Below are 55,315 nucleotides of genomic sequence, written 5' to 3'. Positions count from 1 at the left end.
GCACCTGGACTCGACGGTGACCGGCGTGCTGCGGCCCGGGGTTTCGGACGAGGACCTGCTGGCGGCGACGTTCCCGCCGGGCTCGGTGACGGGGGCGCCGAAGATCCGCGCGCTGGACCTGATCGCCGCGCTGGAGAGCCGTGGCCGCGGGGTGTACACGGGCGCGATCGGCCTGGTTTCGCCGGTGGCGGGCCTGGAGCTGAACGTCGCGATCCGGACGTTCGAGATCGCCGGGGGCGAGATCGCGCTGGGCGTCGGCGGCGGCATCACGGCGGACTCGGACCCGGAGGCGGAGTGGCAGGAGTGCCTCCACAAGGCGGCACCCCTGGAACACCTCCTGGCGAACCCGCTACTTCCCGGGGTCGAGCAGTAGCTTGCCGACGGTCTTGCGGGAGCGCAGGGCTTCGTGGGCGGCACGGGCGTCCGAAAGCGCGTACTCGCCACCCGGGATGGCCTTGAGCTTGCCGTCCCGCACCAGGTCGAACAGCTCGGTGAGGGCGGTCCCGAAGACGTTGCCCGGCAGCCGGAAGACGTGCGGCAGCCACATGCCGCTGATCGTCGTGCTGTGCCCGAGGACGTTGCGCAGCTCGACCGGCTTCGGGTTCTCGCGGCCGGCCATGCCGTAGAAGGCCAGCCGCCCGAAGGGGGCGAGCGCGGCGATGCTCTGGTCGGTGGTCGTCCCGCCGACCATGTCGAGCACGACGTCGACGCGGCGGCCGCCGTTCGCCTCGATGAGGGCGGCGGTCATGTCCTCGGCGCGGGAGTCGATGGCGATGTCGGCCCCGAGTTCGAGGGCGAGCGCGCGCTTCTCGTCGCTGCTGGCGGTGGCGATGACGCGGCCGGCGCCCCAGGCCTTGGCGAGCTGCACGGCGACGGTCCCCACCCCACCGGCGGCCGCGTGCACGACGACCGATTCGCCCGGTTCGAGGTGCGCGTTCCGGCGGAGCAGGACCCAGGCGGTGGTGCCCTGGACCAGCATCGACAACGCGGTGAGGTCGTCGATGCCGTCGGGAACGGGGAAGGTGGTCGCCTGGGGGGCGACGGCCTTCTCGGCGTACCCGCCACCGCCGTTGAGCAGGGCGACGACGCGCCGGCCTTCGTGGGTGCCGACGACTTCCCCGCCCGGGACGAGCGGCAGCCTGCTCGGCGCGAGGTAGGAGTTCTCCGCCTGGTGGGTGTCGGCGTAGTTGACGCCGACGCGCTCGACGTCGATGAGCACCTCGCCGGGCCCGGCCACCGGATCGGGCAGCTCGACGGGGGTGAGCACCTCGGGCCCGCCGAACTCGGTCACCTGCACTGCGCGCATGTCGCTGTCCCTCTCGCCGTCCGCTGCTCGATGTGAGACATTCTGGCATATGTCTCACTCGGCTGCGTTCGACCTCGCCCGCGACTGGTTCCTGTCCGGCCGCCGGGTGGACATGGGCGAGCTGGCGCAGGAGCTGTCGATCAGCCGGGCGACCCTGCACCGCCGGGTGGGGTCGCGGGACCTGCTGCTGGGCGAGATCCTGTGGTCGCTCTCTTCGGCCTCGATCGCCCGGCTGTGGCCTTCTTGCGCCGGACGCGGAGCCGCGGGGATCGCGGACTTCGTGAGCGGGTACGTCCGGTTCGCGAACGAGTCACCGCCGTTCCGGGACTTCCTCCGCCGGGAACCGGAGCGGGCGTTGCGGCTGTTGACGACGCGGGCGAGCGTGTGCCAGCGACGCACGACGGCGGAGGTGGAGTCGCTGCTGGCGGGCGAGGTTTCCGCGGGGCGGCTGGTGCCGCCGTTGCCGGTGCCGGATCTGGCTTATCTGCTGGTGCGGATCGGGGAGTCGTTCGTGTACACGGACGTGATCACCGGGGATGCGCCCGATGCGGCGAAGGCGCACGCGGCCGTCACCGCGCTGCTCACTTGACGCGGGACGCCAGCACGGCGTCGTACAGCTCCTTTTTGGACACTCCGGCCGCTTCGGCGACCTCCGCCGCCGCCGACTTCAGGCGCTCGCCGGCGGCCACCCGGTCCGCCACCTCGGCCACCAGGTCCGCCACCGAAACCGCGCGCGGGGCCGCCCCGGACAAGACCACCGTGATCTCGCCGCGCACCCCGTCCTCGGCCCACGAAGCCAGCTCCGCCAGCGTTCCCCGCTTCACCTCTTCGTACGTCTTCGTCAGCTCCCGGCACACCGCCGCCTGCCGCGACCCACCCAGAACGGACACCGCGTCGGCCAGCAGGGAGGCCAGCCGGTGCGGGGACTCGAAGAACACCGCGGTCCGGGGCTCGTCGCGCAACGCCGTCAGCCAGCGCGTGCGCTCGCCCGGCTTGCGCGGGGCGAAGCCCTCGAAACAGAACCGGTCGCACGGCAAGCCGGACAGCGCGAGCGCCGTCGTCACCGCGGACGGGCCCGGCAGGCACGTCACCGGCAGCTCGGCCGCCACGCACGCCGCCACCAGGCGGAAGCCCGGGTCGGACACGCTCGGCATGCCGGCGTCCGTCACCAGGACCACCGACTCGCCCGCGTGCAACGCCTCGAGCAGCCTGGGCAGGCGCGCCGCCTCGACGTCTTCGTAGAAGCTCACCACCCGGCCGCGCGGGGTCACGCCCAGCGCCGTCGCCAGTGAACGGAACCGGCGCGTGTCCTCGGCCGCGACCACGTCCGCCTCGGCCAGCGCCTCAGCCAGGCGCGGGGAAGCGTCGCGGACGTCGCCGAGCGGGGTGGCGGCGAGGATGAGACGACCCGGAGTCACCCGGCCAGCCTAGGCTGATCAGCGGATCCGCCACGACGCACGCCCCGTCCCGCCCGTAGGATCGCCCCGTGACCGCCGTGCTGACCCGTCCCGACGACGAAAGCGTCCGGCCGGACCCGGTCGAGGCGCTCCGGCCGCCTGCCGACCGCGAGCTGACCCTGCTCGGCCGAGGCATGCCGGCCGACCGGCTGCGCGGCTGGGTCGTCACCCTCGTGCTGACCCTGATCGGCGGCATCGTCCGCCTGCAGAACCTCGGCGAGCCGACCGACAAGGGCAGCCCGGTCTTCGACGAGAAGCACTACGTGCCGCAGGCGTGGCAGGTGCTGCGCAACGGCGGTTACGAGGACAACTACGGCTACGAGCTGGTCGTCCACCCCCCGCTGGCGAAGCAGCTGATCGCGATCGGCGAGTGGCTGTTCGGCTACAACGGCTGGGGCTGGCGCATCATGCCCGCGCTGGCCGGCACCCTGATGGTGCTGCTGACCATCCGCGTCGCCCGCCGCCTGACCCGCTCGACGCTGCTCGGCGGCATCGCCGGCATCCTGGTGATCAGCGACGGCGTGCTCCACCTGCAGTCGCGCATGGGCATGCTCGACATCTTCATCGCGCTGTTCGTGCTCGCCGCGTTCGCCTGCGTGCTCGCCGACCGCGACCAGGTCCGCGAGCGGCTCGCGACGGCGGTCCGCGAGGGCTGGGTCAACGAGTCCGTCTGGGGCCCCAAGCTCGGCTTCCGCTGGTGGCGGTTCGCGGCCGGGCTGATGATCGGGCTCACCTTCGGCGTCAAGTGGTCGGCGCTGTACTACATCGTCGCGTTCGGGCTGCTGACCGTGTTCTTCGACGTCGCGGCCCGGCGCGCGGCGGGCGTCGAACGGCCCTGGCTGGGCACCATCCGCCGGGACGTGCTGCCCGCGCTGTGGGCGATCCTGGTCATCCCGATCCTGATGTACTTCGCCGCGTACTGGGCCTGGTTCGCCAGCGAAACCGCCACCGACCGGCACTACACCGAGATCAAGAACATCGACCCGGGCTCGTGGGCGTGGGTGCCGCCGGCCCTGCGCTCGCTCGGCGACTACATGGGCAATGTCCTGCACTTCCACGAAACGCTGGTCACGCCGAAGGACAGCCCGCACCCGTGGGAGTCGAAGCCGTGGACGTGGCCGATGGGCCTGCGCCCGATGCTGTACAGCTACAACGGTGAAGTGACCGGCTGCGGCGAGGCCCGCTGCATCAGCGCGACGATGCTGATCGGCACCCCGGCGATGTGGTGGCTGGCGATCCCGATGCTCGGCTGGGCGGCGTGGCGCTCGATCTTCCGCGCGGACTGGCGCTACGCGGCGGTGCTGGCCGGCTACCTCGGCGGGTACGTGTTCTGGTTCACCAACATCGACCGCCAGATGTACTTCTTCTACGCCACCCCGCTGGCGGCGTTCCTGGCCATCGGGCTGACGTTGTGCCTGGGCCAGATCCTCGGCAGCGCGCAGCGCGGGTTCGAAAGACGCGGGACGGGCCTGCTCGTGGTGTCGCTGTACGTCGGGCTGGTGGTGGCGAACTTCGCCTGGCTGTGGCCGATTCTGAACGGCATCGCGATCACCAACGGGCAGTGGGAGGCCGAGCGCTGGCTGCCGTCCTGGCGGTGAGCCGGCCCGTCCGGCCGCCGGCTCAGCCCGCGAAATAGGCCCCCGGCGTGACCCCGACCGCCCGGCGGAAGGCGGCGACGAACGCGCTCGCCGAGCTGTACCCCACCCGGTAGGCCACCGTCTCCAACGGCGCGGCCTGCGCCAGCAGCGGCAACGCCGCACGCAGCCGCGCCTGCGTGCGCCACGTCCCGAACGGCATCCGGCACTCCCGGACGAAGATCCGCGCGAGCGTGCGTTCCGCGGCCCCCACGTCCCGGCCGAACTCGGCGAGCGTGCGGGGGTCCGCCGGGTTCGCCAGCACCGCTGTCGCGACGTCAAGGGCGCGCGGGTCGGCCGGTAACGGCACCACGATCGGGACCACGTCGAGCGGTTCCAGCAGGTCGAAGGCCACCGCCTCGGCGCGCAACCGGGCGTCGGGCGCGACGCCGTCGCCGGTCAGGTACTCCAGCAGCTCGCGCAACAACGGGCGGACGACGACCATCCGCGGTTCCGGCCACGACACCGGTGAGCGCGCCGGGTCGGCGTAGATGCCCCGCAGGGCCGCCCGCCCGAGCGCGCCCGTGCGGTGCCGGACGCCCGCCGGCATCCACAACGCCCGCGTCGGCGGCAGGACCCAGCCCGCGTCGCCCGCCTTGACCGCGACGACGCCACGAGCCGACCAGACCAGCTGGTGCGCCGGGTGCTCGTGCCACGGGAACCAGGTGCCGGCGGGCAGGTCGAAGGCGCCGAGCAGCATGGCTTGGCTGATTGGCGACATCGATTGGCAGCGTATCGGCTACCGGTCACCCGCGCGCCGCAATAGCGTCGGGCGCATGCCGATGAACCTCATCCACCGCAAGATCTGCAGCTCGGCCAAGTGGGCGGACACGGTCGAGGAACGCCTGACACCCTGGCTGGCCAAGCACGACCTCGGCGACGACGTCCTGGAGGTCGGCCCCGGCTTCGGCGCGACGACGAAGGTGCTGCTCGACGTGGTCCCGAAGCTGACGGTCCTGGAGATCGACCCGGCCTCGACCGGCCTGCTGCGCACGAAGTTCGGCGACCGCGCCGACGTGGTCGAGGGCAGCGGCGCGCAGATGCCGTTCGAGGCCGGCCGCTTCTCGGCGGTGGTCTGCTTCACGATGCTGCACCACGTCCCCACGGCCGAGCTGCAGGACGCGATCTTCGCCGAGGCCGCCCGGGTGCTGCGCCCGGGCGGGCGGTTCTGCGGCACGGACAGCCAGCTCAGCCTCCGGTTCCGCTTGCTGCACATCGGCGACACGATGAACGTCCTCGACGCCGGCGGCCTGCCCGGCCGCCTCACCGAAGCCGGCTTCGAGCAGGTCAAGGTCAGGGCCCGGCCGAAGGAGATCGTGACCTTCTCGGCGGTCAAGCCCGGCTAGGTCAGCTCGCAGGGGGTCCCGCAAAGCGGGCAGAAGGCGTGCTTGGCCGGCACCCAGGCGACCTCGGCCAGGCACAGCTTGCTGGGCATGATCATGTCGTCCCTGGCGTGCTGCGGCAGCACCCGCCGCAGCACGTCGAACAGCTCGGGCACGGCCGCCGTGACCTTCTTGGCGATCAAGCCCGGCTAGCGGCGGGGCAGGCCGCTCCCCGGCTGCCGCGGCACCACCCGCGTCACCGGGCCGTCGGCGGACTTGCCCGCCCGCGACAGCCACCCCTCGACCTCGCGCCGCACGGCGTTCAGCGTCGGGCGGCGGCGCGGCTCCGGGTCCAGCGACGCCGCCAGCAGGCGGGCGTGGGCACTCCGCTGCGGCAACCGCGACACCGGCTCGGCCCGGGCCGCCGCCATCAGGGCGGCCATCGGCGTCTCGCGCGTCCCGCGCGGCGGCTGGCCGGACAGCGCGTAGCTGATCGTCGCGGCCAGCTGCCACGCGTCCGACGCCGGGGACGCCGTCGCACCCATCGCCTGCTCCGGGGCCACGAAGTCGGGCGTGCCGATCATCATCCCGGTGGCCGTCATCTTCGAGTCGCCCTGGCTGCGGGCGATGCCGAAGTCGATCAGGTGGGCCAGGCCGCTCGGGTCGAGGACGATGTTCGACGGCTTGATGTCGCGGTGCAGGACGCCCTTCTCGTGCGCCGCCGCCAGCGCGCCCGCCATCGTCGCCCACAGCCGTCCCGCGGCGACGTCGTCGAGCGGGCCCTGCCCGTCGACCAGCTCGGCCAGCGGACGGCCCTCGAGGTACTCCATCACCAGCGCGAGGCCGTCCGGCTCCTCGGCCAGGTCGTACACCTTGACGCAGTTCGGGTGGCTGACCACGGCCAGCGCGCGGGCCTCGCGCTGCATGCGCTCGGCCGTGTCGCGGTCCGGCGCGTGCGCGATCTTCAGCGCGACCGTGCGGTTCAGCTGGGTGTCGACGGCCTGCCAGACCGTGCCGAACCCGCCCGCGCCGAGCTGCTTGACCCGGCGGTAGCGGCTGCCGCCCGCGTTGCGCGAGCCGGGCGGCGGCGGGATCGGGCCCGGGGCCGCGGCCAGCGCGCCCAGCGGCGGTGACGGCGGCTCGGGCGCGGAAGCCAGCGCCGTCTTCGGGTACGGGCGGTTGACCGGGGGCGGCGGCGGAGGCGGCGGGGTCGGGCGCGGCTGGACCTGCGACGGCGGCGGCCCCGGCAGCTCCGGCTGGCGGCGCGGCGGCGGCTCGTCCGAGCGGTCCGACCGGTTGATCACCGACCACGGCGGCGGGCCGACCATCGCGACCGGGATCAGGCCCAGCACGGTGAACGGCAGGAAGCCCAGCCAGAAGTGCAGCGCGGTGTTCGCCTCCATGCCGACGCTGAACACGAGCATCGCGGCGAACGGGATCCAGAAGAACCGCGACGGCCACTTCGGGCCGCGGCGGAAGGCCGTCCGGCCCTGCAGCATCACGAAGAACAGCGAGCCGGCGCCCAGCACGATGAAGGCCAGCAGGTACACGAAGAACGGCATGTCCTTGCCGTTCTGCGAGGACAGCACGTCGAAGACGGTCTGGCCGCCACCGAGGTACTCCCGCTGGTTGTCCACCCAGCAGCCACCCTCGCTGTTCAGCGAGCTGAGCTCGGTCGCGGACAGCCCGGTCGGCTTCTTGCCGTAGGCCGCCTGGAAGACGCCCGAGACGCCGATGGCCAGCAGCCACGGCAGCACCAGCGTGCTGACCATGCCGATCGCGCCGAACACCGAAAGCGTCGTGGCGTCGTAGCGGTTGCCGGTGCCCTTCCGGATGATCGACACGGCGACCGCGCCGATCGGCGGAAGCAGCGCGACGAGCGCGCCGGCCGCACTCGTGGCCCAAACCCAGTCGCCGGGGCAGAAACCCGGGCCGAACAAGGAATGGGCTAGCGAGAGCAACGCGCTCGCGAGTCCGTTCACCGCCGGGCTCCCCTCACTGTCCGTGTTCACTTCGTGGCCGTCACGCGGCGTTTCCCCGCGGTCCAGCTTAGGACGCTCCCGGGCTCCGTGAGGTTGCCGGGTCTTTCCGCGGGGGAATCCGGCGCGTCCGGCGCTCCCACGCCATGATGGGGATCGGCGCAACGTCCTACGCGAAGGAGCGGAGCATGGGCGCGTACTCCGAAGCCTACCGGCGCAGCCTGGCCGAGCGGGACGCGTTCTGGCTGGCCGCGGCTCGGTCGATCAGCTGGACCAGAGCGCCGGAGCGGGCGTTGGACGACACGAACCCGCCCTTCTACCGGTGGTTCCCGGACGCCGAGCTGAACACCTCGTACAACGCGCTGGACCGGCACGTCGAGGCCGGCCGCGGCGGCCAGGCCGCGCTGATCTGGGACTCTCCCGTAACCGGACAGCAACGGACATACAGCTACGAGGAGCTGCGGGACACCGTCGCGCGGTTCGCCGGCGCGCTGCGCTCGCTCGGGGTCACGCGGGGTGACCGGGTGATCGTCTACCTGCCGATGGTGCCAGAAGCCGCGATCGCCATGCTGGCCTGCGCGCGGATCGGGGCCGTGCACTCGGTGGTCTTCGGCGGGTTCGCGCCGAAGGAGCTGGCCGCGCGGATCGAGGACGCGAAACCCAAGGTCATCCTGGCCGCGTCGGGCGGCATCGAGCCGACGCGGGTGGTCGAGTACCAGCCGATCATCGAGGCCGCCCTCGGGATGACCGAGCACCAGCCCGACCACGTCGTCATGCTGCAGCGCGAGCAGGCACCGGCCACGGCCGGCCGCCACTTCGACTGGCGCGAGCTGGCGGCGACCGCCGACCCGGCCGACCCGGTGCCGGTCGCGGCCACCGATCCGCTGTACATCCTGTACACGTCCGGGACGACCGGGAAGCCGAAGGGCGTCGTGCGTGACACCGGCGGCCACGCCGTCGCGCTCGCGTACTCGATGGAGGCGGTCTACGACATCCACGCCGGCGACGTCTGGTGGACCGCGTCCGACGTCGGCTGGGTCGTCGGGCACTCCTACATCGTGTACGCGCCGCTGCTGGTGGGAGCGACCACAGTGATGTACGAGGGCAAGCCCGTCGGCACGCCGGACGCGGGCGCGTTCTGGCGGGTCATCGCCGAGCACGGCGTCCAGGCGCTGTTCACCGCGCCGACCGCGCTGCGGGCCGTCAAGAAGGTCGACCCGGACGCCCGCGAGCTGGCGAAGTACGACCTGAAGCAGTTCCGGACGCTGTTCATGGCCGGCGAGCGCCTCGACCCGGAGACCTACCACTGGGCACACGAGAAGCTCGGGGTGCCGGTCGTCGACCACTGGTGGCAGACCGAGACCGGCTGGCCGATCGCCGCCAACCCGCGTGGCCTGGAGCCGATGGACGTCAAGGCCGGGTCCGCGACCAAGCCGGTCCCCGGCTGGGACGTCCGGATCCTCGACCAGGCGGGCGAGGAGCTGCCGGCCGGGCGCGAAGGCGCCATCACGGTGAAGCTGCCGCTGCCGCCGGGCTCGCTGCCGACGCTGTGGGGCGACGACGAGCGCTACCGCGAGGCCTACCTTTCGCGCTACGAAGGCCACTACCTGACCGGCGACTCCGGCTACTTCGACGAAGACGGCTACCTGTTCGTCATGGGCCGGACCGACGACGTCATCAACGTCGCCGGGCACCGGCTGTCCACCGGGTCGATGGAGGCCGTGCTGGCCGCGCACCCGGCGGTCGCCGAGTGCGCGGTGATCGGCGTGGCCGACCAGCTCAAGGGCCAGCTGCCGCGCGGGTTCGTGGTGCTCAAGGCGGGCATGGACATCGACGCGGGCCGGCTGCGCGACGAGCTGGTGGCGATGGTCCGCCGGGACATCGGCCCGGTCGCCGCGTTCCGTGACGTGTCCATTGTGGACGCGCTGCCGAAGACGCGGTCGGGCAAGATCCTCCGCAAGACGATGCGCGCGATCGCCGACGGCCGCGACGAAGCCGTGCCCTCCACGATCGAGGATCCGAGCGTGCTGGAGGCCATCCGGGCCGCCCTTCGTTAAGGACTGTTCCAAATACCCCTGCTGGTCTGTACCTTTGCAAGGGAGTCCCCACCGGAGGTGCTTCGATGCGCTTGTCCCGAGCCGTCCTGACCGCGGCCGTCGTGAGTCTCACGGCCGCCGGCCTGCCCGCTTCCGCCACGGCCGCCCCGGCCGTCCCCGAACGCAGCGTGACCGACGTCGTGCCGGCGCCCGTCTCGGCGAAAGCCGATCCGCGCGGCGATTTCCGGCTCACGCCGGCCACCGTGATCACCGCCGGCCGCGGCGCCGGCCAGGTCGCGGACTACCTGCGCGGCCTGCTCCGTCCGGCCACCGGTTACCCGCTGCCGGTCGTGCCGCACGCCGCCGGGCTGCCCGCGATCTCGCTCGAGCTGGGCCACGACCCGCGGATCGGCACCGAGGGTTACCGGCTGAAGGTCGCGCGCGACGGCGTCACGCTGAAGGCCAACACCGCCGACGGGCTCTTCGAAGGCGTGCAGTCGCTGCGGCAGCTGCTGCCCTCGGCGATCGAGGCCAAGCGCGTGCAGCACCGGGCGTGGACCGTCGCCGGCGGCACGATCCTCGACTACCCGCGGTTCGCCGAGCGCGGCGCGATGCTGGACGTCGCCCGGCACTTCTTCCGGCCGGACCAGGTCAAGCTCTACATCGACCAGATCGCCCAGTACAAGGTCAACACGCTGCACCTGCACCTGGCCGACGACCAGGGCTGGCGGATCGAGATCAAGAGCTGGCCGAAGCTGGCGACGGTCGGCGGCAGGACCGCGGTCGACGGCGACCCGGGTGGCTACTACACGCAGGCGCAGTACCGGGACATCGTCGCGTACGCGGCTTCGCGGCACATCACGGTGATCCCCGAGATCGACATGCCGGGCCACACGAACGCGGCGCAGTCGACGTACGCGGAGTTGAACTGCGACGGGAAGGCCGTCCCGCCGCGCACGGACACCGAGGTCGGCTACAGCTCGCTGTGCATCTCCTCGCCGATCACCTACCGGTTCGTCGAGGACGTCGTGCGCGAACTGGCGGCCCTCACCCCCGGCCCGTTCCTGCACATCGGCGGCGACGAAGCCCACTCGACGCCGCCCGCGGACTACCTGGCCTTCGAGCGGAAGGTGCAGCCGATCGTCGCCAAGTACGGCAAGAAGGTCACCGGCTGGCACGAGATCGCCAAGTCGGTGCCGCCGGTGTCGGCGGTCCCGCAGTACTGGGACTTCGGCGGCAGCAACCCGGACGTCGCCGCGGCCGCCGCGCGCGGCAACAAGATCCTCATGTCGCCGGCCAACTACGCCTACCTCGACATGAAGTACACCCCGCAGACGCCGCTCGGCCAGGACTGGGCCGCGCTGATCGAGGTGAAGGACGGCTACGGCTGGGATCCGGCGGCGCTGGTCGACGGCGTCGGCGAGAGCCAGGTCGCGGGCGTCGAAGCGCCGCTGTGGACCGAGACGATCCGCACCAGCGACGACATCGAGTACATGGCCTTCCCGCGGCTGCCGGGGATCGCGGAGATCGGCTGGTCCCCGAAGGCGACCCACGACTGGGAGGCCTACCGCGCGCGGCTGGCGAAGCAGGCCCCGCGCTGGGTGGCGCAGGGCATCGACTTCTACCGCTCCCCCCAGGTCGACTGGAAGTGAGCGCCCCGTCGTGAGGGGTAAGGCCGGTCGGAAGCGGCCTTACCCCTCACGACCTCAGCCGAGGGTGACGCTGCGGAGGTAGACGACTTCCCGGTCGGGTCCCGGTTTGACGAGCACCTTGAACGTCGACCACCGGTCCGGCGCGTGGAAGGTGTCGTACTCGTCGTACCGCACGGCCGGGTCGAGCACCCACCCGAACCGCTGCATTTCGTCCGCGTCGAACGGCGGGGCGGACGGCCCGATGGTGGCCCCGCCCGTGGTCCCCGACACCCCCGTCGGCCAGTGCCCGAACGGTTTCGCCGGGTCGGCGCCGTACTGCCGCAGGTAACCGTCCACACAGGACTTCGCCGCGGTGAAGGTGAACGCCAGCCGGTCGGTGAGCGGCGGCTGGACGTCGAAGCGGAAGCCCTCGACCGGGCACGACGGGAGCGAGATCCGGTACCGCGCCGCGGCGTCCTCCCAGCTCACCCCGCTCTCGCTGCCCGGGTACGCCCGCGGGTCGGGCTCCTTGCCGCAGCCGGCCAGCACGGCGGCCGCGGCGAGGAGCCCGAGAACGGCCGTCAGCGGCCGTGCACGCATCGCACTCCTCGTGATTCCGGCGGATTCGGCGGATTCATCGGTGCCCCGCGACGTCGAGGTTCTGGTTCGTGCTGCCCACCACGGTGAAGTCCTGCGCGAGGCCGACCGTCGGCATCTGCGCCAGGTCCTTCACATTGTAGTCGACCCCGTGCACGGTGATCGGCGGCTTCTCCGGGTCGAAGTTGTACGCCTTCTTGAGGTCCACCCGGTAGCCGCCGGTCAGCCGCACCGTCCCGTCGCCGGTCACCCGGGCGGTCAGGTCGCCGGTGACCCGGTACTCGAACGAGTGCAACGCGAAGATGTGGTCGGACACCTCGGTGAACTGCCCGCCGAGCCAGTTCGTGTCCAGCTTCAGCGCGCAGGTGGACCCGACCGGCCCGGTGCACTTGGCCGCCGCCTGGTTGGCGTAGGCCGCCAGCTTGCCGTTGAGCGCGGCCTGCCACTGCGGGTCGTTGTAGAAGCTGTTCATCTGGTCTCCGCTCAGGACGTAGTCCTTGCCGCTCGCCCTCGCCCAGTGGTTGAACAGGGCGCAGGTGATCGGCCGGTTGTTGCAGACGAACAGCGCCGCCGCGCCCTGCTCCGTGGAGAGCATGTGGATGTACTCCTGCAGCGCGGCCCGCTCCCACGGCGCCGGCTCGTGGTAGGCCGGGTGGCCCGCCTGGTCGTCGCTGTAGGGATGCCCGTCGGGGTCGGTCATGTCCGGACGGCTGCCGCCCGCGGCCTCGGCGATCTCCCGCAGGTAGAGGTCGATCGTCCGCTGGAAGGCGTCGGCCGCGGCCTGCACGGCCTGGTCCCGGCTGAGGTTGGCGGCCGCGGCGGACGCGGCCGCGGCGTCGGCGGCCGCCCGGGCGTCGGAGGCCGACGCCGCCGCGTCCGAAGCGGACGCCTGCGCCCGGTTCGCCGACTGCTGGGCCTGCTGGGCCGCCTGCTGGGCGGCGGCCTCGGCCTGCCGGGCCTGGTTCGCCGACTGCACCGCCGCGTCCGCCGACGCCTTGGCGTCCTGGGCCGACGCGGCGGCCTGCGCGGCGTAGGTCTTGGCCAGGTCCGCGGAGTCCTTGGCCTGCTGGGCGTAGCGGGCCGCGTCCTCGGCCGCGCCCCGGGCCACCGCGGCGGCCTTGGCCGCCTCGGCCGCGTTCTGGCGGGCCAGCGCCGCCGAGCGGGCGGCGTCGGCGACGTACCCGGCGACCTCGGCCCGGTGGGTCGCGGTCAGCGCGTCCCGCTGCCTCGCCCGGTACAGCCCGGACTCCAGGAACGTCCGGACCACCCCCGCCGGCCCGGCCAGCGCGGCCCGTGCCGAGGCACGGACCTCCGGCCCGCCGGTCGAGACGGCCTGCGTGGCCAGCACCCGGTCATCGGCCTCCCGGGCGGTGTACTGCCCGGTGCGCAGGAACGCCCGGACGTCGTCGGCGGTGCCGTCGAGCGCCCGCCGTCCCGCGGCCTGCACGCCGGGTCCGCCCCCGGCGACGATCTGGGTGGCGAGCACCCGGTCGTCGGTTTCGCTGCCGGGGTACCGGCGGTTGCGCAGGAAGTCCTGCACCTGCGCGTCGGTGCCGGCCATCGCGGTCCGTGCGGTCGTCGCCTCGGCCGGGTGGGCCGTGGACGCCGCGATGGCCGCGACGCTGGCCCGGTCGTCCTTGTGCACGGTCGCCGGCTGGACGGTGGTGACGAACGCCTTGACGTCGTAGTCGTCGCCGATCAGCGCCGTGTCCGCGGCGGTGCGGGTGAACGGGCCGCCGAGCTTGCGCAGGGCCGCCGCGGCCTTGCGGCCGTTGCGGGTCACCACGGCCGGGTCGGCGCCCGGCGTCCGCGCTTCGGCGAGCAGGCGCTGGGTTTCGGCGTCGAGCTTCGCTTCTTCCCCGGCGGTCCAGGTGGCGTCCGCCTGGGCGTCCGCTTCGGCTTCCTTCGCGGCTTCGGCGTCGGTCGTCTCCTCCGCCTCCTGCTGGGCCAGCCGCTCCTCGTCGGCCTTGCGCGCGGTCTCGGCGACGGTCGCGGCGGTGTCGGCCGCGGTCTTCGCGTCCTTCGCGGCGTTGTCGGCTTCGCGCGCGGCGGTTTCGGCTCGTTCGGCCGCGTGCGCGGCTTCCCCGGCGTGGGCCGCGGCTTCCTCGGCGGCGGTGGCCGCCGCCTCGGCGTGCGCGGCGGCCGAATCCGCGGCCGCGGCGGCCTGGTTGGCCGCGCCGACCGCCTCGTTCGCCAGTGCGGTGGCGGCGTTCGCCGCCCGGGTGGCCTCGGCGGCCTGGCGCTTCGCCTGCTGGGCCGCGCGCCGGGCGCGTTCGGCCTGCGCGCCGGCCTGCTCGGCGAACCCGCCGGCGGCGTCGGCGGCGTCACCGGCCGCGGTGGCGTGCTGACCGGCGGACGCGGCGGCGCTGGCGGCACCGGCGGCGGCGAGGGCCGCGGCCACCGCACCACGGGCGGCGTCGGCGGCCTTGCGGGCGTTCCACGAGACCTGACGGGCGTCGAGCGCGGCCTGCCGGGCCCGGTCCGCCTGACCGGCATCGGACGCTGCCGCGGCCGCCGCGTTGCGCGCGTTGGTCGCGGCCTGGCCGGCCTGCACGGCGGCGGTGGCGGCCTGGGACGCCGCGCTCGCCGCGATCCGCGCCGACTCGGTGGCCGCGGAGGCCGCCCGGATCGCCGTCCTGGCCGCCTCGGCGGCCCGCCTCGCCGCGTCCGCGGCCCGGCCGGCCGCAGCGGCCGCGGTCAGGGAGTCGTTGCGGGCCGCCTCGGTCTCCTGGGCCGCCCGCAGAGCCGCCTGCTTGGCGAGCTCGGCGGCCTGCAGGGCCTGGGCGGCGGCTTCCTTCGCGGCTTCCGTCTGGACCGCGGCGCGCGCCTGCGCATCCGCCGCGAGGTCCGCGAGCTGGGCCACGGTCAGGGTTTCGTGGTCTTGGGCGACCGCGACCGGGTAGCCGGCGGTGAGGAAGCGCGAGAGGTCTTCGTCGGTGCCGTCCAGCGCGATCTGGGCGGCCCGCTTGACCTGGGGGCCGCCCGCCGCCATCAGCTGGGTGACGCGCACGCGGTCGTCGCCGGCCTGGGCCCGCGCCCGGCCGGTGCTGAGGAATTCGCGCTGCTGCTCCGGGGTGCCGGCCAGCGCCGCCTGCGCGGCGCGCTTGACGCCCGGGCCGCCCGAGGCCAGCGCCTGGGTGACCTGCACGCGCAGGTCGTCGAGGGTGGGCTGTTGCCAGCCGGTGTCGAGGAAGGCCTGCATCTGCGGGACCGTGCCGCCGGCCGCGGTCTGCAGGGCGCGCCGCAGCCCCGGGCCCGCCCGGGAGACGAGCTGCGAGAGGCGCACGCGCAGGTCCTGCTCGGCGGCGACGGCGAGCCCGGCGGCGAGGAAGGCGTGCACGTCCGCGTCGGAGCCGGTGAGGGCCCGCTCGGCGGCGGTCTGGACGCCGGGACCGCCGGTCCGGAGCTGTTCGAGGGCCTGGAGCCGCTCGCTCGGCGGCGCCGGTTCGGCGGCGGCCGCGGGCAGCGCGGTCACCCCGGAAAGGACGCCGACCGCGGCGAGCACGGCGGCCACGGGTCTGCGGAACGATTTCATCTCGTCTCCCCCTGGGCACGACGAAATCGCGGATCCGGCCGAGCGGAAAATCAGCGCGGCCGGACCGCGTGAATGGATGGAATACCGATCAGCGGTGCGTCACCGGTCGAATCAGGATCGGCCGGATCGCAATTCGACGAGCGGCGTGAACCCGTTCTGCGGGTCGACGCCCTCGCCGACCGGCGTGTAGGTGTTCTTGATGACGTCGGTGGGCGTCGCGGTGCCCTTGATCACCACGGTGGCCTTGAGCTCGTGGGTGTCGCCGGTGATCGCGAAGACGTCGGGGACGTCCATGGTCAGGAAACCGGATTCCCCGGTGACGCGGAAGCAGAAGTAGGAACGCTCGGCGATCCGGCTCCACACCTTGACGAGCGGGCCGGTCGCGCCGCAGTCGGTGAACAGGATGTGCCCGTCGCCCTTGAGCAGCCGGATGTGGTACTGCGCGTAGATCGCGTCGGCGCCGGGGTAGTCGTACTCCTCGACGATCGGCGGCGGCACGTCGTCCGCGACGGCGGTCCCGGAAACGAACGGCAGAACGGCAGCAGAAAGAGCACCCGCGACAAGCGGGCGCACGAACTTCTTCACAGTTTTATCCCCCTGAAAAGGCAGCCAAGGCCGCCCCCGAATCCCCGATCCGAAACCGATCTTACGGAGAACACACCGGCGAAGTCAACCGAAACCCGACATCACGGGCGCCGGCCCGCCGGGCCGGGATCACGCGCCGGGCCGGCCCGCCGAGCCAGGCCCCGCCAAGCCCAGCCGCGCCCGGATCGCGCGGCGGGCCAGCGCGTAGGGCCGGGTGCCGCCGTCGAGGACGGCGTCGGCGTTGGCCGCGCGGCCCAGCGCGTGGAGCTCGAAGGCCAGCACCTCGGCGTCCGCGCGGAGGTGCCCGAGCGCGACCGCCTCCTCCGCGGTTTCCCGGAGGAAGGCGGCGAACGCACCGCTCGCCGCCGCCACCGCGTCGTGCACCCGGCCCGGGCGCGCGTCGAACTCCGCGCCGACGTTGAAGAAGAAGCACCCGCCCGGGAAGACCCGCTGTTCGGAGTAGTCCAGCCACTTCTCGCACACCGCGCGCAGCCGCGGCAGCCCGGGTGCCTCCGCCCGCGCCGGGGCCACGACGTGGGAGCGGAAGATCTCCCACGCCGCGTCGATCGTCGCGAGCTGCAGTTCCTCCTTGGAGCCGAAGAGCGCGAACACCCCGCTCTTGCTCAGCTCCAGCTCGGCCGCCAGCCGGCCGAGGGACAGGCCCTCCAGGCCGTCGACCGAAGCGACGTCCACGGCCCGGCGCAGCACCAGGCGCCGGGTCGCGTCGCCGCGGGCGATCCGGCCGTCAACCGGCACGCCGCGCCCGCCAGCGGTCCACAGTGGACTGCACGCCGCCGCGGAAGGACGCCGCGAGCGCGGGCGTGGCCAGCACGCGGTCGGCGAGGTCGAGCGCGGCCCCGACCTTGTCCTCCGGCAGCTGCCCGTAGTTGGCGAAGGCGACCAGGTACACCTCGGCGATGGTCGGGCCGTCCGCGCGTTCGGCCAGCTCGACCGGCCCGGCCGTCGGCACCGTGCCGGGCCGCAGCACGCGCAGGTACCAGCCGCTGCGCCCGCTGTCGATCATCAGCGGCGTGACGTCCTTGCGGCCGGTCTTCATGGCCAGCTTGAAGCACGGCTGCCGCGGCTGCGAAACCTGGACCAGCGCGTCACCCCAGGCCCAGACGTCCCCGACCCGGACGTCGTCCTCGGTGGCCCCGGACAGCGAGACGTTCTCGCCGAAGCCGCCCGGTTCGGCCTCGAGGCCGTCGGCCGCCCAGGCCGGGTAGTGCTCGGCCGGGTAGACGTAGACCGCTTTGTCGACCCCGCCGTGCACGGTGAGGTCAGCCTGCCGGTCGCCGTCGAGGTTCAGCTCGGTCAGGTTCAGCTCCGGGGCCGTGACCCGGGCCTTCGTGATCGCGCTCAGCACCGGCCGGTCCCGCCGGAGGCCCAGCACGCTCGGTTCCCCCACAAACACGCCGTCGACGTTCATGAGGCAGAAGGTAGCACGACCGTTCGTATAGTTCGCCGCCTTTAGGCTGGCGGTCATGGAACTGCTCGGCCAGGCCCGCGCCCACGTCGACTCCGGCGCTCTCTTCGCCGAGCTGGCCGGGCTGGTCGCCTACCCCACGGTCAGCGACGCCGCGGACGGCCGCGCCGCGATCCAGGCCTACTTCGACGAGGTCCTGACACCGGCGTTGACCGCGCTCGGCTGCGAGGTGACCCAGCACGTCAACCCGGACCCGGCGGGCGGCCCGTTCCTCGTCGGCGTCCGGCTCGAGTCGGCCGAGCTGCCGACGCTGCTGTGCTACGGCCACGCCGACGTCGTCGGGGAAGCCGGGCCGTGGGGCGAAGGCCGGGACCCGTGGACGCTGACCGCCGACGGCGACCGCTGGTACGGCCGCGGCACCGCCGACAACAAGGGCCAGCACCTGATCAACCTGACCGCGTTGCGGCTGGTGCTGGCCGGGCGCGGCCGGCTGGGCTTCAACCTCAAGTTCCTGTTCGAGACCGGCGAGGAGATCGGTTCGCCGGGGCTCGCGGAGTTCGCCGCGCAGGAGAAGGAGCTGCTGGCGGCGGACGTCCTGATCGCCTCGGACGGCCCCCGCCTGGACGCGGCGACACCGACGTTGTTCCTCGGCGCCCGCGGCGGCATCCGGATCGGCCTGGACGTCGACCTGCACCCGGGAGGTCACCACTCGGGCAACTGGGGCGGCGTCCTGCGCAACCCGGCCACGACACTGGCCGGCGCGATCGCGAGCCTGGTCGACGGCCACGGCCGCGTCCAGGTGCCGGAACTGCTGCCGCCGGAGCTGCCGCGGTCCGTGCGCGAGGCACTGGCGCACGTCGTCGTCCCGGAGCCGGACGACACGTGGGGCGACCCGCGGCTGACCCCCGCCGAGCGGTTGTACGGCTGGAACACCCTGGAGGTCCTCTCGCTGGCCGCGGCGGACGTCGACCGCCCGGTCAACGCGATCCCGGGCCGCGCGCGGGCGGTGCTGCAGCTGCGTTACGTCGCCGGGACGGACGTCGGCCGGATCGCGCCCGTCCTCCGCGAGCACCTGGCCGCGCGGGGGTTCCCGATGGTTTCGGTGACGACCGAAGCCGGCTTCCGCGCGAGCCGCACCCCGGTCGGGAACCCGTGGGTGAGCTGGGCCCGGACGGCGCTGAACGAGGTAGCGGACCGCCCGGTGGCCCTGTTGCCCAACTTCGGCGGCGGCCTGCCGAACCACGTGTTCACCGACGTCCTCGGCCTGGCGACGCTGTGGCTGCCGCACTCGTACCCCGGCTGCAACCAGCACGCGCCGGACGAGCACCTGCTCGCCCCGGTGGCCCGGGAGGGACTGGTGCTCGCCACGGCGCTGTTCGACGCGCTGGGCTCAGCGCCGCCCGCGCATCAGAAGAACCCGAGCGGCTGGTCCGAATAGGACACCAGCAGGTTCTTCGTCTGCTGGTAGTGGTCCAGCATCATCTTGTGCGTCTCCCGCCCGATGCCGGACGCCTTGTACCCGCCGAAGGCCGCGTGCGCCGGGTACGCGTGGTAGTTGTTCACCCACACGCGGCCCGCCTGGATGTCGCGGCCCGCCCGGTAGGCGACGTTGCCGTCCCGCGACCAGACGCCCGCGCCCAGGCCGTACAGCGTGTCGTTGGCGATCTTCAGCGCGTCCGCGTAGTCGTCGAACTTCGTCACCGAGACCACCGGGCCGAAGATCTCCTCCTGGAAGATCCGCATCTTGTTGTCGCCGCTGAACACCGTCGGCTCGACGTAGTAGCCGCCGGAGAGCTCGCCGCCGAGGTCGGAGCGGGCGCCGCCGGTGAGGATCTCCGCGCCCTCCTGCTTGCCGATGTCGATGTAGGACAGGATCTTCTCGAGCTGGTCGCCCGAGGCCTGCGCGCCGATCATCGTCTCGGTGTCGAGCGGGTGGCCCTGCTTGATCTTCCGCACGCGTTCGACGGCGTCGCCGAGGAACCGGTCGTGGATGCCGGACTGGATCAGCGCCCGCGACGGGCACGTGCAGACCTCGCCCTGGTTCAGCGCGAAGAGCGCGAAGCCTTCCTGTGCCTTGTCGTAGAAGGAATCGTTGGCCGCCGCGACGTCGTCGAAGAAGATGTTCGGGCTCTTGCCGCCGAGCTCGACCGTCACCGGGATGATGTTTTCGCTGGCGTACTGCAGGATCAGCCGCCCGGTGGCGGTCTCACCGGTGAACGCAATCTTGCGGACGCGGTTGCTCGAGGCCAGCGGCTTGCCCGCTTCGAGGCCGAAGCCGTTGACGATGTTGACCACGCCCGGCGGGAGCAGGTCCCCGATGACCGACATCAGCACGTGGATCGACACCGGCGTCTGCTCGGCCGGCTTGAGCACGACCGCGTTGCCCGCGGCGAGCGCCGGCGCGAGCTTCCAGACCGCCATCAGGATCGGGAAGTTCCACGGGATGATCTGGCCGACCACGCCGAGCGGCTCGTGGAAGTGGTAGGCGACGGTGTGCTCGTCGATCTGCGAGATGCCGCCCTCCTGCGCGCGCAGGGCGCCGGCGAAGTAGCGGAAGTGGTCGATGGCCAGCGGGATGTCGGCGGCCAGCGTTTCGCGCACCGGCTTGCCGTTCTCCCACGACTCGGCGACGGCGATGGCCTCGAGGTTCCGTTCCATCCGGTCGGCGATCTTGAGCAGCGTGTTCGCCCGCTCCTCGATCGAGGTCCGGCCCCACGCCGGCGCCGCGCCGTGGGCCGCGTCGAGCGCCTTCTCGACGTCCTCGGCGGTGCCGCGGGCGACCTCGCAGAACGTCTTCCCGGTGACCGGCGTCGGGTTCTCGAAGTACCGGCCGCTCGCGGGCGGCACGTACTCCCCGCCGATGTAGTGGTCGTAGCGCGACGCGAAGCTGACGACGCTGCCTTCGGTGTTCGGTGCGGCGTACTGGACCATCTTCCCTGCCTCGTTGCTCGGAGTGACGGGTTGCCGGGAAGGTAGGCCCGGCAACGTTGCAAGCGCGTTGCACCGCCGTGCGCCCGGTACCTACGCTGGTGGACGTGGCACCGGCGCCGGAACCCGAGCTGCTGCGCGACCCCGAGTCGTACGCGCGGCTCCTGCGGCACGTCCGCGAGGCGGTGCTGGCCGGCGTGCCGGGCCCGCGTTCGCCACGCTCCCTGGTCTCCGACTCGTGGAGCCGCTCGCTCGCCGCCCGCGTCGACCCGGACGACGGCGAAGCCCCGTTCGTCCACGACGCCGCCGCCCTCGCCGCGCTCCGGGAGGCCCACCCGCTGGCGCCCGTGCTGCCGGTGCTGCGGCAGATGCTGGTGAGCATCGCCGACGACGCCGAGCACCTGATGATCGTCACCGACGCCGACGGCCTGATCCTGTGGCGCGAAGGCGCGGCGGGCCAGCTCGTGCGCGGCGACCGGGTCGGGCTCACCGAGGGCACGCGGTGGAGCGAGGCGGCGATCGGCACGAACGCCATGGGCACGGCCCTGGCCACCGGCGAGCCGGTGCAGATCTACTCGGCCGAGCACCTCGTCCGCCGCTACCACAGCTGGACGTGCGCGGCGGCGCCCGTGCGCGACCCCGAGACCGGCGTGCTGCTCGGCTCGATCGACGTCAGCGGTCCGCTGCGCACGGTGCACCCGGCCATGCTTTCCCTGGTCACGGCGACCGCGCAGCTCGCGGAAGGCCAGCTGCGCGCCCAGCTGGCCGTCCGTGACGAACGGCTGCGGCGGGTCAACATGCCGCACCTGGAGGCCCTGCGCGGCCGCCCGGGCGCACTGCTTTCGGCGGCCGGCCGGGTGCTCGCGGCCCAGGCGTGCACCCTGCCGTCCACAGTGGACGTCCGGCGCGGCGGCGGCACGGTCGCCCTGCCCGACGGCCGCCTCGCCACGGTGGAGCCGCTGGCCGAGGGCTACCTGCTCCGGCTGTCCTCCCCGTCGGGACCGCACCGCGCCCGGCTGCGCCTGGAGTACCTGTCCGACGGCGCCCACACGACCACTGTGGACGGTCGCGAAGTGCCGTTGACGCTGCGGCACGCGGAGATCCTGACGCTGCTGGCCCTGCACCCGAACGGCCTCTCGGCGGATCGGCTGGCCCTGCAGCTCTACGGCGAGACGGGCAACCCGGTGACGGTCCGCGCGGAGATCCACCGGCTGCGCACCCAGCTCGGCGCGTCGGTGGTGCAGACGCGCCCGTACCGGCTGGCCGCGGACGTCGACGCCGACTTCCTCCGCGCCCGCGCCGCGGTCCGGTCCGGCACCCCGGCCGACGCGACCCGCGTCTTCCGCGGCCCGCTGCTGCCGGAGTCGGAGGCCCCCGCGGTCCGCGAGGAGCGCGAGACGCTGACGGCCCAGGTGCGTCAGGTGGCGTTGAACAGCGGCGATCCCGCCGTGCTGTGGTCGTTCTGGGAGACCTCCTGCGGGGCCGACGACTTCGCGGTGCTCGACACGCTGCTGCGGACGCTCCCGGCGGCCGACCCGCGGCGGGCCGCCGTGGCCGCCCACCGCGCGCGGCTCGCCTGAGGCGTCACGGCTGGAGGTCGGCCACTCCCCGCCCGGAGGCCATGTCGAACGGCACGGACGCCTGGTCGTGGACGATCACCCAGGCGCCGCCGAGGTGGCGGAAGACGAAGGTGACCCGCACCCACATGCCGGCGACGGCCTCCCCGGTCGGCAACGTGCCGCTGACCCGGCCGAAGCCGTGCCCGACGGCCAGCCCGACGCCCACGGTGACGGTCAGGTCGCGCAGCTCGTAGTCCACCTCTTCGAAGGTGGTGAACACCTTCACCCAGTTCTTCAGCTTCGCGTCGACGCCGACGTGCTGCAGCGGCGGTTCGACGTCGAAGCTCACGACGTCCGGCGCGTAGATCCCGCGCAGGGCGTCGAGGTCCTTGGCCCGCAGCGCCGCGACGACCTCGTCGAGCCGGCCGCGGACCGCTGCCGCCGCCTCCCCGCCCCGCAGCGGCGCCAGCGCGGTGCTCCAGGCGACGACGTGGCCGAGCAGGGTGTCCAGCGCCGCGAACTGGTGTTCGCCGGGCGCGAAGACGGTGCCCAGGTCGAATTCGGTCGCCAGGGGCAGCGTGACCTGCGGGCCCACGTCGGCCAGCTGCAGGGCCCCGCAGACCAGGCGCAGCTGCTCGACCGAGCGGGCGCCGCCGGCGCCGCCGTAGGAGACGAACCCGGCCGCCTTGGTGTTCCACTCGACGTAGACGTGGTCCATGGCGTTCTTGAGCACGCCGGGCAGCGAGTGGTTGTACTCCGGCGTGACGAAGACGAACCCGTCGCACGACGCGATGACGGCGGCGAAGGCCCGGGTCCGCTCGTCCTCGTACCGCCCCGAGAAGCCCGGCGGTTCCTCGAGGTGGGGCAGCGGGTGGTCGCGCAGGTCGAGCACGACGAACTCGGCGTCCTCCCGGCGTGCCGCCCGCTCGTGGACCCACCGGGCCACCTGCTCCCCCACGCGGCCCGGACGGGTGCTGCCGAGCACGATCCCGATCTTGGTCATCGTTTCTCCCCTGTTCGGTTGGTTCGACCGGTACGACGAAGCAGGGCACCGGAACGTCAGGTCCTGACGTTCCGGCAGGCCGGATCACGCGCATCTGGGCGATGCGGAACCCCGAGAAGCTGGCCCCCTGGCGCAGGTGAGCGGAAGTAGACACCGTCTACACAAGTTTGATAGACAGTGTCCGCAAGGTGAACCACGGGTTACGGAGATCGGGATGAGCTACCACCGTTTCGTCGTCGTCGGCGACAGCTGCGCCGAGGGCCTCGACGACCCGTACCCGGATCAGCGCCGCTACCGCGGCTGGGCCGACTTCGTCGCCGCGCGCCTGGCGGAGGACGAGCCCGGCTTCCGCTACGCCAACCTCGCCGTCCGCGGGCGCCGGCTCGACCAGATCGTCCCGGAGCAGCTCCCGGCCGCGGCGCGGCTCGAGCCCGACCTCGTCGCCCTGTTCGGCGGCGGCAACGACGTCATGAGCCGGGGGTGGGACGCGCGCACGGTCGCCCGCCGGGTCGACGCCGCCATCCGGGCCTGCACCGAGATCGCGCCCGTGGTCGTCACGTTCACGCTCAGCGACGTCTCCCGCCGGATGCCGCTGGGCAGCCGGATGCGGCCGCGGATCGTCGCGCTCAACGAGGCCATCCGCGAAGCCGCCGTCAGCTACGGCGCGCAGCTCATCGACCTGTGGCCCGACCAGGCCGTCGCCGACTCGCGCTACTTCGGCGCCGACCGGCTGCACCTGTCCGCGCACGGCCACCGCCGGCTCGCCGCCTACGTCCTCGGCCGGCTCGGCCTCGACCACGACCCCGCGTGGCTCGCGCCGCTGCCCGGCACCGCCGCGCCCGGCAGCCGGCGCGCCGACGTGCGGTGGCTGGTGCGCGAGGTCCTGCCGGTCGCCGTGACGCGCACGCGCAACCGGCTGATCGGCCGCCAGCCCGGTGACGGCTTCCTCCCCAAGCGCCCCGACCTGCTCCCGATGACCCAGGACGAGGCGTGGGCACCCGGCAACGCCTGATCACGACGGCGTCGGAACTGCTGGCCGGCGAAGGCGTCGGCGCGGTCACGCTGCGCGGGATCGCCAAGGCCGCCGGGGTCTCGCACGGCGCACCCCTGCGGCACTTCTCCGGCCGCGCCGAGCTCCTTTCGGCCGTCGCCACCCAGGGCTTCACGGAGCTGCTGGAACGCCGCGCGCGGCTGCCGGAGGGTGGTCCGCGGGAGCGGCTCACCGCGGCGTGCCACAGCTACGTCGACTTCGCGCTGCAGAACCCGGCGATGTTCGAGCTGATGTTCCGCCGTGACCTGATCGACCCGGAAGGACCGGCGCTGGCGGCGGCGTCCAGCGCGGTGTTCGACGAGTTCGCGGCACTGGTCGCCGCGGCCGGGGTGCACCACGCCGACCCGCGGCTGGTCGCGGCGTCGCTGTGGGCGGCGCTGCACGGCCTCGCCCAGCTGTGGCTGTGGGGCGGCTTGGCCGGCGCGAGTTTCGCACCGTCCCCCGAGGCGGCACTGGCCGTCACGCTCGACGCGTACCTCGACACGCCGCCCCGGTCCACTGGCCCGAACACCTGATCGAATACCCTCTCGGCATGACCGAGTCAGACCCGCAGCTCGAGCGCATCCGCAAGCTGCTGGCCAAGGCGGAGGACCCGGCGGTCACCGAGGCGGAAGCCGAGGCGTACAACCAGAAGGCCGCCGAGCTCGTCGCGCGGTACGGCATCGACCAGGCGATGCTCGCCGCGTCGGGCGCGCGTGACGACGAGATCGGCACGCTGAAGATCCCGATGGACGACCCGTACAGCCGCGACAAGGCGAGCCTCCTGACCTCGGTCGCGTACCCGCTGCGCTGCCGGACGCTGCTGCACCGCCTCGGCCAGAAGGTCGAGAGCGTCACCGTGTTCGGCTACCGGTCCGACCTCGGCCGGGTGGAACTGCTGTTCACCAGCCTGCTGCTGCAGGCGAGCACGCAGCTGACCCGCGTCCGGCCGGGCGGGTTCTTCCCCGGCGAATCCCTGGCGGCGTACCGGCGCACGTGGCTGCACGGCTTCGCCCGCGCGGTCCACGAGCGGCTTTCCCGCGCCGAGCAGGAAGCCGTCCGCACAGCGGTGCCCGGCGAGCGGTCGGCGGAACTGGTGGTCCGCGACCGCACCCAGCTGGTCCAGCACGCGTTCGACGCCGAGTACGGCGACCTGCGCGCCGCCTCGCCCCGGCGGCTGTCCGGCAGCGGCTACCTCGACGGCCACGACGCCGGCACCCGGGCGAACCTCGACCCGGCCGCACTGACGCGGCGCCGGAAAGCCCTGCGCTGAGCCGCCCGGTCGCCGCGCATCGCCCGGCGCCGGAAAACACCCGAGGTGATCTCCGGGATCACCCCGATGGCGCCCCGGCGCACCACCTGCTAAGTTTTGTTGGCATGTGGACGACGGGTGACGAGCTCCTGCGGCAGCTCGGCGCCCTCGGCAACCCGCACCGGCTGCGGATCGTCGCGGCCCTGCACGCCGAACGCACCTACGTCAGCAAGCTGGCCCGCGAGCTGCGGATCAGCCGCGCGCTGCTGCAGGTCCACCTGCGCAAGCTCGAAGCCGCCGGCCTGGTCACCGCCAGCTTCGAGACCGGCGAGGACGGCAAGACGCTGCGGTTCTACGAGCTCACCCCGTTCTCCGGCGTGCTGTCGCCGGAGACGATCGCGGCCGCCGTGCCGACGCTGACCACACCGGAATCCGTCCACGGGGACGGCGAGGAGGGACGGGAATGAACTGGCACCAGTGGCAGGAGATCATCGGCGTCATCGGGGTCTTCGTCCTGATCACCGTCGTGTTCTCGATCGCGATCGTGCAGCTGGCCTCGACCTGGCGCGCCAAGGCGAAGCTGGCGCGGGAGCAGGAATACCGGTCACTGGCCGAGAAAGCCGTCCGGACGCAGGAAGAAACCGAACGGCAGCTACGGGACGTCCAGGACCGCCTGCGGTCCATCGAACGCGTGCTCAAGGAGGTCGACTGACCCCGAAACGCAGTTGAGGCCCTGGGCCGCCGAGCGGCAACTCGGCGACCCAGGAGGAAGAAGCAACCACCTCGCCCGAGGGCGAGCTCTCATCGGATCACTCCTCCACGGAAGGACCTTAGTTCATGCTGCCCGCAGGCATCCCGGCTCACCGGCGGGGACCGGTGGCCGAACGCGTCACGAACTGGTCGCTGCGGCACCGCGCCGCCGCGATCCTCGGCTGGCTGGCGCTCGTCGCGCTGGCCTGGGCCCTCGGCACGTTCGCCCCCGGCACCGACGCGCGATCGAGCCCCGCCGGCGACGCCGGAACCGGCCAAGCCGCCCTCGACCGCCAGCACACCCGCGAGCCCTTCTGGGAAAACGTCCTCGTCCAGCCCCCGTCCCCCGCGGCCACGGCCGACCTCGCCACGACCTTGACGACGTCGGGCGCGGCCGCGGACATCCGCTCCCAGGTCTCCGCCGACGGCCGGTCGGAACTGGTCAGCTTCCGGATCACCGGCAGCGGCGCCGAAATCCGGACTCACCTGGCCACGGCGACCGCGACCGTCGGCACGGTCGCCGCCCGGCACCCGGACATCCGGCTCGCGCAGGCCGGCGACCTCAGCGTGTCCGGCGCGGTCGACAAGAGCATCAAGGAGGACATCGGGCGCTCGGAGGCCCGCTCCCTGCCGATCACCGTGCTGATCCTGCTGGTCGTGTTCGGCTCGCTGGTCGCGGCCGCGGTCCCGGTCCTGCTGGCGGGCACCGCGGTGGCCGCCACCTTCGGCTTTCTGTCCGTTGTGGACAACTGGATCCCGGTCAACAGCGCGACTTCCGCCATCACGCTGCTCATCGGTATGGCGGTCGGCGTGGACTACTCGCTGTTCTTCCTGCGGCGGGCCCGTGAAGAACGCGCCCACGGCGTCGACGAGTCGATCCGGATCGCGGCGCGGACGTCGGGTCACGTCATCGTCGTGTCGGGCCTGACCGTCGTGCTGTGCGTGACCGGCCTGCTGTTCACCGGTCTCGACAACCTCCAGGGCCTGACCGCGGGCACGATCCTCGTCGTCGGCCTGGCCGTCCTGGCCGCGGTGACGGTGCTGCCGGCGACGCTGTCGCTGCTCGGCTCCCGCGTCGACCGCGGCCGCATCCCGTGGCTGGGCCGCCGTCCGGCGCGTTCCCGGCTCTGGGCCGCGGTGGCGGGTGTCGTCACCCGACGGCCCGCGCTGTGGAGCGGGCTCGCCACCGCGCTGCTCGTGCTGCTCACCCTGCCCGCGCTGGGCATGCGGCTGCAGGACCCGGCGCCGACCGAGAGCCTGCCGCGCAGCATTCCGGTGATCGACGCGGCCGTGCGGATGCAGGAAGCGTTTCCCGGCATCACGATGCCCGCCCACGTCGTCCTCTGGAACACCCATGGCGGCCCGGTCGACACGCCGGCGCTGCGCCGGGCGATCGAGGAGCTCACCGCGGAAGTACCGCGACCAGCCGTGGTCGTCCCGGTGGACCAGGCGCTCGTCGTCCGCGTCCCGCTCGGCGGCACCGGCAACGACGAAACGGCGAGCCGCGCGCTCACGACGTTGCGGGAAACCCTGTTGCCGCGGACGGTCGGGCGGATCGACGGAGTCGGCTACGCGGTGGCGGGCCGCACCGCGGAATCGCACGACTTCACCGAGCAGGCGGTCGCCCGGGCGCCGTACACCTTCGGGTTCATCCTGCTGCTGGCGTTCGTGCTGCTGCTCGTGGTGTTCCGGTCGGTCGCGGTGCCGCTCGTGTCGATCCTGCTCAACCTGCTGTCGGCCGGTGCGGCCTACGGCGTGCTCACCCTCGTGTTCCAGGACGGTTTTCTCGCGCCGCTGCTGGGTTTCACGCCCTACGGCGGGGTGCTCGGCTGGCTGCCGATGTTCCTCTTCGTGCTGCTGTTCGGGCTGAGCACCGACTACCACGTCTTCATCCTCAGCCGGATCCGCGAACGGCGGCTGTCCGGAGGGCCGGCCCGGCAGGCGATCGTCGAGGGCACCGCGAGCAGTTCCGGGGTGGTGACGAGCGCCGCGCTGATCATGACCGGGGTGTTCAGCGTCTTCCTCAGCCTCGCCGCGATCGAATACAAGATGCTCGGCCTCGGCATGGCGTTCGCCATCCTCCTCGACGCGACGATCGTCCGGGGTGTCCTGCTGCCCGCCGCACTGGCCCTGTTCGGCGACCGGCTCTGGCGCACCCAAGCTGTAGCAGGCCTTAAAGCTCCGTCCAGAACTCTTCACTTGTCCTGACGGATCTTCTTCGGCACCGTTGATCGCATGAACGGTGGACGGGGCGCTTCGGCCCGCATAGTGGTCCTGGCCCTGCTGTGGGGCTCGGGTTTCCTCTGGATCAAGCTGGCCCTGACCGGGCTGAGCCCCGTCCACCTCACCCTCGTCCGCTGCGCCCTCGGCGCGCTGACGCTGCTGGGCCTGGCGGTCGCGGCCCGGCAGCGGCTGCCGCGGGACCGCCGGACCTGGGCCCGGCTGGTCGTCGCCGCGTTCTTCTGCAACGCGCTGCCGTTCGCGCTGTTCGCCGTCGGGGAACGCACCGTCGACTCCGGGGTGGCCGGCGTCATGAACGCCACCACCCCGCTGTGGTCGCTGCTGATCGGCGTCGCGCTCGGGACGGAACGGCGGCTCAACCCCGCGCGGCTGCTCGGGCTGGCCCTCGGTTTCGCCGGCATCGTCGTGATCTTCGCGCCCTGGCAGCAGGCGGGGCTGCTGAGCACCGGCGCGCTGGCCCTGCTCGGCGCCGGCCTCAGCTACGCGGTCGCATTCGCTTACATGGCGCGGAAACTGCCGTCGGACGGCGCTCCGCTCGCGCTGTCGGCCGGGCAGCTGATGACCGCCACCGCGTTGACCGCCCTTGCCCTGCCGGTCTCGTCCGCGGCGCCGCACCTGACGTTCACCGCCGTCGTCGCGGTGACGATCCTGGGCGTCTTCGGGACCGGGATCACGTTCTACCTCAACTACCGGATCCTCACGGACGAAGGCCCGACGGCCGCGGCGACGGTCGGCTACCTGCTGCCGGTGGTGTCGGTCGGGCTCGGCGCGCTCTTCCTCGGCGAACCGCTGACGCCGCGGGTCGTCGGCGGCATGGCTGTCGTACTGCTCGCCGTCGGCCTGACCCGGTGGGTCCCTCAGGTCCCTCAGGTGCCGGCGAACTGCCCGGCGAGCTCGGCCGGCGGCCTGGCCACCCCGAAGTAGTCGCCCGTCCCCAGGTCCGCACCGGCCGTGCGCCACCAGTTCGCCTGGTCCTCGGTGTGGATGCCGTCGACGACGAGCGTCGCGCCGACCTGCCGGACCAGCGGCACCAGGGCGCCGAGGAACGTCGAGTCCGACCACGCCTGCCACTCGGCCAGCCGCCGGTCGACGCGCACGATGTCGACCGGCAGGTCCTCGATCGCGCGCAGGTCGTCGGGCCCCAGCCCGAACTCGTCGAGCATGACGTGCACGCCAAGGTCGGCCAGCGCGGTGACGTTCTCGATGACGCCGGACACCGGGAGCGCCCCGGCCGGGACGCCGAGCATCAGCTGCTCGGGCGGCAGGCCGGTGTCGCGCAGCAACCGCGTCACGCGGGTGCCGAGCGCGTCGTCCGAGACCTGGTGCCCGGTCAGGCCGGCGACCATCGGGAAGCCGAAGCCCGCGCGCTGCCGCCACCATTCGCCCTGGCGGCCCGCCGCGCGGAGCAGCCAGTCGCCGAGCGGCAGCATGAGCCCGGTCGACTCGGCGAGCTCGACGCAGCATTCGTGCGAGAGCGCCGTGTCCTCCGGGCGGTCCCAGTGCAGGCGGGCCTCGACGCCGGCGACTTCGCCGTCCGCCAGCCGCGCCATCGGCCGGTACCGCACGCCGATCTCGCCGTGTTCCCAGGACCCCGCCATGCCGACGGCCACCGCCTGCGTCCGCCGGTCGTGGGCGTCGGCCTCGCGGTCGAACATCTTCCACTGGCCGCGACGACGCTCCTTGGCGCGCCGCAGCGTCTGGTCCGCCTGCCGCAGCAGCTCGAGCGGGTCGATGCCCTTCGCCGGCCGGTGCACCACCCCGGCGCTGGCCGACAGCGCGAGCCCGTGGCCGTCGACGAAGAACGGCTCGGCGAGCTCGTCGTTGATCGCGCGCACGATGGTGTCGATGTCGGGCGTCGACTCGGTGTTCTCCACCAGGATGCCGAACTCGTCGCTGTGGAACCGCGCGATCATGGCGTTCTCGCGGGCCATCACCGCCTTGAGCCGCTGGGCGAAGTGCACCAGCAGCTGCTCGCCGACCCGGCGGCCGAGGCTGTTGCAGACCATGCCGAACGCGTCGAGGTCGACGTGGAACAGCGTGACACCGTACGCCGGGTCGGCGCGCCGCAGCGCCGTCTCCAGGTGGGTGCCGAAGTACTGCCGGTTCGGCAGGCCGGTGAGGACGTCGTGCAGCGCCTGGCGGCTCAGCTCGCCCTGCAGCAGCATCAGCTCGGTGCCGTCCTCGATCACCACGACGAAGTGCGACGGCCGGTCCTCGGCGTCGCGCAGCAGCGACGCGGTGAGCGAGATGCGGACGACGTCACCGTCCCGGCGCAGCAGCCGCTCCGACTGCCGGATCCGCTCCTTGCCGCCGTTCAGGAGCGCTGTCATCGCGTCGCGGAGTACTTCGACGGACTCGGGGTGGACGAGGTCGTACAGCACCGAGCCGGCCAGCTCGCCTGCCGGGTGCCCCAGCATCTCGGCCAGCGCCGCGTTGGCCCGCACGATCCGGCCGTCGAGCGCGACGACGGCGATGCCGCTCGCCGACGACGTCACCACCTCTTCGAAACGCGCTTCGCTCTGCCGGAGGTTCCACTGGGCGTCCCGCACCGCCTTGAGCAGCGACAGGTGCATGATCTCTTGCTGGTCGAGGACGCTGCGTTCGTGCGCGAGGAGGAAGCCGCAGGAGAGCGCGCCCAGCGCCGCCACGACCCGGTCGGCGACGTCGTCCACCGCCTCGAACTCGGGCAGCGCGGGCAGGCCCTTCCCGAGGACGTCGAGCGTGCACCGCAGCCCCGGTTCGCCGAGGTAGCCGAGCGCGACCAGCCGCGTGCCGATCCGCTCGGCCGGGGCCAGGTCGGCGGACGCGCGGTGCAGGGCGTCGCACAGCGTGTCCAGCAGGTTCTTGAGCTCGGCGTCGAGCTCTTCCCGGCCCAGCGACACGACGGTCACGCTGCTGAGCAGGTACGCCCACTTGCGGGCGAGCCGGGTCCGCCCGCGGTCCACCTCGGGTGCGTCGGGCCGGTCCGGCTGGGATTCGATCATCGGCATGGGGGGAGTCCGCATCAGATCGTGCGGCCGATTCCGGCGTTCACCGCGCCGCGACCGGCCGATCCGCCTTCGACGATATCGATACCGGCGGAAAACGCGAAAACCTCGACACCCGGCGGGGCCCATTCCGGTGATCGTGTCACGAACAACACCTTCTCAGTTCAGTCGGACCGGAAAGAGCTTAGCGATTCCCCGGGGCTCGGCTACTGGGCCATCCGCGTGAGCCGACACCACCCGATCGGGCACTGTCCCGTTCGACCGGACGCGCCTACCGTGAGCCGTCTCCTTGGGAAATCCGCACAATAGCGCAACGGGGAGCAGGCATGAGTGTCCCGGTCGCTCCCGGACGGTGGCCTTTTCTCGGGCACACTCCGGCACTCCTGCGGCAACGCTTCGCATTCACCGACGCTTTGCCCGGTCACGGCGAGATCGTGCGGCTCTATCTCGGCCCGGCGCCCGTCTACTTCGTCACGAGCCCCCGATTGGCGCACGAAGTACTGGTCAACGAGGGGCCGAAGTTTCGCAAGGGCGCCATGTTCGACAAGTTCCGGCCGTTCGTCGGAAATGGCTTGGTGCTTTCGAACGGCGACTTCCACCTCCGCCAGCGCCGGCTGATGCAACCGGCGTTCCACCGCGACCGCTTGGCCGCGTACGCGGAGATCATGCGGCGGGCGGCGGCGGACGTGAGCGGCTCGTGGCGGGCGGGCGAAGTGCGCGAGATCGACGACGACATGCAGCGCCTCGCGGTGACGATCGTCGGCGAAGCGCTGTTTTCCACGGAGCTGGGAAAAGCGGCGATCGCCGAAGCCCGCCGGTCCATTTACGTGATCATCCAGCAGGGAATGATTCGCGCGTTGTCACCCAAGTTCGTCGAAAAGCTGCCGGTGCCCGGGAACCGCCGGTTCGACGAGGCGATCACCCGCATGCGGGCGATCGTCATGGAGGTGATCCACGACTGGCGCCGCGACGCCACGGACCGCGGCGACCTGCTGTCGACGTTGCTGCTGGCCGGCATGACGGACGAGCAGGCGCGCGACGAGGTGCTCACCCTGCTCACCGCGGGCATCGAGACGACGGCGCTGGCGCTGGCCTGGACGTTCCACGAGCTCGGCAGGCACCCGGCCATCGAGGCGCGCGTGCACGCGGAGCTGGACGGGGTACTGGGCGGCCGCCCGGTCACCGTCGAAGACCTTCCCCGCCTGACATACGTCCGCCAGGTGGTCGACGAGGTCCTGCGGCTGTATCCACTCTGGATGCTCATGCGCCGCACGCTGACGGAAGTGGACCTCGGAGGCGTCCGCCTGCCGGAGGGCGCGGAGGTGATCATCAGCCCGCACACCCTCCACCACGACCCGGCGTCGTTCACCGACCCGGACCGGTTCGACCCGGACCGCTGGTCCCCGGACCGGGCAGCCGAGCTGCCGAAGGGCGCCTTCATCCCGTTCGGCGCGGGCACCCGGCAGTGCATCGGAAACCGCTTCGCGCAGAACGAAATCGTGATCACCCTGGCCACGGTGGCGGCGCGGTGGCGCCTGGTCCCGGTGCCGGGAAAGCCGGTCCGCGTGAAGTTCACCTCCGCCGCGTACCCGGACAGCCTCCCGATGACGGTGGTCCCCCGCTGACCCGGGCACGCCGGTGATCAGGCCGCGTACAGCGCCCCGACGGCGGCCAGCACGGACGTCGAATACGCCGGATCGTAGGTGTGCTGACCACCGTTGACGTCGCCGTTCTTCCGGCTGAACGTCCACCCACCGGTGGATTCGAAACCGGGATCGGCCACGTGGCAACCGGTCAGCGAAACGTCGTCGAAGCGAGCCACGACCTCGTAGTCGGCCACTGCCTTCGCCTCGTACAGCCGCAGCGTCAGGACGGCCGAGCCGCCGGTCAGCCGGGGGGTCAGGTCGATCGGCGCCGAGGTGTACCAGTCCGTGTCCTCGGTGGCGACGTCGCGCTGCCAGACCTGCGTGCCGCCGACCTGCGCCTGCTTGAAGTGGTACCCGGCCGGGCTGCTGCCGGCCCGGTCGTCGCCGTGCCACAGCACCATCCGGCACGAGCTCGAGCCGTCGTCCAGGTGGATGGTCGTGCTCGCCGCGGCGAAGTCGCCCGCCTTCGTGGCCGTGTCCGGGTGCACCGTGAAGACGAGGCCGCCGTTGCCCGTGTGCGCGAACGACTCGTCCGACTTCTGCGGGCGGCCGGCGGTGAGCGGCAGCGCGTACTGGACGACCCCGGCGATCTTGCCCGCGGCGGTGTACTGCAGGCCGGCGGCGGTCACCGCGCGCACGTAAGCGACGTCCGGTGCGACCGTGGTGGCCGACAGGGTCGACGCGTAGACCATCAGGATCAGCTTGCGGTTCTTCGCCGCCAGCCGGGTGACGAGGGTGTCCAGCTGGGCGCTCACGCCGCCGGTCCACAACGTGTTGCGGTGCGGGTCGTCCCGGAACGGCATGATCAGGTTGTCGATGTTCCCGCCGTAAGCGTCCACGAAGGAGGTCGTGACGGCGTCCGAGTAGACCACCGGGTAGAACTCCAGGCCCGGCTGCACCGCGCGACCGGCGTCGCGGATCTGCTTGGTGTAGCTCGCCGTGAAGAACGGCAGGTTGTGGTTGAAGTCGTCGATCGCCCACGCCTTGAGCACCGGATAGTGCTGGGACAGCGACCCGATGGCCTTCGCCCAGGCGGTGTAGTCCTTCTTGTGGGGCAGGTATTCCGCGCAGCTCGTCCCGCCGGGGCACTCGGTCGGCGGCACCAGGTAGGCCCAGACGGCCAGCCCGGCCGTCTGCGCCGGGGGCAGGAACGCCTCGAGGTCGTGCCAGTCGGTCTCGTTCTGGACGAGGAAGGCGTAGGTGCCGGCGTTCATCGCCTGCAGCCGCTCGATCGTGGCGGCGGCATCGACGTGGCCGTCGGTCCGCACCGGGTTCGCGTAGCTCGCGCGGACCCCCGGCGCGGGTGCCGCGTCCGCCGTCGCCGGGAGCAGCGTCGCGCACAGGGCGGCGATCAAGGTGCACAAGCCCGTTCTCAACATGCGACGGATGGTCCGGCGGACGCGTACAGAGGACATACAATCCTCGATCACCGCGTCCGCGGATCCTGCGACGGATCGGCGTACATCGGCGGGCACCCGTGCTCGGCCGCCTCCGGCCGCAGCTCGTAGTGCCACGGCTCGTTGCGGTAGACCTGGCACAGCCCGTACCGCGCGCCGTGGTCGGCCAGCCACTTCCGGGCGGCAGGCGGCCCGATGTCGACCGCCTGCCCCCGCACGTGCGCGGACTTGTCCGGGGTCGTCACCCAGCGGGCCGCCGCCGCTTCCGAGCCGTGCTTCGCGATCCCCTGACGCCGTAGCTGCTCCTGGTACGCCCAGGAGCGCCAGCCGCCGTTGACGACGAACGCCACCCCGTCGGCCGCGGCGTCCGCCGCGGCCCGGCGCAGGGCGTCGAGCAGGCCGGGATCGAGGTTGGCCACGGCCGGGGACTCGTCGTCGAAGACCGGCAGGCCGGCCGGGACGGCGCCGTGTCCCGGGCCGAGGGACGTGCGCTGGCTGGAGGTCATGGCCGCCAGTCAAGGCCGCGCGGTGTTGCCGGCACGTACGCGCTTTCCGATATGCGGCCGATATGCACGCGCTCGTAGCATCGGCGGGGTGCGTGTCTTGATCGTCGAGGACGAGCCCTACCTGGCCGACGCCATCCGCGACGGCCTCCGCCTGGAGGCCATCGCGGCGGACACCGCCGGTGACGGCGACACCGCGCTGGAGCTGCTCAGCGTCAACACCTACGACATCGCCGTCCTGGACCGCGACATCCCCGGCCCGTCCGGCGACGAGATCGCCCGGCACATCGTCGCCTCCGGCAGCGGCCTGCCGATCCTCATGCTCACCGCGGCCGACCGGCTCGACGACAAGGCCACCGGCTTCGGGCTCGGCGCCGACGACTACCTCACCAAGCCGTTCGAACTCAAGGAACTCGTGCTCCGGCTCCGGGCCCTCGACCGGCGCCGCGCGCACAACCGGCCACCGGTGCACGAAATCGCCGGGCTGCGCCTGGACCCGTTCCGCCGCGAGGTCTACCGCGACGGCCGGTACGTGGCCCTGACGCGCAAGCAGTTCGCCGTGCTCGAAGTGCTCGTCGCGGCCCGAGGCGGGGTGATCAGCGCCGAAGAGCTGCTGGAGCGGGCGTGGGACGAGAACGCGGACCCGTTCACCAACGCCGTGCGCATCACGGTCTCGGTGCTGCGCAAGCGGCTCGGCGAACCCGGCATCATCGCGACCGTCCCCGGCGTCGGCTACCGCATCGACACCGGGGACGACGGCCGTGGCTAGGGAACCCGGCTTGAGCGCCCGGCTCAAGCTGACCCTCAGCTACGCCGGGTTCGTCATGCTCGCCGGCCTCCTGCTGCTCGCCGCCGTGCTCGTGTTCTACCTGTACTTCCTGCCCAACGGCTGGATCATCACCGACGGCAACTTCTGGATCAACCGATCGCTCCTCGTCCGCGACTTCGTCCCGTTCATGGCCGTGGTGATCGTCTTCCTGCTGGTGTTCGGGCTGCTCGGCGGCTGGGTCCTCGCCGGCCGGATGCTGGCCCCGCTCACGCGCATCACCGACGCCACGCGCGTCGCCGCGACCGGTTCGCTCTCCCACCGCATCCGGCTGCCGGGCCGCACCGACGAGTTCCGCGAGCTCGCCGACGCCTTCGACACCATGCTCGCCCGGCTCGAGGCGCACGTCGCCGAGCAACGCCGGTTCGCCGCCAACGCGTCGCACGAACTGCGCACCCCGCTGGCGATCACGCAGAGCCTGCTCGACGTCGCCCGCAACGACCCCGAGCGCCCCACCGGCGAACTGGACGAACGCCTCCGCGTGGTCAACGCCCGGGCGATCGAGCTGACCGAAGCCCTGCTGCTGCTCAGCCGCGCCGAACAACGGTCGTTCAGCCGCGACCACGTCGACCTGTCGCTGGTGGCGGAGGAAGCCGCCGAAACGCTGCTGCCGCTGGCCGAGAGGCGGGGCGTCACCATCGAGACGTCCGGCGACGCCGCCACCACTTCCGGGTCACCGGCGCTCCTGCTGCAGCTGACGACGAACCTGGTGCACAACGCGATCGTCCACAACCTGCCCGAGCGCGGCGCGGTGTGGGTCACGACCGGCACCGGGCCGGGGACCGCGGTGCTCACCGTCGAGAACACCGGCGAGCACCTCGCGCCGCCGCTGGTCGCCACCCTCGCCGAGCCGTTCCAGCGCGGCACCGAGCGCATCCGCACCGACCAGGCGGGCGTCGGCCTCGGCCTGGCCATCGTCAAGAGCATCACCCAGGCCCACGACGGCACGCTCACCCTCGCGCCCCGGCCGGACGGCGGCCTCCGCGTCACCGTCCGGCTGCCTGCTCACGCTGGTCACGCGATGGGGAAGTCGAAGTACGTGTCCGGGTAGGGCTCGTCCTTCAGGCCGTAGTGCCACCATTCGCGTTCGTACGCGGCGAACCCGCAGTCCTCCATGATGGACCGCAGACGGCGGCGGTTCGCGGCGTCGGCCGGCGGGATCCCCCGCGCGCCGTGGTGCGAGACCGGGTCCATCAGGTCGTGGCCACCGCCCATGGCCGCGAGCTCACCGGTGTCGAGGTGGTAGAGCGTCAGGTCGACGGTGCTGCCCCGGCTGTGCCCCGACTTGGCCGCCACGTATCCCTTGGCGAACATCCCGGCCCGGTCGAGGTTCGGGTAGTGCCACAGCTTCGTCCGGCCGTCCTCCGGCTGGTCCACCCAGCGCAGGAAGCAGTCGACGGCGCGTTGCGGGCGGTAGCCGTCCCACAGCAGCAGCCCGAAACCGAGCGACGCCGCCTTCTCCTGCGCGTTGCCCAAGGCAGCGCACAAGGTCTTCGTCCCGGCGATCCGGTTGACGAGGTACCCGTCCACCGGTTTGCCGGTGAAGTTGTCCCAGGTGGCGTACTTGGCGTCCCAGCGGATGCCGGGCACCAGCTCGTCGACGAAGGCGAAGTCGTCGTTCACCGGGCCGTCCCGGCGACGATCCGGTCGATCAGCTCCGCGAGCGGCACGCCGGCGGCCGCCATCATCCGGGGGTAGCGGCTGTACGACGTCAGGCCGGGCAGCGTGTTGACCTCGTTGAGGACCACGGTGCCGTCGTCGGTGAGGAACATGTCCACCCGGGCGAGTCCCCCGCACCCCAGGGCGCGGTAGATGGCCTTCGCCGTCTCCTGGACGCGGGCGCGGGTTTCGGCCGGGATGTCGGCGGGCACGATGAACGTCGCGTTCTCGGAGCCGCTTTCGGGCGTGTCCTCCTGGTGGATCCGGAAGAAGCCGTGCGAGAGGGCGACCCGGTCCACCTCAGCGGCGAACAGGTCTTCTCCGCGGCCCAGGATCGCGCAGCCGACCTCGCTGCCGGCGACGGCTTCTTCGATCAGCACCTTTTCGTCGTACTGCGCCGCGGTCTTCACTGCGGCAGGCAGTTCTTCCGCGTGGGAGACCTTGCTGACCCCGAAGGACGAACCCGATCGCGCCGGCTTCACGAAGACGGGGTAGGTGAGGCCGGTGACCTCGTCACCCACCCGGGCGGTCCGGAAGTTCGGCGTCGCGATACCGGCGCTCCGGGCGACCACGTAAGCCAGGGACTTGTCCATGCACAGCGCCGAACTCTGGATGTCGCAGCCCGCGTAGGGAATCCCGGACAGCTCCAGCAGGCCCTGGATCGCCCCGTCTTCGCCGAGCTTGCCGTGCAGCACGGGCAGCACCAGGTCCAGGCCGATCGTCTCGTACTTCCCGTCATCGAGGACGAGCAGCCCGGGAACGCTCCGATCCGGCGACAGGGCAACGGTTTTCCCATCTTCCCAGCCTGCTTCCGGGCCGTCACAGAGCTTCCAGGCGCCGTTTCGGGTGATCCCGACCCAGAACGGTTCGTACTTCGCGGCGTCGAGGTGCTTCGCAACCTCTTGCGCGGACTTGACGGAGACGGGGTGCTCTTCGGACCAGCCCCCGAAGACGATCCCGACCTTGAGCCTAGCCATGCCGTTTCCCACTTTCGAATCGCAGGCAGTTGATGATGGAGTTTTCGACGGTGTCGCTGAGCGCGTGGTCCGTGTAGTAGGCGGTGTGCGGGCTGACGAGCACGTTGGGCAGCTTCTGCAGCCGCACCAGCAGATCGCTCTCGACGGACTTCCCCCGGCGATCGGCGTAGAAGATGCCTTCTTCCCCTTCGAGAACGTCCAGCGCGGCCCCGCCCAGCCGGCCGTTTTCCAGCGCCGAAACGAGTGCCTCGGTATCGAGGAGCGGACCGCGCCCGGTGTTGACGACGAACGCCCCTGCCTTCATCAGCTCGAGCCGTCGCCGATCCAGCAGGTGGTGCGTCCCGGCGTTGAGCGGCGTGTGAAGCGTGACGATGTCGCTCAGCCGCACCAGTTCGTCGAGTTCGACGTAGTCGATGCCGTCCTGAGGACGGCTGTCGTGCGCGACCACGCGGGAGCCGAAGCCCCGCAACCGCCCGACGACCGCGGCCCCGATCCGCCCGGTCCCGACCACCCCGACGGTCAGATCACGCAGTTCCTTCCCGCGCACGTCGTTCAGCCGGTAGTCGTGCTCCTCGGCGCGCCGGATGACCGACTTGGCGTCCCGCAGGAGCATCAACATCAGCATCACGGTGTAATCGGCGACGCTGTCCGGCGAATAGGCCACGTTCCCCACGGAAATCCCGACGCTCCGCGCGTACTCGACGTCGATGTGATCGAAGCCGACGCTCCTCGTGGAGACATAGGCGACGCCCACCCGGCTGAGCGCCCGCAGAGTCTCGTTCGCGACCGGAGCCTGGTGCCCCACGCTGACGCACCGGTTGCCGGCCGCCAGGCCCACGTTGACCTCGGACACGGCCGCGTCCGTGATGGTCGGCTTCACGCCGAAGCGAGGCGCCAGCTCCCGGAACAGCAAGGCCTCATCGGGTGCACACCCGTAGACGGTCATCCCGACGCTCATACGGTCCATTCAAGGGAGCGCGGCGTTGCCGGCACGTATGCGCTTTCCGATACACCGAGGATAAGTTACCGACCGGTAATCCTCACGGGGTCGGCGCCGGCGCGACGGCTGAGTGGCCGTAGAAGGTCCGGTCGGACTCCGGTGGGTGGGCCACGCCCGCGGCGTCACGGATCCGGGTGGAGATGTCCCACTCGGTCCGTTCCCGGACGACGAGCCGGGTCAGCGTGGTCCCGGTGATGGTGTCCTCAGTGGACCAGGTGTAGGCGTCGGGACGCCCGTTGTCGGCGCGTTGCCGGGCGATCAGGGCGGTCGGGTCGGGCGGGATGGACGCGGTGAGCGTCAGCTCGCGCCACTCGGAGCCTTGAGCGGTCATCCGTTCGGCACGGACGGCGTACCGGAAGTCGGTGCCGACGACCGTGCGGTCGGTGTAGGTGAGGGTCCACCCGGGGAACTGCTGGGCGGCGTTGAGCCGGCCGATGACCGCCTGGGCGTCGTCCGCCGGAGGATTCACCCCGGTCCACTGGAAGGAGGTTTCTTTCTCGTGGTGCCGGCGCACGGCGCGGAGCAGGCCGGGCCACCGGGTGGCGGGAACGTCGGGGTACTTGGCGCGGAAGCGGGAGCCGAGATCACCGGCGGACAGCGTCCAGTCCCCGGGTTCCTCGATGAAGTAGGGCAGGAACGCCTCGTCGGTGCCCCGGCCGGAGGTGGAGTATTCCTGCTTGTGGGTGGGCGCGACAACCTCGGCGTGGGCCCCGAAGGCGGCGTCGAGCTGGTCGAGCATCAGTTGTGAGCGCCCGATGTTGCACCCTTTGATCTCGACCTTGGTGAAGTCGTCGATCAGGGCGACGTCGGCCCGAGGCAAGGACCCGGCGGCATTGGCGTCCCGAACCTCGGCAAAGGTGGTCCGAGGCTTGTGATCCCCCGCGGCGGCATCCTTGGCGAGATCGGCGGCGTCGAGCGAGAAGCCGAGGTTCCCCTCTTCGTTGGCGTGGGAAACGATGAAGAGCTTGAGAACCGGAACACCCCCGGCGTTGACGTGCGCGATGATTTCGGCGAGCGTCCGTTTCCCGGTGACGAGCTGAGCGGCCGGCTCGTGCTGGGCGAAGAAGTTCTTGGCGTTGACGTAGAAGGCGTCCCGGATCTCATCGCCCATGAGGAAGACGTAGTTGCGCCGCGGAGGCACGGACGCGGGCAGCGGAGCGGGAGCCACCCCCGCATCGGCGACGGGAGCCCCCGCATCCCCGGCTTGCCGTTGCACGAGCCGCGAAACAGCCCCGTTCCCGGCACCGGACAGCACCCCGGTCACCATGGCCCGTGCCACGGCCTCAGGTGCCCCATCCCGGAACGGAACCCCTTCGACGGGCACGGGAGCCACCCGAGCCCGCACTTCCTCGGGCACGGGGACGTCCCTCAACCGCCGTGACACCACCCATGAGTGTCCCCATACCGACCAGCCCGGCCCCAAGCCCAAAGGGGCAGACTTCCGTGCGGACCTACCGGGACTTCGGGGTGCGAAATGGCAATCCGGCACCGAAGCGGGGCAATACTCGTTCGAAGCGGGCCTCCCCCAGTGCAGGCTCCGTCAATCCCGCACCGAAGACCGGCAACGCTCTGCTCAGCCGTCGACCCTGATCTTGTCTAGGCGATCGTGCCGTTGGCTCGTGCACGCCAGAGCGTGGATCGTGCTTCGGGGGTGGCCAGTCGCGTCAGCCCGGCTATTGCCGACTCGCGTAGTGACTCGTCCGCGTTGTCAAGTTGCGCGGCGAGCACTGGCAGCGCGGCAGAGGATTCGGCCTCTGCGATGAGTTCTAGCAGCCAGCGGCGCAGTCCCTGGTCCTGCTGTTCGTTCTCGAACTGCTCGATCAATGCGGCGATGTAATCGGCGGCATGGGCGCGCAGTTGGGCAAAGCCGTCTTCCTGGCGCTGCGGATCGCGGCTGCGCATCAGCCGCATCGCCGCGTCAAAGCCCTGGACCATGGCTCAGAGCGTATCTTCACGCCGGTGGCTCCGTTGCACGGTTTTGGCGTTCGTAGAGGCTGCTATCAGGGCAACGAAAAGGGCCGTCCACTGTACTGTGGACGGCCCTTGACCTGCAGTGGAGCTGAGGGGAATCGAACCCCTGACCTTCTCGATGCGAACGAGACGCGCTACCAACTGCGCTACAGCCCCTTGATCGTGCTCGTAGAGCTTAGCAGTGCCCCGCGAGCACCCCACGCAGGGGGGTCACTCCCCGACCGCACGCCGAAAAGGCCCGGTCCCGGGCTCGTCGAGCTCCTCGAAAGCCGGGTCCTCGTCGTCGACCTCGACGACGACCGCGCTGCGGCGGACGCGGGATGTCGGGGACGGCCGGCGCTCGACCACCTCGCGGCGGACCGGCTCGACGACCTCCACGTCCTCGGCCTGCGCGTGCTCCTCTTCCTCCGCCGAACCCGCCGAACTCGCCGACCCCGCGGAACCCACGGAACCCGTGGGAGCCGGCGAAGACGGACGCCGAGGCGTCCGGGTGCTGTTGAAGCGGGCGAGCCGGCGCTGCCTGATCTCCTCCTCGATGCGCACTTGGCGGCGCAGGTACACGAGGTACCCGACGAGGGCGACGTCGATCGCGCCGTGGCCCCACCAGGCCAGCGGGAAGAGGAAGCCGGCGACGAGCCCGCTGATCACCGCGAGGACGAGCAGGATGACGACGACGCGCTGCCGGAAGCTGTACTTCGCGCGGGCCGCGATCTCGGCGGCCTCGGGGTCGAAGCCGCCGCGGCCGGGCCGGTAGCCGGGCCGGTCGCGTTCGGCTCGCGAGCGTTCGGCTCGCGAGCCGCGGGCCGGTTGCGGGAGCGGTTCGGGTTCGGGCTCGGGTTCCTCGAGGTCGTCCTCGAGTTCGAGTTCGGCCTCCAGCTCAGCGAGGTCGTCCTCCACCGAAGGCCGGAACTTCCCGGGGTCGACGGACATGGCGAATTCCTCCCGGTCTTCGTTGCGTCCACTGCGCACGACTCTGGCCGCGAGCGCCGAGTCGGCCGTTCTCGCGACCTGCTGCCGCCGTCGCGCGACCATGGGCACGAGTACGACGAGCCATGCCGCGGCGAGCGCGACGATGATCACGGAGCTGGGCATCTCCCGTCACCTCCCCCGATCCATCCACCAAGAATCACGTTAGTCACAGGAGTAACAGATCGGGCGGAGACTCGCCGGGTTCGATGACCGAAACGCCTCACCGGATTAGGTGAAACTCACCGCATGTGGTAACGCGGCTACGTACCCGGGTGGGTAATCACCTTCAGGCGTAGTCCGCGCGGCCCGCGGCGACCAGCCGCGACACCAGCCCGGACCCGGTTTCCTCGCGCGTCACGGCGTAGCAGTAGTGGTCCCGCCAGGCGCCCGCGACGTCGAGGTAACGCTCGAACAGCCCCTCCTGCCGGTAGCCCGCTTTGGTGAGAACCCGCAGGCTGGCCGTGTTTTCCGGCCGCACGGTGGCCTCCAGCCGGTGCAGGCCGGCCAGGCCGAAGGCGTGGTCGGTGACGAGCGCGACAGCGGCTGTCGCCACCCCACCCCGGACCACCTCGGACGACACCCAGTAGCCGATCCAGGCCGACCGGAGCGACGCCCGGATGACGTTACCCACAGTGATCTGCCCCGCGAGACGACCGTCCAGGGTGATCGTGAACGGGAGACACTGACCACGGCGAGCAAGCGAACGCAGCGCCGCCCACTGCGACGGCCACGACCAGAAGGCGTTGCGTTCCGGCCACGGTCCGACGCCGGTGGGCTCCCACATTTCGAGGTGCGCGCGGTCCCGGAGCCGGATCCGGCTCCACTCCCCGGCGTCGCGCAGCCGCACCGGCCGGATCGCGACCTCGCCCGCGGGCACCCGCAGCGGGCCGAGCCGCGCCGGCCAGCCCGGGTGCCGGCTCTCGACCGGATAGGACACGCCCGACACGGAGTTCATCAGGCCCGTTGCGCCAGGAAGGTGACCTGGACCTGCTCACCCGCCGGGACGTCGGTCGCCTCCTCCGGCACGTTGATCAGGCAGTTCGCCTCCGCCAGCGACGCGAGCAGATGCGCTCCGGACTGGCCGAGCGGCTGGACCAGGTACTCGCCGTTGGCTTCGTCGCGCAGCAGCTGGCCGCGCAGGAAGCCGCGCCGGCCCTCGGTCGAGGTGATCGGCGACAGCAGCCGCGCGCCGACGATCCGCCGGTGCGGGTTGCGGGTCCCGCGCGCCGCCCGGATCAGCGGCCGCACCAGCACCTCGAACACCACCAGCGCGCTCATCGGATTGCCCGGGATGAGGAACGTCGGCACCGAGTCGGGGCCGAGCCTGCCGAACCCCTGGACCGAGCCGGGGTGCATCGCCACCCGCGTCATGTCGATCCGGCCGAGGTCGGACAGCGCCGCGTGGACCTCGTCGCCGGTGGCGCCCCCGGCGCCGCCCGCGACCACGACGATCTCCGACATCAGCAGCCGTCCCTCGACGACCTCCCGCAGCCGCTTCGGCTCGCTCGGGACGATGCCGACCCGGCTGACCTCGGCGCCCGCGTCCCGGGCGGCCGCGGCCAGCGCGTAGGAGTTGACGTCGTAGACCTGCCCGACCGACGGCGTCCGGTCGATGTCGACCAGCTCGTCGCCGACCGACACGATCGACACGCGCGGTCGCGGGTAGACGAGGACCTTCGCCCGGCCGACCGCGGCCAGCAGGCCCACCTGGGCCGAGCCGATCGTGTCGCCGCGGCGGACCGCCACGTCGCCGATCTGGACGTCCTCGCCGGCCCGCCGCACGTACCCCGCCGACGGCACCGAGCGGTGCACGGTGACCTTGGCCTGGTGTCCATCGGTGTAGGCGAGCGGCACGACGGCGTCGGCCAGCGTCGGCAGCGGCGCGCCGGTGTCGACGCGCACGGCCTGGCCGGGCTGCAGCCGCCGCGGCTGGCGCGAACCCGCCGCGATCTCTCCGACGACCGGCAGCTGCACGGGCTCCTGCCCCGCATTGCGCACGTCGACGCTGCGCACCGCGTACCCGTCGATCGCGGCTTGGTCGAACCCGGGCAGCGCGTGCTCGGCGACCACCTCCTCGGCGCAGAGCAGGCCCTGGGCCTCGGAGATCGCCACCCGCACCGGCTGCGGCCGGACGGCCGCCTCCAGCGTCATCGCGATCTGCGCGTCGACCGAGCGGAACTCGGCCTCCTCCTCGGCCACCTCGGGCCGCGCCGCGTCGAGGGATTCCGTCATGGGCGCTCTGTCCCGATCCGTTCCGTCAGCCACGCCCGTAAAGATGGACCGTACTCGGGCGTTTCAAGCGCGAAATCGACCGCGGCGCGCAGGAAACCACCCGGATTCCCCAGGTCGTGGCGTCCACCGCGGTGGACGACGACGTGCACGGGGTGTCCTTCGCTGATCAACAGGGCGACCGCGTCGGTGAGCTGCAGCTCGCCGCCGCTGCCCGGGGTGATCCGCTTGAGCGCGTCGAAGATAGCCCGGTCGAGCAGGTACCGGCCGGCCGCGGCGTAGGTCGACGGCGCGTCCTCCGGCTTCGGCTTCTCGACCATCCCGTGCACCCGCTTGACGTCTTCGTCGTCGGTGCCGGTGACGTCGAAGACGCCGTACGGGGAAATCTCGGCCTTCGGGATGTCGAACGCGCAGAGCACGCTGCCGCCGTACTGGGCGCGGACCGCGCTCATCCGCTCGAGCACGCCGGTGGGCAGCACCAGGTCGTCCGGCAGCAGCACGGCGACGGCCTCGTCGTCCGGGCGCAGGTTCGGTTCGGCCTGGGCGACGGCGTGGCCGAGGCCGAGCGCCTGCTCCTGGATGGCGGTTTCGACGGCGAGCAGCCCGGAGCCCCGGCGCACCTTTTCGAGCAGGTCGGTCTTGCCCTTGGCCTCGAGGTTCTGCTCGAGCTCGGGCTGCTCCTCGAAGTACCGGACGACGGCGTCCTTGCCCGGCGAAGTCACGATGACCAGGCGTTCCGCGCCGGCGGCGGCGGCCTCGGCGGCGACCAGCTCGATCCCCGGGGTGTCCACCACCGGCAGGAGCTCCTTGGGCACGGCCTTCGTCGCCGGGAGGAACCGTGTTCCGAGGCCGGCGGCAGGCACGATGGCGGTTCTGAAGGTCTGGGTGGTTGCGGCGCCCGTCATGGGCGCAGAGCCTAACGTGAGGTCATGCACGCGCTGGGCAATGAGCACCTGAGCAAGGCGGAGTGGCGTGACCGGCTGACGCGCGCCCGGGCCGGGCAGGCAGCCGAATCGCATGCTCGGGAGGCGTCGGCGCTGGTCAGTGCGGTGGCGAAGGTCACAGCGCGCACCGTGTGCGCGTACCTGCCGTTCGGCACCGAGCCGGGCACGACAGCGTTCGTCGACGCGCTCGCGGCCGGCGGGGCGCGGGTCCTGCTGCCCGTCATCCGGTCGCGGACCGAGCCGCTCGACTGGGCCGAGTACACGGGCGAGGCCGAACTCGTGCCCAGCCGGTTCCGCGGCATCCGCGAGCCGGGCGGGAAACGCCTGGGTACCGAGGCCGTCGGGGCGGCCGAGCTGGTGCTGGTCCCCGCGCTGGCCGTGGACCGCCAGGGCGTCCGGCTCGGGCGCGGGGCCGGCCACTACGACCGTTCGCTGGGCTTCGCCGCGCCCGGCACCGCGCTGGTGGCCGTCGTCCGGGACGAAGAGCTAGTCGAACGGCTGCCCGGCGAGCCGCACGACGTGCGCATGACCGGGGCCTTGACGCCGGGTCGAGGCTTGGTCGAACTGCCGATGTGAGCAACGAGGAATTGCGTTCGGGGAATGCTTTCAAGCACAATCGGGTTAGCACTCTGGTCGGATGAGTGCCAGCAAAGGAGCCGTCAGTGCCTACGTACCAGTACGCCTGCAAAGAATGCGACCACCGGTTCGAAGCCGTGCAGTCGTTCTCGGACCCGAGCCTGACCGTCTGCCCGCAGTGCTCCGGGGTGCTGCGCAAGGTCTTCAGCTCGGTCGGCGTCGTCTTCAAGGGCAGCGGGTTCTACCGCACCGACTCGCGCGACTCGAGCAAGTCGAGCACCGCGTCCGCCCCGGCGAAGACCGAGACCAAGACGGAGTCGAAGTCCGACACGAGCTCGGCATCCTCCTCTTCGACCACGACGAAGACGGCCGCCGCGGCGTCCTGACCGCGGAGTTGTCCACAACACCCCGGTTGTCCACAGATGCCGGACGTGGCCCTTCCGGCGGCCCGTCCGGCTCCCTAACGTCGATCTTGTGCGGCACCCCGCCGCACCCGATCCGGCCGAGGGGGCCCCGTGGACATCCTGGCGAAGCTCCGCACACTCCACCCGAACCGGCTGCCGACCCGGCGGACGCGGCTCATCCGCCGCTGGCTCGCCGCCGGCCTGCTCGTGCTGGGCGGGCTGTCGCTCGTCCACCCCGGTTCCGCGCGAGGCGCACCGACCGTCCTCGCGGCACATGACCTCCCTCCCGGCGCGACGCTGCGCGCCGCCGACGTCCGGCTGGCCGACCTGCCCGACGAAGCGCGTCCGACGGGCGTGCTGAGCACCCTCGACGCCGTCGACGGGCACCTGCTGGCGAGTGCCGTCCGCGCCGGTGAGCCGCTGACCGACGTCCGGCTGGCCACCGTCCCCGACCGGGTTGATCCCGGCACGGCGACCGTCCCGGTCCGGCTGGCCGACGTGGCCGTCGCCGAACTGCTCCGGCCCGGGCAACGCGTCGACGTCGTCGCGGCGCCGGATCCGGCAGCGCCCGCCACCGTGCTGGCGGGCGGAGCGACGGTGGTGACGATCGGGCACCGGGAGCCGTCCGCACCCAAGGGACCGCTGGTGCTCCTCCGCCTCCCCGAAGCGGCCGCGACGACGGTGGCGGCGATTTCACTGGAGCGTCCGGTAACGGTTACTCTCCGCTAGCCCACGCCCGCCGAGACGGGCGAGGGCGTCCCCGTCCCGGTACGTGAGGAGAGCAAGGTGCTCAAAGGTTTCAAGGACTTCCTGATGCGCGGCAACGTCGTCGACCTCGCCGTGGCGGTGGTCATCGGCTCGGCGTTCACGGCGATCGTCACGGCGTTCACCAACGGCCTGATCAAGCCGCTGATCAACACCATCGGCGGCACGGACGCCGCGCAGGGCCTGGGGTTCAAGATCTTCCCCAGCAACCCCTCGACGTTCTTGGACTTCGGCGGCGTGATCAACGCGGCGATCAACTTCGTGCTGGTCGCGGCGGTGGTCTACTTCGTGATCGTGATGCCGGTCAAGAAGCTGCAGGAGCGCCGCAAGCGCGGCCAGGAGCCGGGCCCGTCGGAGCCGACGGACGTGGAGCTGCTGATCGAGATCCGCGACCTGCTCCGCGCGCAGTACCAGCGCGACACCGACCGCGACTGAGCCCGGTCAGCGGTCGTGGTGCGGTGGCCGGTTCTCCCGGTACCAGTCGTCCGGGAGGCCGGTGCGCCGCTCGGGGTCACGCTCATCGGAGGTCGTCTCGGGCAGGACGTCCCCGAAGATCTCGTCGACCCGGCGGCGCTGCTCGCTGGTCTGGGGTTTCCGCTGTTCACCCGGCATATCCCCAGTGTCCCACGACACGGTGTTTGACAACTCCAGAGAGCTGCGAGTTCCGGCCGGTGCCCGGACCACCGACAGCCACGCTGGGCGCCTGAGCGGACGTGGCGCCCGGTTCCCACACCCGGACGAGCTCCTCGACCGTCACTTCGGACAGCCCCGAGCAGCCGGCCTTCCCGGCGAGCTGAAGCTCCCGGAGCCGCCGGGGCCGCCGATGCGGAATCGAGGTCACACCTCTTCGAGGCCGGAAAGCTCGTCGATCACGTGCGGGACGAGCGAGGTCAACGTCGCCATCCCGTCGCGCACGGCGGACCGCGACCCGGCCAGGTTGACCACGAGCGTGCTGCCCGACACCCCGGCGAGCCCGCGCGAAATCCCGGCGTCGACCGCGCCGGCGGCCAGCCCGGAGGCGCGGATGGCCTCGCTGATGCCCGGGATGGGCCGGTCGAGCACACCGGCGGTGGCGTCCGGGGTCCGGTCCCGCGGCAGCACGCCGGTGCCGCCGACGGTGATCACCAGGTCGGCGCCGCCGATCACGGCCGTGTTGAGCGCGTTGCGGATACCCGCGGTCTCGGCCTCGACCACCACGACACCGTCGACGATGAAGCCCGCTTCTTCGAGCAGCTCCGTGACCAGCGGGCCAGTGGTGTCCTCGTGCTCGCCGTGCGCCACGCGATCGTCCACGATGACCACGAGGGCCCGGCCCAGCCGTTGTGCACTCCGTTCCATGGCGCCCACCGTAGCCGGTTTCGGCGGCCGGCCGCCGGGAGGTGCCGGGTGAGTTCTGACGATTCCGTGACGTGCCGGCGCGGGCCCGGGCGGGCCCCGGCGATGGCCCCTAGCGTGGCCGGTGTGCGCGTACTGGTCACCGGCGGAGCCGGGTTCATCGGGTCCCACATCGCCGACCTCCTGGCCGACGGCGGTGACGAGGTCGTGGTGCTGGACAACCTCCTCCCCACCGCCCACGGTTCCCCCACGCCGCCGCCGTACACCGGCAGGCACCGGTTCCTGCGCGGCGACGTCACGGACACGGAGATCGTCGCGGAGCTGCTGGACGGCGTCGACGCGGTCTGCCACCAGGCGGCGGTGGTCGGGCACGGGATCGACCCGTCGGACGCGCCGTCGTACGCCCTGCACAACGACTACGGCACGGCGGTGCTGCTGGCCGGGATGCACGAGGCCGGCGTCCGGAAGCTGGTCCTGGCCTCGTCGATGGTTGTCTACGGCGAAGGCCGCTACGCCTGTCCGGACCACGGCGTGGTGGCGCCGGCACCACGCCGCCAGTCCGATGTGGACGCCGGGCGCTTCGAGCCACGCTGCCCCTCGTGCGAAGCGGGGCTGAGCTGGCAGCTGGTGCCCGAGGACGCGCCGCTGAACCCCCGAAGCACGTACGCGGCGACGAAGCTGGCTCAGGAGCACCTGGCGGGCGCGTGGGCCCGGCAGACGGGCGGCACCGTGTGGGCGATGCGCTACCACAACGTCTACGGCCCGCGGATGCCCCAGAACACCCCGTACGCCGGAGTCGCGTCGTTGTTCCGCTCGGCGCTGGTGCGCGGCGAGGCCCCACGGGTCCTGGAGGACGGCCGCCAGCAACGCGACTTCGTCCACGTCCACGACGTGGCGAGGGCGAACGTGCTGGCCCTGCGGACGGAAGGCCCGGCGGGCGACATCACCCCGCTGAACATCTGCTCCGGCACGCCACACACGGTGGGCGAGCTGGCGGAGGAGCTGTCCCGAGCCTGCGACGGACCGGCCCCGAAGGTGCTGGGCGGCGCCCGCCCGGCCGACGTCCGCCACGTGGTCGCCGACCCGGCCCGTGCCCGCGAGCTGCTCGGCTTCACCGCGGAAATCGACTTCGCGAAGGGCATCGCCGACTTCGCCACGGCGGAGCTGCGTGCCCCCGTCACCCCGTGAAGGCCTGAGCGACGGTCAGGCTGTCTTCGTAGACGTGGTAGCGCGTGATCACGCCATTGTCGACGGTGAGGTGCAGCGCGCAGCGGGCTGCATAAGGCCGGCCGGTGGCCTTAACCGTCTGTCGGATCTCGCCGAGCACCACGGCGTCGCGGCCGTCGACCAGGATCCTCGGCGCCACACCACCCGCCCTTCGTGGACCGCGTCGAGCTCCCGGAAGTGGTCGGCAACCTCGGCGCGCGTCGACCGCGGCCGAATCCACGGTGTCGCGGGGTGTCCGGTCTCGGGCCAGTCGAGCTGCCAGTCGACGATGTCCGCGAACAGCTCGGCGATCCGGTCCGGATCCCCTTCGGCCAGCCGGCCGAGCAACTCGGCCACGGCGGCCCGGGTGCTCGCCGCCACGCCGGTGAACTGGTAGTCGCGGCGGATCAGGCTGTCCTGGTCCAGCAGCAGGAAAACCGTGCCGCTCCACACCGGGGCACCACCGGCCGCCGGCACCATGTGGGTGGTGAAGGTGACCGCGCCGTGGTGGGTCACGACGTCGTCCGCCGCCGTGAAACGAAGGATCCCGGCGCGACGAACCGTCGTGTGCGCCGGTGACCCGGGCCTCGATGACATCGCGTCCCCGGTGCTCGGCGCTTCCGGTGTGGTGCACGCCGTCCTCGGCCCACAGCCCGGCGATGCCCCGGCGGCGCGCGGCGGGGTCCGGCTCGTTCCACACCGCCACATAGCGGTCGATCAGGGGTGAAGTCATGACCGGGACGCTAGAGCGGGTTTGCTGGGCAGTCCCGGGGGCCGGAGCACCGCCCGGGGCACGAGGGCGGCTACTGCCTCCTGGACGGCTATCAGACCCGGCTGGCCGGGCTCACGGCGGAGGAAGCCGAAGCTCTCCTGGCCAACGTCCCGGCCGCAGCCGCCCAGCTGGGCTTGACATCCGCGGCGGCCACCGCACAGCTCAAGCTGATGGCCGCACTTCCCGCCGAACTGCGCGGCCGCGCGGGCCGGTTCACCTCGCCCTCCCGCCCTGGTACCTCGAGCGCACACCTCACCTGGCGCCGATCGCGGAAGCGACCTGCAACCAGCGCCCTGCGGATCCGCGGATCCGCTACTTCCGCTGTGCGGAGCCGCACGAGATCACCCGGACCGTGCAGCCGCACGAACTGGTGGCAACTGGTAACTCGTCGCGCGCGGTGAGGAGCAGTTCCGCACCTACCGGATTCCCCGCATCCTCGACGCGGACGTCCTCGACCAGCCGTTCGACCGCGCCGAAGGATTCCATCTGACGAGCCACTGGCAGAGCTACCTCGCCCACTTCGACCGGCGACGCCAACACGCCACGAACATCACCCATCCCACCGGGGCCGGCCGCCGGACGACACTGCGGCAATCCCAACGCACAATGGCGTGGCTTCAGGAAATCGCGAGCGGCAGGCGCACCTCGAACCGGCACCCCGGCCCGTGGTTGTGCACCCCGATCCGGCCGCGATGGGCTTCGACCAGCCCCTTGGCGATGGCCAGGCCGAGCCCGCCACCACTGGTCGTTCCGCCGCGCTCGGGCGTCCGGGCCTGCGTCCCGCGGAAGGCGACGTCGAACACCCGGTTGATCTCGTCGTCCGGGATGCCGCCGCAGGAGTCGTCGACGGCCAGGAGGGCCTCGTTACCGTCGACGCCGATCTGCACCGCCACCGTCCCGTCCGGCGGCGTGTGGCGGATCGCGTTGGACACCAGGTTGCGCACGATCCGGGCCAGCTCCGGGTCGCTGCCGGTCACCACCGGCCAGGTCGACGCGTTGGCGAGCACCTGAACCCGCTTCCGCTGGGCCACCGGTGCCTGGGCGGCCACGGCGTCGCTCACGACGTCCCGCAGCGGCACCGCCGACATCGTGAGCTCCAGGGCGCCGGCGGTGATCCGCGACAGCTCGAACAGGTCGCCGACCATCGCGGACAGCCGCCGGGTCTCGCCGCCGATCCGCTGGGCGTAGTCGGCGACCTCGTCGCGTTCGGACACCACGCCGTCGGCCAGTGCTTCGGCCATCGCCTGGATCCCAGCCAGCGGGCTGCGCAGGTCGTGGCTGATCCAGGCGACGAGTTCGCGCCGCGACGCCTCGGCGGCGCGTTCCCGCTCGCGCGCTTCGCGTTCCCACACGCTGCGGCGCGCGATGGCCCGGCCGAGGATGATCGCCGCGGGCACGGTGACCAGCGCGACGAGCAGGCAGACCAAGAGCATCGTCGTCAGGGCCGGGGTGAACATGAACCCGCTGATCCCCAGGACGCCGACCAGCGTGGCCAGCACCGGGATCAGCACCAGCACCGAGAGCGTGGTGGTCAGCGAACCGCGGCGCAGGACGTACAACGCCACGCCGCCCAGCGCCGCGACCGGCAGCGAGAACAGCAGCGCGAACGGCAGGATGTGCCAGAGATGCGTCAGCATCTCCGGCAAGGATTCGCCCGAGCCGATCACGGCTGCTCCCGGTCGTAGCGGTAGCCGACACCCCACACGGTCGCCACCCGGGTCGGCTTGGCCGGGTCGCGCTCGATCTTCTCGCGCAGCCGTCGCACGTGGACGGTCACTGTGGACTGATCGCCGAAGTCCCAGCCCCACACCTTCTCGAGCAGGTCCGCGCGGGAGAAGGCGACGCCGGGGTGGGCGAGGAAGAAGGCCAGCAGGTCGAACTCCCTGGTCGTCAGCGGCAGTTCGCGGCCGCCCCGGGTCGCGGTCCGCGCCTTCATCTGCAGGCGCAGGTCACCGTCCACCAGCTCGGCGGCGGCCGGCTCCGGGCGTGGCATCCGGGCGCGGCGCAGCACCGAAGCCACGCGGAGGGCGAGTTCCTTAGGGCTGAAAGGTTTCGTCACGTAGTCGTCGGCGCCGAGCTGGAGCCCGGCGATGCGGTTCTCCTCCTCGCCGAGGGCGGTCAGCATGACGATCGGCACCTGGCTGACCTGGCGCAGCCGCCGGCACACCTCGAGGCCGTTGATGCCCGGCATCATGACGTCGAGCACGACCAGGTCGGGCTCGTGGGCGGCGAACTTCGCCAGGCCCTCGGCGCCGTCGCCGGCCAGGCCGACGGTGAACCCGGCCACCTCGAGGTACCGGCGGACCACGTCGCGGACCGTCTCGTCGTCGTCGACCACGAGCACCCGCCCGGCCTGATCGTTCATCACGTCTCCCTCACCAGCCCGTCAGCAACAGGTGGTTGACCACCAGCGCCGTCGCCGCCTGCGCGGCGAGCCACCACCGGCGCCCGGGCCGCGGCAGCAGCGCCGTCATCGGCAGCAACCACACCCCGAACGGTAGCCAGATCCGTTCGGTCTCGGCTTTCGACAGGCCCGAGACGTCGGCGAAGAGGATGGCGGCCAGTGCGGCGAGGCCGAGCAGGAGCACCGGATCGGTGAGGAGGCCCCGGCGCGGGGACCCCAGCCCACGTCGGACGGCGGCCACGACGGCGGGGCCGAGGGCGACAGTGACGGCCGCCAGGTCGGCCCACACCCAGTACGAGTACGGCCGGACCAGCGCGACGCCCTGGTAGTAGCGCTCCACGACCAGGTGGTAGCCGTCGAGCCACCAGAAACCCGCCCAGGCGAAGACGCCGACGACGACGAGGGCCGCGGCGATCGCCAGTGCCGCGGCGCGCCACTGCCGGCCGAGGACGGCGACGGCCACCGCGAGCACGCCGAGCAGCACCAGGCCGTACGACAGGAAGATCCCGAAGCCCAGCAGCACCCCGGCGGCCAGGCCGGCCGGAACGGCGTACCGGCGGCCGTGGGCGAACCCCGTCGCGGACAGCGCGAGCAGCGCCAGCCCGGTGGCGGTGACCCCGGCGAACAGGCCGTCCGCCGAGACGCCGATCCACACCGCGCCGGGGGTGAGGACGGCGAACGGCAGCACCACGCGGGCCGCGTCGGGCCGGCCGAGCAGGGCGACCGTGGCCGGCACGGCCACCGCCACCAGGCTCCCGGCGAGCACCACGGCCGTGGCCGCCCACGCGCCGCCGTACAGGCCGAGGCGGTCCAGCCAGACGAAGACGAGCGTCGCGCCCGGCGGGTGGCCGGACACGTGCGTCGTCCACGAGTGCGGCTGGAAGTCGAGGATGCGGGAGGAGAACTCGCGCAGCATCCGCGGGATGTCGGTGATCCCCGGGACCTCGTGGAGGTACTCCTGCGGGATGGTGAGGTGCCCGGCGAAGCCGCGGGACCAGCCGTCGACCATGGCCAGCGAGAAGATCCAGGCGAGCGAGGCGAGGTAGCCGGCGGCGAGCGCACGGCGCCACGGCAGACGGGCGGCCAGCTCCGTGCCGTGGAGCACCACCGCGACCGCGACGAGCACGGCGAACACCGAGCCCGGGCCGACGTGGGGCAGCCAGTCGGCGAACAGCGGCGGCGAGGACACGAAGATGATCACGCCCGAGTGCGGCCGGTTGTAGTACAGGCCGACCGCGGTGGCCGCGGCGACCAGCACCACCGCCGCGGCGACGGCCAGGAGGTCGGCACGGCGGCCGGAGACCGGGGCTTCGGGTTCGCGGGCAGGCGGCTCGGCGAGCCGGGCTGCCGGATTCGGCTCGCTCATCGTCGCCCACCGTAGGTCCGCGGCGGGCGATCCGCGCCCTCGGAACGGCAGCCGTAACGACGCGGTAAGAACTCCCCGGACGTCATGATTCGGTAAGCGCCGCAAGGGTTCTGCGGCACGGGCGACGGACTTACGGTCGGCGCCGTGACTGACTTGGAAGTGGACGTCGTCCTCCCCTGCCTCGACGAAGCGGCCGCCCTGCCCGGCGTGCTGGCCGGCCTGCCGCCGGGCTACCGCGCGATTGTGGTCGACAACGGTTCGGCCGACGGCTCCCCGGATGTGGCGGCCTCGCTCGGCGCGAAGGTCGTCCACGAGCCGCGCCGCGGCTACGGCGCGGCCGTGCACGCGGGGCTGGAAGCCGCGACCGCGGACATCGTGTGCTTCGCCGACGCCGACGGCTCCTTGGACCTCGCCGACCTGACGCGGCTGGTGTCCGCGGTCGAAGGCGGCGCCGACCTGGCCGTCGGACGCCGGGTGCCGACCGGTCCGGGAGTGTGGCCGTGGCACGCCAGAGCCGGCAACGTCGTGCTGGCCCTGCTGTTGCGCAGCCGCGGGCTGCCGGTGCGGGACATCGCGCCCCTGCGCGCCGCGGACCGGCGGGCGCTGCTCGGCCTGGGCGTCGCGGACCGGGCGTTCGGCTATCCCCTGGAGCTGCTGATCAAGGCCCAGCGTGCGGGGTGGCGGGTCCGCGAGTTCGACGTCCGCTACGGCGAGCGTGCCCGGGGCACGAAGTCGAAGGTGTCCGGGTCGGTGCGGGGGACGCTGCGGGCGGTCCGCGACTTCGGGCGGGTGCTGGCCCGATGACGCGCCCGTTCATCCTGCTCGTCGTGGCCAAGGCGCCGGTCGCGGGCCTCGCGAAGACCCGGCTCTGCCCGCCCGCGACCCCGGCTCAGGCGGCCGAAATCGCCGCGGCCGCACTGCTCGACACCCTCGACGCCGTGGGCGCGGTGCCCGGCGCCCTGCCCGTCGTCGCGATGACCGGGGACCTCGGGGCCGCCGCCCGGACCGCCGAACTCGGCGCGGCACTCCGGCGCTCGACCGTCATCGCCCAGCGTGGCTGGGACTTCGGCGCCCGGCTGGCGAACGCCCACGCGGACGCCGCCGCGGT

The 55,315-nt window shown here is 72.2% G+C and carries 56 protein-coding genes and 1 tRNA gene (2 of these 57 cut by a window edge); 25 read left to right on the top strand and 32 right to left on the bottom strand.

The features are described from left to right. On the top strand, positions 1-373 hold the 3' end of the coding sequence (locus DV20_RS42000; protein WP_043789415.1) for an aminodeoxychorismate synthase component I. It extends 893 nt beyond the left edge of the window; only the last 373 of its 1,266 coding nucleotides appear in the window; its start codon lies beyond the left edge, outside the window; it ends in the stop codon at positions 371-373. Here the strand turns inward: DV20_RS42000 and DV20_RS41995 are convergent. Next, the gene (locus DV20_RS41995; RefSeq protein ID WP_043789413.1) at positions 350-1,306 is read right to left on the bottom strand and encodes a quinone oxidoreductase family protein; all 957 of its coding nucleotides are present in this window, start codon (positions 1,304-1,306) and stop codon (positions 350-352) included. The two genes, DV20_RS42000 and DV20_RS41995, sit on opposite strands and share 24 nt — an antisense overlap. Before the next feature lie 49 nt (positions 1,307-1,355). On the opposite strand from DV20_RS41995, the gene DV20_RS41990 reads away from it, so the two are divergent. After that, the gene (locus tag DV20_RS41990) at positions 1,356-1,895 is read left to right on the top strand and encodes a QsdR family transcriptional regulator (protein ID WP_043789412.1); all 540 of its coding nucleotides are present in this window, start codon (positions 1,356-1,358) and stop codon (positions 1,893-1,895) included. Here the strand turns inward: DV20_RS41990 and rsmI are convergent. After that, the gene (gene rsmI / locus DV20_RS41985) at positions 1,888-2,724 is read right to left on the bottom strand and encodes a 16S rRNA (cytidine(1402)-2'-O)-methyltransferase (protein WP_043789409.1); all 837 of its coding nucleotides are present in this window, start codon (positions 2,722-2,724) and stop codon (positions 1,888-1,890) included. The two genes, DV20_RS41990 and rsmI, sit on opposite strands and share 8 nt — an antisense overlap. Before the next feature lie 68 nt (positions 2,725-2,792). Between rsmI and DV20_RS41980 the strand changes: the two genes are divergently transcribed. Further along, positions 2,793-4,361: a dolichyl-phosphate-mannose--protein mannosyltransferase gene (locus DV20_RS41980; protein ID WP_043789407.1), complete on the top strand. Its 1,569-nt coding sequence runs from the start codon at positions 2,793-2,795 to the stop codon at positions 4,359-4,361. Positions 4,362-4,383: 22 nt separating this feature from the next. Here DV20_RS41980 and DV20_RS41975 read toward each other — a convergent pair whose 3' ends face one another. Further along, entirely contained in the window at positions 4,384-5,097 is a 714-nt protein-coding gene (locus tag DV20_RS41975; RefSeq protein WP_043789404.1) for an AraC family transcriptional regulator, read from the bottom strand. A 76-nt stretch (positions 5,098-5,173) separates the two neighbouring features. On the opposite strand from DV20_RS41975, the gene DV20_RS41970 reads away from it, so the two are divergent. Further along, positions 5,174-5,743, top strand: a complete 570-nt coding sequence (locus DV20_RS41970) for a class I SAM-dependent methyltransferase (protein WP_043789403.1) — start codon at positions 5,174-5,176, stop codon at positions 5,741-5,743. On the opposite strand, the gene DV20_RS41965 is transcribed toward DV20_RS41970, so the two are convergent. Beyond that, the gene (locus DV20_RS41965; RefSeq protein WP_043789402.1) at positions 5,740-5,922 is read right to left on the bottom strand and encodes a hypothetical protein; all 183 of its coding nucleotides are present in this window, start codon (positions 5,920-5,922) and stop codon (positions 5,740-5,742) included. The two genes, DV20_RS41970 and DV20_RS41965, sit on opposite strands and share 4 nt — an antisense overlap. A 6-nt stretch (positions 5,923-5,928) precedes the next feature. After that, entirely contained in the window at positions 5,929-7,701 is a 1,773-nt protein-coding gene (locus DV20_RS41960) for a serine/threonine-protein kinase (RefSeq protein WP_043789499.1), read from the bottom strand. A 185-nt stretch (positions 7,702-7,886) separates the two neighbouring features. On the opposite strand from DV20_RS41960, the gene DV20_RS41955 reads away from it, so the two are divergent. Next, entirely contained in the window at positions 7,887-9,755 is a 1,869-nt protein-coding gene (locus DV20_RS41955) for a propionyl-CoA synthetase (RefSeq protein WP_043789400.1), read from the top strand. 65 nt (positions 9,756-9,820) lie between these two features. Further along, the gene (locus DV20_RS41950; RefSeq protein ID WP_043789398.1) at positions 9,821-11,386 is read left to right on the top strand and encodes a beta-N-acetylhexosaminidase; all 1,566 of its coding nucleotides are present in this window, start codon (positions 9,821-9,823) and stop codon (positions 11,384-11,386) included. A gap of 54 nt (positions 11,387-11,440) precedes the next feature. On the opposite strand, the gene DV20_RS41945 is transcribed toward DV20_RS41950, so the two are convergent. The 5 genes from DV20_RS41945 to DV20_RS41925 form a co-directional block, all read right to left on the bottom strand. After that, entirely contained in the window at positions 11,441-11,965 is a 525-nt protein-coding gene (locus DV20_RS41945) for a hypothetical protein (protein ID WP_043789396.1), read from the bottom strand. Between the two features lie 34 nt (positions 11,966-11,999). Next, positions 12,000-15,497: an ALF repeat-containing protein gene (locus DV20_RS41940; RefSeq protein ID WP_084093936.1), complete on the bottom strand. Its 3,498-nt coding sequence runs from the start codon at positions 15,495-15,497 to the stop codon at positions 12,000-12,002. Positions 15,498-15,608: 111 nt separating this feature from the next. Next, positions 15,609-16,082, bottom strand: a complete 474-nt coding sequence (locus tag DV20_RS41935) for a hypothetical protein (protein ID WP_051736355.1) — start codon at positions 16,080-16,082, stop codon at positions 15,609-15,611. Between the two features lie 129 nt (positions 16,083-16,211). Next, positions 16,212-16,838, bottom strand: coding sequence for a TetR/AcrR family transcriptional regulator (locus tag DV20_RS41930; protein WP_051736354.1), 627 nt, complete (start codon positions 16,836-16,838; stop codon positions 16,212-16,214). Further along, positions 16,828-17,511: an MOSC domain-containing protein gene (locus DV20_RS41925; RefSeq protein ID WP_043789394.1), complete on the bottom strand. Its 684-nt coding sequence runs from the start codon at positions 17,509-17,511 to the stop codon at positions 16,828-16,830. Before DV20_RS41925 ends, DV20_RS41930 begins: the two co-directional genes overlap by 11 nt. A 55-nt stretch (positions 17,512-17,566) precedes the next feature. Between DV20_RS41925 and DV20_RS41920 the strand changes: the two genes are divergently transcribed. After that, positions 17,567-18,946: a M20 family metallopeptidase gene (locus tag DV20_RS41920; RefSeq protein WP_043789392.1), complete on the top strand. Its 1,380-nt coding sequence runs from the start codon at positions 17,567-17,569 to the stop codon at positions 18,944-18,946. Here DV20_RS41920 and adh read toward each other — a convergent pair. Beyond that, complete coding sequence (gene adh, locus DV20_RS41915; RefSeq protein ID WP_043789390.1) at positions 18,916-20,439, bottom strand: aldehyde dehydrogenase; 1,524 nt, start codon at positions 20,437-20,439, stop codon at positions 18,916-18,918. The two genes, DV20_RS41920 and adh, sit on opposite strands and share 31 nt — an antisense overlap. Before the next feature lie 98 nt (positions 20,440-20,537). On the opposite strand from adh, the gene DV20_RS41910 reads away from it, so the two are divergent. Further along, positions 20,538-22,016 carry a helix-turn-helix domain-containing protein gene (locus DV20_RS41910; protein ID WP_051736353.1) on the top strand — a complete coding sequence of 493 codons (1,479 nt, stop codon included), beginning with the start codon at positions 20,538-20,540 and terminating at the stop codon, positions 22,014-22,016. A 4-nt stretch (positions 22,017-22,020) separates the two neighbouring features. Here DV20_RS41910 and DV20_RS41905 read toward each other — a convergent pair whose 3' ends face one another. Next, entirely contained in the window at positions 22,021-22,998 is a 978-nt protein-coding gene (locus DV20_RS41905) for an NAD(P)H-dependent oxidoreductase (RefSeq protein WP_043789384.1), read from the bottom strand. Between the two features lie 214 nt (positions 22,999-23,212). Between DV20_RS41905 and DV20_RS41900 the strand changes: the two genes are divergently transcribed. The 7 genes from DV20_RS41900 to DV20_RS41870 all read left to right on the top strand — a co-directional run bounded on the left by DV20_RS41900 (position 23,213) and on the right by DV20_RS41870 (position 29,195). Then, positions 23,213-24,010: an SGNH/GDSL hydrolase family protein gene (locus DV20_RS41900; protein WP_043789381.1), complete on the top strand. Its 798-nt coding sequence runs from the start codon at positions 23,213-23,215 to the stop codon at positions 24,008-24,010. After that, complete coding sequence (locus DV20_RS41895) at positions 23,989-24,564, top strand: TetR/AcrR family transcriptional regulator (protein WP_043789378.1); 576 nt, start codon at positions 23,989-23,991, stop codon at positions 24,562-24,564. Before DV20_RS41900 ends, DV20_RS41895 begins: the two co-directional genes overlap by 22 nt. A 17-nt stretch (positions 24,565-24,581) precedes the next feature. Beyond that, positions 24,582-25,301 carry a DUF2786 domain-containing protein gene (locus DV20_RS41890; protein WP_043789377.1) on the top strand — a complete coding sequence of 240 codons (720 nt, stop codon included), beginning with the start codon at positions 24,582-24,584 and terminating at the stop codon, positions 25,299-25,301. A gap of 104 nt (positions 25,302-25,405) precedes the next feature. Continuing rightward, on the top strand, positions 25,406-25,747 hold the full coding sequence (locus tag DV20_RS41885) for an ArsR/SmtB family transcription factor (RefSeq protein ID WP_043789376.1): 342 nt from the start codon (positions 25,406-25,408) through the stop codon (positions 25,745-25,747). Then, entirely contained in the window at positions 25,744-25,992 is a 249-nt protein-coding gene (locus DV20_RS41880) for a hypothetical protein (RefSeq protein ID WP_043789375.1), read from the top strand. Before DV20_RS41885 ends, DV20_RS41880 begins: the two co-directional genes overlap by 4 nt. 125 nt (positions 25,993-26,117) lie before the next feature. Beyond that, complete coding sequence (locus DV20_RS41875; RefSeq protein WP_200876614.1) at positions 26,118-28,238, top strand: MMPL family transporter; 2,121 nt, start codon at positions 26,118-26,120, stop codon at positions 28,236-28,238. 27 nt (positions 28,239-28,265) lie between these two features. Continuing rightward, on the top strand, positions 28,266-29,195 hold the full coding sequence (locus DV20_RS41870) for a DMT family transporter (RefSeq protein WP_043789374.1): 930 nt from the start codon (positions 28,266-28,268) through the stop codon (positions 29,193-29,195). Here DV20_RS41870 and DV20_RS41865 read toward each other — a convergent pair. Beyond that, positions 29,138-31,261, bottom strand: coding sequence for a putative bifunctional diguanylate cyclase/phosphodiesterase (locus DV20_RS41865; RefSeq protein ID WP_043789372.1), 2,124 nt, complete (start codon positions 31,259-31,261; stop codon positions 29,138-29,140). The two genes, DV20_RS41870 and DV20_RS41865, sit on opposite strands and share 58 nt — an antisense overlap. Positions 31,262-31,275: 14 nt before the next feature. Further along, entirely contained in the window at positions 31,276-31,413 is a 138-nt protein-coding gene (locus DV20_RS46050) for a hypothetical protein (protein ID WP_167344433.1), read from the bottom strand. Positions 31,414-31,584: 171 nt separating this feature from the next. On the opposite strand from DV20_RS46050, the gene DV20_RS41855 reads away from it, so the two are divergent. Then, positions 31,585-32,883, top strand: a complete 1,299-nt coding sequence (locus DV20_RS41855) for a cytochrome P450 (RefSeq protein ID WP_043789370.1) — start codon at positions 31,585-31,587, stop codon at positions 32,881-32,883. Positions 32,884-32,900: 17 nt separating this feature from the next. Here the strand turns inward: DV20_RS41855 and DV20_RS41850 are convergent, their stop codons facing one another. Both DV20_RS41850 and DV20_RS41845 read right to left on the bottom strand, forming a co-directional pair. Continuing rightward, positions 32,901-34,283 carry a hypothetical protein gene (locus DV20_RS41850; RefSeq protein WP_152603831.1) on the bottom strand — a complete coding sequence of 461 codons (1,383 nt, stop codon included), beginning with the start codon at positions 34,281-34,283 and terminating at the stop codon, positions 32,901-32,903. A 47-nt stretch (positions 34,284-34,330) separates the two neighbouring features. Next, positions 34,331-34,807, bottom strand: coding sequence for a D-alanyl-D-alanine carboxypeptidase family protein (locus DV20_RS41845; protein WP_051736352.1), 477 nt, complete (start codon positions 34,805-34,807; stop codon positions 34,331-34,333). A gap of 88 nt (positions 34,808-34,895) precedes the next feature. Here DV20_RS41845 and DV20_RS41840 point away from each other — a divergent pair, with 88 nt between their 5' ends. Together DV20_RS41840 and DV20_RS41835 are read left to right on the top strand one after the other, a co-directional pair. Further along, entirely contained in the window at positions 34,896-35,573 is a 678-nt protein-coding gene (locus tag DV20_RS41840) for a response regulator transcription factor (RefSeq protein WP_063607853.1), read from the top strand. A 10-nt stretch (positions 35,574-35,583) separates the two neighbouring features. Beyond that, complete coding sequence (locus DV20_RS41835) at positions 35,584-36,681, top strand: sensor histidine kinase (RefSeq protein ID WP_043789367.1); 1,098 nt, start codon at positions 35,584-35,586, stop codon at positions 36,679-36,681. Here the strand turns inward: DV20_RS41835 and vanX are convergent. The 10 genes from vanX to DV20_RS41785 all read right to left on the bottom strand — a co-directional run bounded on the left by vanX (position 36,645) and on the right by DV20_RS41785 (position 45,340). Beyond that, a complete protein-coding gene (gene vanX, locus DV20_RS41830) occupies positions 36,645-37,253 on the bottom strand; it encodes a D-Ala-D-Ala dipeptidase VanX (protein WP_043789366.1) in 609 nt (202 codons plus the stop codon). The two genes, DV20_RS41835 and vanX, sit on opposite strands and share 37 nt — an antisense overlap. Further along, a complete protein-coding gene (gene vanA / locus DV20_RS41825) occupies positions 37,250-38,266 on the bottom strand; it encodes a D-alanine--(R)-lactate ligase (protein WP_043789364.1) in 1,017 nt (338 codons plus the stop codon). The genes vanX and vanA overlap by 4 nt, the downstream gene beginning before the upstream one ends. After that, complete coding sequence (locus DV20_RS41820; protein ID WP_063607852.1) at positions 38,259-39,233, bottom strand: D-isomer specific 2-hydroxyacid dehydrogenase family protein; 975 nt, start codon at positions 39,231-39,233, stop codon at positions 38,259-38,261. Before DV20_RS41820 ends, vanA begins: the two co-directional genes overlap by 8 nt. A 73-nt stretch (positions 39,234-39,306) precedes the next feature. Further along, positions 39,307-40,434 (bottom strand): hypothetical protein, encoded by a 1,128-nt coding sequence (locus DV20_RS41815; protein ID WP_152603830.1) that lies wholly within the window; start codon positions 40,432-40,434, stop codon positions 39,307-39,309. A 428-nt stretch (positions 40,435-40,862) separates the two neighbouring features. After that, the gene (locus DV20_RS41810) at positions 40,863-41,201 is read right to left on the bottom strand and encodes a HEAT repeat domain-containing protein (protein WP_051736351.1); all 339 of its coding nucleotides are present in this window, start codon (positions 41,199-41,201) and stop codon (positions 40,863-40,865) included. A 119-nt stretch (positions 41,202-41,320) separates the two neighbouring features. After that, a tRNA-Ala gene (locus DV20_RS41805) sits at positions 41,321-41,393 on the bottom strand. Between the two features lie 54 nt (positions 41,394-41,447). Beyond that, a complete protein-coding gene (gene sepX, locus DV20_RS41800) occupies positions 41,448-42,329 on the bottom strand; it encodes a divisome protein SepX/GlpR (RefSeq protein WP_043789360.1) in 882 nt (293 codons plus the stop codon). A 163-nt stretch (positions 42,330-42,492) separates the two neighbouring features. After that, positions 42,493-43,161 carry a GNAT family N-acetyltransferase gene (locus DV20_RS41795; RefSeq protein ID WP_043789359.1) on the bottom strand — a complete coding sequence of 223 codons (669 nt, stop codon included), beginning with the start codon at positions 43,159-43,161 and terminating at the stop codon, positions 42,493-42,495. Further along, entirely contained in the window at positions 43,161-44,438 is a 1,278-nt protein-coding gene (gene glp / locus DV20_RS41790) for a molybdotransferase-like divisome protein Glp (protein ID WP_043789358.1), read from the bottom strand. Before glp ends, DV20_RS41795 begins: the two co-directional genes overlap by 1 nt. Further along, positions 44,435-45,340: a UTP--glucose-1-phosphate uridylyltransferase gene (locus tag DV20_RS41785; protein WP_043789357.1), complete on the bottom strand. Its 906-nt coding sequence runs from the start codon at positions 45,338-45,340 to the stop codon at positions 44,435-44,437. Before DV20_RS41785 ends, glp begins: the two co-directional genes overlap by 4 nt. A gap of 24 nt (positions 45,341-45,364) precedes the next feature. On the opposite strand from DV20_RS41785, the gene DV20_RS41780 reads away from it, so the two are divergent. The 4 genes from DV20_RS41780 (at position 45,365) to mscL (ending at position 47,559) form a co-directional block, all read left to right on the top strand. Then, a complete protein-coding gene (locus tag DV20_RS41780) occupies positions 45,365-45,955 on the top strand; it encodes a 5-formyltetrahydrofolate cyclo-ligase (protein ID WP_043789356.1) in 591 nt (196 codons plus the stop codon). Between the two features lie 86 nt (positions 45,956-46,041). Next, a complete protein-coding gene (locus DV20_RS41775; RefSeq protein ID WP_043789354.1) occupies positions 46,042-46,341 on the top strand; it encodes an FmdB family zinc ribbon protein in 300 nt (99 codons plus the stop codon). 129 nt (positions 46,342-46,470) lie between these two features. Continuing rightward, a complete protein-coding gene (locus tag DV20_RS41770; RefSeq protein ID WP_043789352.1) occupies positions 46,471-47,088 on the top strand; it encodes an SAF domain-containing protein in 618 nt (205 codons plus the stop codon). 57 nt (positions 47,089-47,145) lie between these two features. After that, positions 47,146-47,559 carry a large-conductance mechanosensitive channel protein MscL gene (mscL, locus tag DV20_RS41765; RefSeq protein ID WP_043789350.1) on the top strand — a complete coding sequence of 138 codons (414 nt, stop codon included), beginning with the start codon at positions 47,146-47,148 and terminating at the stop codon, positions 47,557-47,559. Positions 47,560-47,565: 6 nt separating this feature from the next. Here the strand turns inward: mscL and DV20_RS41760 are convergent, their stop codons facing one another. Together DV20_RS41760 and DV20_RS41755 are read right to left on the bottom strand one after the other, a co-directional pair. Further along, positions 47,566-47,736: a hypothetical protein gene (locus tag DV20_RS41760; protein WP_043789349.1), complete on the bottom strand. Its 171-nt coding sequence runs from the start codon at positions 47,734-47,736 to the stop codon at positions 47,566-47,568. Between the two features lie 225 nt (positions 47,737-47,961). Then, positions 47,962-48,462: a MogA/MoaB family molybdenum cofactor biosynthesis protein gene (locus DV20_RS41755; protein ID WP_013230045.1), complete on the bottom strand. Its 501-nt coding sequence runs from the start codon at positions 48,460-48,462 to the stop codon at positions 47,962-47,964. A 123-nt stretch (positions 48,463-48,585) separates the two neighbouring features. On the opposite strand from DV20_RS41755, the gene DV20_RS41750 reads away from it, so the two are divergent. Then, positions 48,586-49,647 (top strand): NAD-dependent epimerase/dehydratase family protein, encoded by a 1,062-nt coding sequence (locus tag DV20_RS41750; protein ID WP_043789482.1) that lies wholly within the window; start codon positions 48,586-48,588, stop codon positions 49,645-49,647. 48 nt (positions 49,648-49,695) lie between these two features. Here the strand turns inward: DV20_RS41750 and DV20_RS41745 are convergent, their stop codons facing one another. The 4 genes from DV20_RS41745 to DV20_RS41725 all read right to left on the bottom strand — a co-directional run bounded on the left by DV20_RS41745 (position 49,696) and on the right by DV20_RS41725 (position 54,207). Further along, positions 49,696-50,181 (bottom strand): nuclear transport factor 2-like protein, encoded by a 486-nt coding sequence (locus tag DV20_RS41745; protein WP_235191162.1) that lies wholly within the window; start codon positions 50,179-50,181, stop codon positions 49,696-49,698. Between the two features lie 873 nt (positions 50,182-51,054). Next, positions 51,055-52,104 carry a sensor histidine kinase gene (locus tag DV20_RS41735; protein ID WP_043789346.1) on the bottom strand — a complete coding sequence of 350 codons (1,050 nt, stop codon included), beginning with the start codon at positions 52,102-52,104 and terminating at the stop codon, positions 51,055-51,057. Next, entirely contained in the window at positions 52,101-52,802 is a 702-nt protein-coding gene (locus DV20_RS41730) for a response regulator transcription factor (protein ID WP_043789345.1), read from the bottom strand. The genes DV20_RS41735 and DV20_RS41730 overlap by 4 nt, the downstream gene beginning before the upstream one ends. Before the next feature lie 10 nt (positions 52,803-52,812). Beyond that, positions 52,813-54,207: a hypothetical protein gene (locus DV20_RS41725; protein WP_043789342.1), complete on the bottom strand. Its 1,395-nt coding sequence runs from the start codon at positions 54,205-54,207 to the stop codon at positions 52,813-52,815. 159 nt (positions 54,208-54,366) lie between these two features. Between DV20_RS41725 and DV20_RS41720 the strand changes: the two genes are divergently transcribed. Then, complete coding sequence (locus DV20_RS41720) at positions 54,367-55,011, top strand: glycosyltransferase family 2 protein (RefSeq protein WP_043789340.1); 645 nt, start codon at positions 54,367-54,369, stop codon at positions 55,009-55,011. Beyond that, positions 55,008-55,315, top strand: the 5' portion of a protein-coding gene (locus tag DV20_RS41715; RefSeq protein WP_043789337.1) for a TIGR04282 family arsenosugar biosynthesis glycosyltransferase. 373 nt of this gene lie beyond the right edge of the window; 308 of the gene's 681 nt are visible here — the first part of the coding sequence; the start codon lies at positions 55,008-55,010; its stop codon lies off the right edge, out of view. Before DV20_RS41720 ends, DV20_RS41715 begins: the two co-directional genes overlap by 4 nt.

Source organism: Amycolatopsis rifamycinica, assembly GCF_000695625.1.
Lineage (GTDB): Bacteria > Actinomycetota > Actinomycetes > Mycobacteriales > Pseudonocardiaceae > Amycolatopsis > Amycolatopsis rifamycinica.
Note: the sequence above shows the minus strand (reverse complement) of the source record. Positions and strands in the feature narration are given on the sequence as shown.

What these genes read in the sequence shown, in the direction of transcription:
- DV20_RS41995 (WP_043789413.1), bottom strand. Translation starts at nt 1,306, where the DNA reads ATGCGCGCAGTGCAGGTGACCGAGTTCGGCGGGCCCGAGGTGCTCACC.
- DV20_RS41990 (WP_043789412.1), top strand. Translation starts at nt 1,356, where the DNA reads ATGTCTCACTCGGCTGCGTTCGACCTCGCCCGCGACTGGTTCCTGTCC.
- DV20_RS41975 (WP_043789404.1), bottom strand. Translation starts at nt 5,097, where the DNA reads ATGCTGCTCGGCGCCTTCGACCTGCCCGCCGGCACCTGGTTCCCGTGG.
- DV20_RS41970 (WP_043789403.1), top strand. Translation starts at nt 5,174, where the DNA reads ATGCCGATGAACCTCATCCACCGCAAGATCTGCAGCTCGGCCAAGTGG.
- DV20_RS41955 (WP_043789400.1), top strand. Translation starts at nt 7,887, where the DNA reads ATGGGCGCGTACTCCGAAGCCTACCGGCGCAGCCTGGCCGAGCGGGAC.
- DV20_RS41950 (WP_043789398.1), top strand. Translation starts at nt 9,821, where the DNA reads ATGCGCTTGTCCCGAGCCGTCCTGACCGCGGCCGTCGTGAGTCTCACG.
- DV20_RS41945 (WP_043789396.1), bottom strand. Translation starts at nt 11,965, where the DNA reads ATGCGTGCACGGCCGCTGACGGCCGTTCTCGGGCTCCTCGCCGCGGCC.
- DV20_RS41940 (WP_084093936.1), bottom strand. Translation starts at nt 15,497, where the DNA reads ATGAAATCGTTCCGCAGACCCGTGGCCGCCGTGCTCGCCGCGGTCGGC.
- DV20_RS41925 (WP_043789394.1), bottom strand. Translation starts at nt 17,511, where the DNA reads ATGAACGTCGACGGCGTGTTTGTGGGGGAACCGAGCGTGCTGGGCCTC.
- DV20_RS41920 (WP_043789392.1), top strand. Translation starts at nt 17,567, where the DNA reads ATGGAACTGCTCGGCCAGGCCCGCGCCCACGTCGACTCCGGCGCTCTC.
- adh (WP_043789390.1), bottom strand. Translation starts at nt 20,439, where the DNA reads ATGGTCCAGTACGCCGCACCGAACACCGAAGGCAGCGTCGTCAGCTTC.
- DV20_RS41905 (WP_043789384.1), bottom strand. Translation starts at nt 22,998, where the DNA reads ATGACCAAGATCGGGATCGTGCTCGGCAGCACCCGTCCGGGCCGCGTG.
- DV20_RS41900 (WP_043789381.1), top strand. Translation starts at nt 23,213, where the DNA reads ATGAGCTACCACCGTTTCGTCGTCGTCGGCGACAGCTGCGCCGAGGGC.
- DV20_RS41890 (WP_043789377.1), top strand. Translation starts at nt 24,582, where the DNA reads ATGACCGAGTCAGACCCGCAGCTCGAGCGCATCCGCAAGCTGCTGGCC.
- DV20_RS41885 (WP_043789376.1), top strand. Translation starts at nt 25,406, where the DNA reads ATGTGGACGACGGGTGACGAGCTCCTGCGGCAGCTCGGCGCCCTCGGC.
- DV20_RS41880 (WP_043789375.1), top strand. Translation starts at nt 25,744, where the DNA reads ATGAACTGGCACCAGTGGCAGGAGATCATCGGCGTCATCGGGGTCTTC.
- DV20_RS41875 (WP_200876614.1), top strand. Translation starts at nt 26,118, where the DNA reads ATGCTGCCCGCAGGCATCCCGGCTCACCGGCGGGGACCGGTGGCCGAA.
- DV20_RS41870 (WP_043789374.1), top strand. Translation starts at nt 28,266, where the DNA reads ATGAACGGTGGACGGGGCGCTTCGGCCCGCATAGTGGTCCTGGCCCTG.
- DV20_RS41865 (WP_043789372.1), bottom strand. Translation starts at nt 31,261, where the DNA reads ATGCCGATGATCGAATCCCAGCCGGACCGGCCCGACGCACCCGAGGTG.
- DV20_RS41855 (WP_043789370.1), top strand. Translation starts at nt 31,585, where the DNA reads ATGAGTGTCCCGGTCGCTCCCGGACGGTGGCCTTTTCTCGGGCACACT.
- DV20_RS41850 (WP_152603831.1), bottom strand. Translation starts at nt 34,283, where the DNA reads ATGTTGAGAACGGGCTTGTGCACCTTGATCGCCGCCCTGTGCGCGACG.
- DV20_RS41845 (WP_051736352.1), bottom strand. Translation starts at nt 34,807, where the DNA reads ATGACCTCCAGCCAGCGCACGTCCCTCGGCCCGGGACACGGCGCCGTC.
- vanA (WP_043789364.1), bottom strand. Translation starts at nt 38,266, where the DNA reads ATGGCTAGGCTCAAGGTCGGGATCGTCTTCGGGGGCTGGTCCGAAGAG.
- DV20_RS41820 (WP_063607852.1), bottom strand. Translation starts at nt 39,233, where the DNA reads ATGGACCGTATGAGCGTCGGGATGACCGTCTACGGGTGTGCACCCGAT.
- DV20_RS41810 (WP_051736351.1), bottom strand. Translation starts at nt 41,201, where the DNA reads ATGGTCCAGGGCTTTGACGCGGCGATGCGGCTGATGCGCAGCCGCGAT.
- sepX (WP_043789360.1), bottom strand. Translation starts at nt 42,329, where the DNA reads ATGCCCAGCTCCGTGATCATCGTCGCGCTCGCCGCGGCATGGCTCGTC.
- DV20_RS41795 (WP_043789359.1), bottom strand. Translation starts at nt 43,161, where the DNA reads ATGAACTCCGTGTCGGGCGTGTCCTATCCGGTCGAGAGCCGGCACCCG.
- glp (WP_043789358.1), bottom strand. Translation starts at nt 44,438, where the DNA reads ATGACGGAATCCCTCGACGCGGCGCGGCCCGAGGTGGCCGAGGAGGAG.
- DV20_RS41785 (WP_043789357.1), bottom strand. Translation starts at nt 45,340, where the DNA reads ATGACGGGCGCCGCAACCACCCAGACCTTCAGAACCGCCATCGTGCCT.
- DV20_RS41780 (WP_043789356.1), top strand. Translation starts at nt 45,365, where the DNA reads ATGCACGCGCTGGGCAATGAGCACCTGAGCAAGGCGGAGTGGCGTGAC.
- DV20_RS41760 (WP_043789349.1), bottom strand. Translation starts at nt 47,736, where the DNA reads ATGCCGGGTGAACAGCGGAAACCCCAGACCAGCGAGCAGCGCCGCCGG.
- DV20_RS41755 (WP_013230045.1), bottom strand. Translation starts at nt 48,462, where the DNA reads ATGGAACGGAGTGCACAACGGCTGGGCCGGGCCCTCGTGGTCATCGTG.
- DV20_RS41730 (WP_043789345.1), bottom strand. Translation starts at nt 52,802, where the DNA reads ATGAACGATCAGGCCGGGCGGGTGCTCGTGGTCGACGACGACGAGACG.
- DV20_RS41725 (WP_043789342.1), bottom strand. Translation starts at nt 54,207, where the DNA reads ATGAGCGAGCCGAATCCGGCAGCCCGGCTCGCCGAGCCGCCTGCCCGC.